The organism is Streptococcus castoreus DSM 17536, assembly GCF_000425025.1.
GTDB classification, from domain to species: domain Bacteria; phylum Bacillota; class Bacilli; order Lactobacillales; family Streptococcaceae; genus Streptococcus; species Streptococcus castoreus.
This window is the reverse complement of sequence record NZ_AUKZ01000014.1, coordinates 1-47709: the sequence shown is the minus strand read 5'-3', so window position 1 is coordinate 47709 and position 47709 is coordinate 1. Positions and strand designations below refer to the sequence as shown.

General features: G+C 38.9%; 44 protein-coding genes, 1 other RNA gene and 3 pseudogenes. 45 read left to right on the top strand and 3 right to left on the bottom strand.

What is annotated here, in order from left to right; genetic code table 11:
• From H346_RS09785 to H346_RS0105515, 29 genes and pseudogenes are all read left to right on the top strand, one after another.
• On the top strand, positions 1-1187 hold a 1187-nt coding region (locus tag H346_RS09785; protein ID WP_156888857.1), incomplete at its 5' end, for an SspB-related isopeptide-forming adhesin.
• A gap of 235 nt (positions 1188-1422) precedes the next feature.
• Positions 1423-1908, top strand: a complete 486-nt coding sequence (locus H346_RS0105655; protein WP_027970233.1) for a hypothetical protein — start codon at positions 1423-1425, stop codon at positions 1906-1908.
• A gap of 88 nt (positions 1909-1996) precedes the next feature.
• Entirely contained in the window at positions 1997-2221 is a 225-nt protein-coding gene (locus H346_RS0105650) for a hypothetical protein (protein WP_001195396.1), read from the top strand.
• 18 nt (positions 2222-2239) lie between these two features.
• Positions 2240-2989, top strand: a complete 750-nt coding sequence (locus tag H346_RS0105645) for a hypothetical protein (RefSeq protein WP_027970232.1) — start codon at positions 2240-2242, stop codon at positions 2987-2989.
• 11 nt (positions 2990-3000) lie between these two features.
• A pseudogene (locus H346_RS09780) lies at positions 3001-3567 on the top strand (hypothetical protein).
• Between the two features lie 33 nt (positions 3568-3600).
• Positions 3601-3819, top strand: a complete 219-nt coding sequence (locus tag H346_RS0105635; RefSeq protein WP_027970231.1) for a hypothetical protein — start codon at positions 3601-3603, stop codon at positions 3817-3819.
• Between the two features lie 759 nt (positions 3820-4578).
• Positions 4579-4926 (top strand): PrgI family protein, encoded by a 348-nt coding sequence (locus H346_RS0105625; RefSeq protein WP_008089400.1) that lies wholly within the window; start codon positions 4579-4581, stop codon positions 4924-4926.
• A complete protein-coding gene (locus H346_RS0105620; protein WP_027970229.1) occupies positions 4886-7240 on the top strand; it encodes a VirB4-like conjugal transfer ATPase, CD1110 family in 2355 nt (784 codons plus the stop codon). Before H346_RS0105625 ends, H346_RS0105620 begins: the two co-directional genes overlap by 41 nt.
• A 19-nt stretch (positions 7241-7259) precedes the next feature.
• Positions 7260-9893 (top strand): phage tail tip lysozyme, encoded by a 2634-nt coding sequence (locus H346_RS0105615; protein WP_027970228.1) that lies wholly within the window; start codon positions 7260-7262, stop codon positions 9891-9893.
• Positions 9894-9914: 21 nt separating this feature from the next.
• Positions 9915-10556 carry a hypothetical protein gene (locus H346_RS0105610; protein ID WP_037562703.1) on the top strand — a complete coding sequence of 214 codons (642 nt, stop codon included), beginning with the start codon at positions 9915-9917 and terminating at the stop codon, positions 10554-10556.
• Positions 10553-10825 carry a hypothetical protein gene (locus tag H346_RS0105605; protein WP_027970226.1) on the top strand — a complete coding sequence of 91 codons (273 nt, stop codon included), beginning with the start codon at positions 10553-10555 and terminating at the stop codon, positions 10823-10825. Before H346_RS0105610 ends, H346_RS0105605 begins: the two co-directional genes overlap by 4 nt.
• Positions 10779-11621 carry a hypothetical protein gene (locus H346_RS0105600; protein ID WP_027970225.1) on the top strand — a complete coding sequence of 281 codons (843 nt, stop codon included), beginning with the start codon at positions 10779-10781 and terminating at the stop codon, positions 11619-11621. Before H346_RS0105605 ends, H346_RS0105600 begins: the two co-directional genes overlap by 47 nt.
• Before the next feature lie 12 nt (positions 11622-11633).
• Positions 11634-12152 carry a hypothetical protein gene (locus tag H346_RS0105595; RefSeq protein ID WP_027970224.1) on the top strand — a complete coding sequence of 173 codons (519 nt, stop codon included), beginning with the start codon at positions 11634-11636 and terminating at the stop codon, positions 12150-12152.
• On the top strand, positions 12149-13948 hold the full coding sequence (locus H346_RS0105590; RefSeq protein WP_027970223.1) for a VirD4-like conjugal transfer protein, CD1115 family: 1800 nt from the start codon (positions 12149-12151) through the stop codon (positions 13946-13948). The genes H346_RS0105595 and H346_RS0105590 overlap by 4 nt, the downstream gene beginning before the upstream one ends.
• 18 nt (positions 13949-13966) lie before the next feature.
• Positions 13967-14224, top strand: a complete 258-nt coding sequence (locus H346_RS0105585; RefSeq protein ID WP_208595722.1) for a hypothetical protein — start codon at positions 13967-13969, stop codon at positions 14222-14224.
• A complete protein-coding gene (locus tag H346_RS0105580; protein ID WP_027970221.1) occupies positions 14225-17356 on the top strand; it encodes a PBECR4 domain-containing protein in 3132 nt (1043 codons plus the stop codon).
• 70 nt (positions 17357-17426) lie between these two features.
• A complete protein-coding gene (locus tag H346_RS0105575) occupies positions 17427-17864 on the top strand; it encodes a hypothetical protein (RefSeq protein WP_027970220.1) in 438 nt (145 codons plus the stop codon).
• Positions 17865-18088: 224 nt separating this feature from the next.
• On the top strand, positions 18089-18484 hold the full coding sequence (locus tag H346_RS0105570; RefSeq protein WP_027970219.1) for a plasmid mobilization protein: 396 nt from the start codon (positions 18089-18091) through the stop codon (positions 18482-18484).
• Complete coding sequence (locus H346_RS0105565) at positions 18478-20112, top strand: relaxase/mobilization nuclease domain-containing protein (RefSeq protein ID WP_027970218.1); 1635 nt, start codon at positions 18478-18480, stop codon at positions 20110-20112. The genes H346_RS0105570 and H346_RS0105565 overlap by 7 nt, the downstream gene beginning before the upstream one ends.
• Positions 20113-20126: 14 nt before the next feature.
• Positions 20127-20738 (top strand): hypothetical protein, encoded by a 612-nt coding sequence (locus H346_RS0105560; protein WP_027970217.1) that lies wholly within the window; start codon positions 20127-20129, stop codon positions 20736-20738.
• Positions 20735-20932 carry a hypothetical protein gene (locus tag H346_RS0105555; protein WP_027970216.1) on the top strand — a complete coding sequence of 66 codons (198 nt, stop codon included), beginning with the start codon at positions 20735-20737 and terminating at the stop codon, positions 20930-20932. The genes H346_RS0105560 and H346_RS0105555 overlap by 4 nt, the downstream gene beginning before the upstream one ends.
• A 119-nt stretch (positions 20933-21051) precedes the next feature.
• Positions 21052-22335, top strand: coding sequence for an ISLre2 family transposase (locus tag H346_RS0105550; RefSeq protein ID WP_027970215.1), 1284 nt, complete (start codon positions 21052-21054; stop codon positions 22333-22335).
• Between the two features lie 434 nt (positions 22336-22769).
• A complete protein-coding gene (gene hpf, locus H346_RS0105545; protein ID WP_027970214.1) occupies positions 22770-23318 on the top strand; it encodes a ribosome hibernation-promoting factor, HPF/YfiA family in 549 nt (182 codons plus the stop codon).
• 158 nt (positions 23319-23476) lie between these two features.
• An RNA gene (ffs, locus tag H346_RS10255) (signal recognition particle sRNA small type) lies at positions 23477-23574 on the top strand.
• A gap of 180 nt (positions 23575-23754) precedes the next feature.
• Positions 23755-24375: a hypothetical protein gene (locus H346_RS0105540; RefSeq protein WP_027970213.1), complete on the top strand. Its 621-nt coding sequence runs from the start codon at positions 23755-23757 to the stop codon at positions 24373-24375.
• Positions 24376-24819: 444 nt separating this feature from the next.
• Positions 24820-26169 carry a glucose-6-phosphate isomerase gene (locus H346_RS0105535; RefSeq protein WP_027970212.1) on the top strand — a complete coding sequence of 450 codons (1350 nt, stop codon included), beginning with the start codon at positions 24820-24822 and terminating at the stop codon, positions 26167-26169.
• A 316-nt stretch (positions 26170-26485) separates the two neighbouring features.
• Entirely contained in the window at positions 26486-26908 is a 423-nt protein-coding gene (locus H346_RS0105525; protein WP_083940740.1) for a TQXA domain-containing protein, read from the top strand.
• A gap of 620 nt (positions 26909-27528) precedes the next feature.
• Complete coding sequence (locus H346_RS0105520; RefSeq protein WP_027970209.1) at positions 27529-28056, top strand: 5-formyltetrahydrofolate cyclo-ligase; 528 nt, start codon at positions 27529-27531, stop codon at positions 28054-28056.
• Positions 28053-28724, top strand: coding sequence for a rhomboid family intramembrane serine protease (locus tag H346_RS0105515; RefSeq protein ID WP_027970208.1), 672 nt, complete (start codon positions 28053-28055; stop codon positions 28722-28724). Before H346_RS0105520 ends, H346_RS0105515 begins: the two co-directional genes overlap by 4 nt.
• Before the next feature lie 486 nt (positions 28725-29210).
• Here the strand turns inward: H346_RS0105515 and galU are convergent, their stop codons facing one another.
• Both galU and H346_RS0105505 read right to left on the bottom strand, forming a co-directional pair.
• On the bottom strand, positions 29211-30113 hold the full coding sequence (galU, locus tag H346_RS0105510; RefSeq protein WP_027970207.1) for a UTP--glucose-1-phosphate uridylyltransferase GalU: 903 nt from the start codon (positions 30111-30113) through the stop codon (positions 29211-29213).
• A gap of 33 nt (positions 30114-30146) precedes the next feature.
• Positions 30147-31163, bottom strand: coding sequence for an NAD(P)H-dependent glycerol-3-phosphate dehydrogenase (locus tag H346_RS0105505; protein WP_027970206.1), 1017 nt, complete (start codon positions 31161-31163; stop codon positions 30147-30149).
• A gap of 671 nt (positions 31164-31834) precedes the next feature.
• Here H346_RS0105505 and H346_RS0105500 point away from each other — a divergent pair.
• The 16 genes and pseudogenes from H346_RS0105500 to H346_RS0105420 all read left to right on the top strand — a co-directional run bounded on the left by H346_RS0105500 (position 31835) and on the right by H346_RS0105420 (position 47318).
• Entirely contained in the window at positions 31835-32284 is a 450-nt protein-coding gene (locus H346_RS0105500; protein WP_027970205.1) for a MarR family winged helix-turn-helix transcriptional regulator, read from the top strand.
• Entirely contained in the window at positions 32277-33986 is a 1710-nt protein-coding gene (locus tag H346_RS0105495) for an ABC transporter ATP-binding protein (protein WP_027970204.1), read from the top strand. Before H346_RS0105500 ends, H346_RS0105495 begins: the two co-directional genes overlap by 8 nt.
• Positions 33986-35770: an ABC transporter ATP-binding protein gene (locus H346_RS0105490; protein WP_027970203.1), complete on the top strand. Its 1785-nt coding sequence runs from the start codon at positions 33986-33988 to the stop codon at positions 35768-35770. Before H346_RS0105495 ends, H346_RS0105490 begins: the two co-directional genes overlap by 1 nt.
• Positions 35771-35885: 115 nt before the next feature.
• Positions 35886-36653: an epoxyqueuosine reductase QueH gene (locus tag H346_RS0105485; RefSeq protein ID WP_027970202.1), complete on the top strand. Its 768-nt coding sequence runs from the start codon at positions 35886-35888 to the stop codon at positions 36651-36653.
• Between the two features lie 127 nt (positions 36654-36780).
• Complete coding sequence (locus H346_RS0105480) at positions 36781-37227, top strand: dUTP diphosphatase (protein ID WP_027970201.1); 447 nt, start codon at positions 36781-36783, stop codon at positions 37225-37227.
• Positions 37228-37339: 112 nt separating this feature from the next.
• A complete protein-coding gene (gene radA / locus H346_RS0105475; RefSeq protein WP_027970200.1) occupies positions 37340-38701 on the top strand; it encodes a DNA repair protein RadA in 1362 nt (453 codons plus the stop codon).
• A 199-nt stretch (positions 38702-38900) separates the two neighbouring features.
• Positions 38901-39412, top strand: a pseudogene (locus tag H346_RS09775) (beta-class carbonic anhydrase).
• Positions 39413-39635: 223 nt separating this feature from the next.
• Entirely contained in the window at positions 39636-40082 is a 447-nt protein-coding gene (locus tag H346_RS0105460; protein ID WP_027970198.1) for a LytTR family DNA-binding domain-containing protein, read from the top strand.
• 3 nt (positions 40083-40085) lie between these two features.
• Positions 40086-40763 carry a hypothetical protein gene (locus tag H346_RS0105455; protein WP_027970197.1) on the top strand — a complete coding sequence of 226 codons (678 nt, stop codon included), beginning with the start codon at positions 40086-40088 and terminating at the stop codon, positions 40761-40763.
• 519 nt (positions 40764-41282) lie between these two features.
• Entirely contained in the window at positions 41283-41426 is a 144-nt protein-coding gene (locus tag H346_RS10740) for a hypothetical protein (RefSeq protein WP_208595721.1), read from the top strand.
• A 54-nt stretch (positions 41427-41480) separates the two neighbouring features.
• A complete protein-coding gene (locus H346_RS10735) occupies positions 41481-41720 on the top strand; it encodes a hypothetical protein (RefSeq protein ID WP_027970196.1) in 240 nt (79 codons plus the stop codon).
• A 265-nt stretch (positions 41721-41985) separates the two neighbouring features.
• Positions 41986-43434 (top strand): glutamate--tRNA ligase, encoded by a 1449-nt coding sequence (gltX, locus tag H346_RS0105440; protein ID WP_027970195.1) that lies wholly within the window; start codon positions 41986-41988, stop codon positions 43432-43434.
• A 150-nt stretch (positions 43435-43584) separates the two neighbouring features.
• Positions 43585-43707, top strand: a complete 123-nt coding sequence (locus H346_RS10940; RefSeq protein WP_279614479.1) for a hypothetical protein — start codon at positions 43585-43587, stop codon at positions 43705-43707.
• Positions 43708-43946: 239 nt separating this feature from the next.
• A complete protein-coding gene (locus H346_RS0105430; RefSeq protein WP_027970194.1) occupies positions 43947-45290 on the top strand; it encodes a GHKL domain-containing protein in 1344 nt (447 codons plus the stop codon).
• 18 nt (positions 45291-45308) lie between these two features.
• On the top strand, positions 45309-46574 hold the full coding sequence (locus H346_RS0105425) for an ATP-binding protein (protein WP_037562701.1): 1266 nt from the start codon (positions 45309-45311) through the stop codon (positions 46572-46574).
• Between the two features lie 3 nt (positions 46575-46577).
• Positions 46578-47318: a response regulator transcription factor gene (locus H346_RS0105420; RefSeq protein WP_027970192.1), complete on the top strand. Its 741-nt coding sequence runs from the start codon at positions 46578-46580 to the stop codon at positions 47316-47318.
• 114 nt (positions 47319-47432) lie between these two features.
• Here the strand turns inward: H346_RS0105420 and H346_RS10730 are convergent.
• Positions 47433-47709 (bottom strand): annotated as a pseudogene (locus H346_RS10730) (hypothetical protein); the annotation flags it as partial.

The window sequence follows — 47709 nt, the reverse complement described above, 5'->3', positions numbered from 1 at the left end:
AAACACCTCGTAATCCAGGAGGAGATAATCCAACACCGCATGATAATCTGATTCAGCCAACTAAAACCATTGTGGATGACAAGGGTCAGTCCATTGATGGGAAGTCTGTCTTGCCAAACAGCACGCTGACTTACGTGGCTAAGCAAGATTTTGATCAGTATAAAGGGATGACAGCTGCCAAAGAAAGTGTCATGAAAGGCTTTATCTATGTCGATGATTACAAGGATGAAGCTATCGATGGTCATTCACTGGTTGTGAATTCCATTAAGGCCGCTAACGGAGATGATGTGACCAATCTCTTAGAGATGCGCCATGTGTTATCTCAAGATACCCTTGACGATAAGCTAAAAGCACTGATCAAGGCATCAGGCATTTCTCCAGTGGGAGAGTTTTACATGTGGGTAGCTAAAGACCCAGCAGCCTTTTACAAAGCTTATGTTCAAAAAGGGTTAGATATTACCTACAACTTGTCGTTTAAACTTAAACAAGAGTTCAAGAAAGGTGACATTACTAATCAAACCTATCAATTAGATATGGGGAATGGTTATTACGGCAATATCGTGGTTAACCACCTGCCTGAACTAGCTGTTCATAAAGAAGTGCTTGACCAAGATGGTAAGTCTATCCAAAATGGCACAGTGAAAATCGGTGATGAAGTAACTTATAAATTGGAAGGATGGGTAGTGCCAAGTAACCGTGGCTATGACCTAACAGAATATAAATTTGTGGATCAACTCCAGAATACGCATGACCTCTACCAGAAAGACAAGGTCTTTGCGACAGTTGATCTCACTTTATCAGATGGCACTATTATCCCTAAAGGTACTGACTTAGTTCAGTACACTGAGACAACCTACAATAAGGAAACAGGTCGTTATGAGTTGGCCTTTAAGGCAGACTTCCTCGCACAAATCCCACGTACTAGCGAATTTGGAGCAGATGCTTTTGTGGTTGTTAAGCGTATTAAAGCAGGTGATGTGACAAATGAGTATACCTTGTATGTCAACGGTAATCCTGTGAAATCTAATAAAGTTACCACTCATACGCCAGAACCACCTCAACCTGTAACTCCTAAAGCACCAGCTTTACCATCTACAGGTGAGCAAGGGGTATCTGTCCTAACAGTGCTTGGGGCAGCCTTACTCTCACTCTTAGGGGTTGTAGGGCTTAAAAAGCGTCAACAGTAAGTTATTAATGGATAAGCCATCAAAGTAGATTACTTTGGGTCTGTCCATTCTCTCTAGCAAGTCACTTCTCATTCAATTTTCCATGATTCCTCTAAAAATTGGGTTGCTTGTTAGGGTGAGTGGATAGATCTTGGCTTAGTCTAATTTAAGAACAGATAAAAGGCTGCGGTGAGCCTCTAGAAGCTCTGATCATTTTATGCTATAATGAAAGAAAAATCAGAGGGGATAATCAGTTATGGAAAAGGATAAAAAGATGGATATGCATGTAACAAAAAGTGGTTATACCTATTACACGCCACGTCAAATAGCTCCACAGGCTCCACAAGCCCCTAAAGAGGACAAATGGAAGAAAGGATTGAAGTGGCTTGGACAAGCTCTTCTAGCTAGTTTAAAGAACCTACCGAGTTTGTTAGTTAAAGTAGCGATAACACCAGTCTTCCTGTTGCTCTTTATTTATAATCTTTTGAAGAGTTTACTGGTGACAGCTATTGGTTGGTTTGTGTTTAAAGTTTTATCATACTTTATTCTAGGTTTTGGAATAGCAGGGTATGCTTTTCTAATTCAAAAAGATATTCCAGCACCTGATTGGTTTAATAACTTAATGACTGGCTTTGTCTTTCCTCATGGTGTTCCCATCTATTACTGGTGGGAAACCACTATTATCGTTGTCCTAGCTATCATCACCGCCCTCTCTCTAACCTTTTATTCAGATGAGGTCTAATCCTCATAAAATCTACCATACACATAGACACTAAGTCATTCTTAGTGTCTTTTATTTTTTAGAAAAACAGAAAGTGAGAAACATCTATATGCAAACAGTTGTTAATTTTGTGAATCAAATCGGAACAATCGGAGGTTTGGTCGGTCTTGGTTGGGCGGCCTGGGGTGCTTGGGACTTGGCTATCGGGATTCGTCGGGAATTGGACGATAAGAAGGACAAAGGGATCCAAAGTGTTATCCTAGGTGCTCTTCTTGGAGGCGTTCTGAAGACCCTCTTTTCAGCCCTTGCCGCAGGACTGTCCTCTATTGGGTAAGACAAGGAGGTGGTGGTCATGAACCAATCCACACTAGACCAACTAACAATGAGCCTTAAAGACTATAACCCAACGGCTTATAACCTGATGGAGACAGTCTCAGGCTCTATGGAAAAAGTCGCTATCTTGCTTCTCTTACTCTTCATGGGGATCAACCTGCTTAACTGGAACCAGCAACTCAAAAGCAATGGTGGCGAGTTGACCTTACAGTTATGGATAGAGGAAATCCTCAAATATGCGATAGCCCTCTTTCTCATTCTCTATGTGGATGAGATTTTTGATAGCCTGTCCTGGCTCTTTAATGTCATTATCAAGATGGTGGCGAAATTAGGAGTCAAAGAGGTAAAAACTAATGTAGAATTTAGCGTAAAAAATCTAAATTGGGCTGCAAAAGGCATCCTCCAGGTAACTTACTGGGTTGTTGACTTTATCGGTCAAATATCGACTAAACTATTGATTTTGTTGCGTTCCTTTACCCTCTATACCTACAAAGGAATTGGAAAAATTGTCGTGGCGTGTTACATGATGGAAAGCCTTCGACCCATTTGCTTTGGCTTTTTCAAGCTCTATATCGCAGCTGTCCTTCAGGGATTGATTTTAGTCATTGTCATTATGCTTTACCCAGCTATAGTGACAGATGACCTCTTAACGGTCGCTACCAAAGGTGCTTGGATCAGTGCTTTAATGGCTATTGGAAAAGGGATCATCTATATCATTGTATTGTTTGGTAGCCAACGTATGGCCAAGAACATTATGCAAGTCAACTAAAGGAGAAAAACATGACCAATTTGAAACTATTGATAGAACAAGAATTTACCAAGGTTAAAAAAGAAGGAGCTTCAACTTGTCTTACCTCTAATAAGTTCATGGAACAAGAAGATGTTTCAGACCTGAAAAGAGAAATTGAAGTTCTAGAAGAAATGGTTTCCTATCTGGCTCCCTACGAGAGGATGTTTCAATCCCTAGCAGAACCCTTATATAGCTGGTTGCTTTATGGGTGAGTCAAAATTGAAGAGATTCCCATAGATAGTCGAATGTTTTCCCATGCGTATACCTACGCTTGGCGATATGCGGAGGCTAAACATGATGAAACCTATGGGATGGCTATTATTGATTTACTTCAATCAGACATGACCGAACTGGTCCAGTTAGGAAAGCTAGATCAAGAGGCCTATGGTGACTATCTCAAGCAATGGATGGACTACCTTGCTCGTGGTCTATCTGCCTTTAAAGACAGTAAAGACTATGATAACTATTTCCTGAAGTTCCAAGAAGTCCACAAAGCGTTATTTGATGAGTATATTGGAGATATGGAAGATAATCGGGATTGGGTGTCATTATTGTGATAAGATTGTGTCGTTGAATGATGAGGAGGAACGATGACAAAAAAATACCTACCAAATCGATGGCAAGTATTGATAAGACTTGGAAAAGGTGGCGTAAAAATAACGCTTTGGGGCCTATTTTTCTTGCTACGAACTATCATATTTTATTACCTATGTTGTTGGGCATTTCATCCACACTGGCTGGCAGTGCTAAGTGGTTTTGTTTTAGCTTGTGGAAGCGACGCAAGACTATTCAGAAAAAATACTGGATAAAACTCCAGATATAATTCCATAGAAAGGCTTCTTTAGTAAGTTCTTTAAAAATTTTCCATTTTGAACAATCTGAGAGATAGTAGGATGATTCGTAATTACAATTTTTAAGAACTTTTAAAACAAGTCTTTTGTGAAAAGAGAAAAGTTGAACAATAAAGTAGTGTGCTAAAACTATCCCTATAATTACAATAACAACTAACACGAAAAAGAGGGTGAGTTTGTAAGGATCCAATGACAGTGCTGCAAGTTCTTTAGTAAGTGCACTATTCGAGATAGTGCGATCAAGTATTTTCAAACCAGCATTGAAAAACATAGTTAGTACAAGTGTTAAAATAGTCGATAAAATACCACAACTCCATTTTGTGAATTCGAGAGATTTTTGAAGTGATTCCTCGATTTCATTTATAAGTAATTCTCGATCTTCTTTGAGGAAGGCATTTTTTATAGTTGGGGTAAGCAAATAAATACGATGTTTTATGAAGACTGTAAAATATCGTGCAATCAGAAATATTAGCAATTGAAACGTTAAGAAACGAATAGTCGCTGAAGGGTAATTTATATAAATTCTTTGGAACTGAAATAGTAGTTGGATTGTCCAGGAATAAAAAAGAATTTGTAGCACATGAAGATAAAGCAATTGAAACAAAGACAGTTGGGATTGAATTTTTTCAAATACCCGATAGTAAAAGTAACTCACCTAATTTACCTCTATTCTTTAAAAATTATTTATATATTATACCATACAAAGAAAGGAGCCCTATGACACGCTTAGGCAGTGAATTTTTAAAAGCCCTGGATAGCTATGAACGGCCATTCCTAGGCTATATGACCTTAAGGCAGTGGATACTGCTCTTTGGGATAGGACTGACGGTACTTGTAACCTCAGTTCTTTTTTGGTTTAAAACACCCAATATTATCCTCTATGGCGTTAGTCTTTTAGTACTAGCGCCTTTTGTTATTTTTGGGTGTCATATTGATGAAAAAATTAAAGATGAACTTCGCTTTTTCTTAACCAAGCAAGAACGAACTTATCAAACCAACTATGACAGAAAGGAAACGACGAAAAATGACTTTATTCGGCCGAAAGAAAACCCCGAAACGCACTAAAGCTGAGAAAGAGCGGGCAAAACGTCTGAGACGAACCATGGTTGCATCTACACAAAACAGCTTAAACTACCAAAGCCTAACACCTGATGGTCTGATGACCATCACAAACGATACTTACTCTAAAACCTATCGTCTAGGAGATACCAGCTATATTACCGCCACAGATGATGAACGGATTGATGTCATCGAAACCAATGCCGATATTTTCAATTCTTTAGACATTGATAATGATTTGCAGCTGCTTATCATTAACCGTAGAGTGGAAAAAGCTAGCCTAACTGCTATTCGTTATGACCTTGCAGAAGATGGCTATGATGACTACCGTAGTGAGTATAATGCCATGATTAAGGAGCGTTTCTCCCATGACCAAAATACCTTTAAAGTGGAGAAGTATTTAACGATTACGGCGCAATCAGACCAAGCCCCACAAGCCAGTCGTATCTTAGATGATACGGCCAACATTATTGAAAGTCAGTATAGCGGCTTGGGAATCTCATTTAGAGAGATGGACGGTTTAGAACGCTTGCTTGTTTTTAGAAAGCTTCTACGAAAAGAAGCCTTTTTAGATTTCAACTATGAAGATATTGCTTTGTCAGGCCTTTCTACTAGGGACTTTATTGCCCCTAACTATTTGAAATTTGAAAAAGATTATATGCAAATTGATGATTCTTTTGCGAGGGTTCTCTATGTTAGACAGTACCCGACTTTTTTGAATGACAAGCTGATTAAGAATATTCTGGATACGGGGATTGAGCTGGCTATTAGCCTACATGCTAAACCTTATGATACAGGCGCAGCCATTAAGAAAATCAAAACCGTTCAATCTAGTGTCCGTAGAGAAATGATTAAAAGCCAAAAAGCTGCCGCAAAAGCCATGATTTCTAGTGACTTAGTGGTCGGAGGTAAAGCAGTGGAAACCTCAAGAGAGACTGAAAAGTGGACGGAAGAGCTTCAGGATAATGATCAGAAGATGTTTTCAGGAGTCATGGCCATCTACCTACTGGCAGATAGCCTTGAAGAGCTCAATAATCATACCGAACAAGTCCAACGATCTGTCCGTAAGAATACCGTTGAGCTAGACAAATGTTACCTTTATCAGGAAGAAGCCCTCAACACCATTTTGCCAATTGGTATTCCCTTTATCAATGTGAAACGTCGTTTTATGAGGGATATGACGACCAGCAATCTAGCCACACAAGTCCCCTTTACCAACGTGGATTTACGCTCCTCTAGCCCACGTGCTGTTTATTATGGTCAAAATCAACTTTCCAAAAATGCAATAACGGTTGACCGTAAACGGGACTTAAATACAGGATCAGGGGTTATCTTTGGAATCCCAGGTTCTGGAAAGTCGGTATTGGCTAAAGCAGGAGAAATTATTCCGACTCTTTTACGCTATCCAGAAGACCAAATCATTATCATTGATGCCGAAGACGAATATACAGGAATTGGCCGTGCCTTTGGGGCAGAAATCATTACCATTGCCCCAGGATCTTCCCATCATTTTAATTTACTTGATTTACCTGATAAGGATAAACTCCAGGCGGAAGATAACGACCCTATTGGCCAAAAGTCCAACCTTCTCTCAACTCTTTTTGAAAATATTTTCTCTGAAGTGTCGGACGATGAGTTCGCCATGATTGACCGAGTGACCAGAAAGACCTATGAAGCCTATCTTCATCCTACCTTTAAGGATTGGCAAACCGTTCTCGAACAACAGCCAGAAGACGTCGCACAACTGCTGGCTTTAAAAGCAGAACCCTACACGAGAGGATCCAATGACATCTTTGCACATCCGACCAATGTCAATATGGAGAATCGCTTCATTATCTTTAACCTTAAGCAATTAAGTGGGAAACTCAAACCCTTTGCCCTTCTTGTTATTCAAGACTACATCTGGAATCAGGTGGTCAACCACCAAGGGAAAAAAACCACTTGGCTTTACTTTGATGAGTTACAACTTTACTTTAAAAATAAACTCCAGGCTACCTTCTTCACCGAGTTATATTCTCGTATTCGTAAGTACGGAGCTATCTCTACAGGGATTACACAAAATCCTGAAACAGTCCTCTCAACAGAAGAAGGGCGAAAACTTGTCGCCAACTGTGAATTTATGGTGCTTTTAAAACTCAAACGTACCGATTTAGAAGCACTGTCGCAAGTAACCCCACTCACACCTTCTCTAGAGCGCTTTGTCCTAAGACCTAAGGCGAAAGGCACAGGCTTAATTGTAGCAGGAACAACCATTGTGCCCTTTGAAAATCCAATCGCTAAAGAAACTAAACTTTACCAATTGGTCGCAACAGATGGTTAAGAAAGTGAGGTGATGGTCTATGTATGAGACAGATCCCAAACAAGCCAGACAAGAACGAAAACAACGAATCAAGGAAGGCATCACTTCCAATAAAGCGAAAGTCCCTAAAGAAGCTCGCTTAGAGTCTAAAATGGCATACAAAAGAGCTAAAAAGGATTATAAACTGGCCAAAAAAGACTATATCTTACATCAAGGCCCCAAACCAACGGCTAGAGCCCTTTTCTTTAAGCAAGAAGCCGCTAAGGCAAAGCTCAATAAACAAGTCGCAAAGACCATCTATAAACGAGCCAAAAAAGCGGATGATAGCTACATTCCCAATCGTCTGAAAACACGAGCAAAAAATGGTACTAAAATGAAGGTAAGGCATGATGTCGAGCGAAGCATGCGGAATAACGATATTCTAGGAGATTGGGTCAAAGCTAGACAAGACATCCGTCAGTTTCAGTACCAAAAGAATGCGTCAAAGCGTGCCGCAAGAGCTGGGGGAAAGTTGGCTAAATACTCCATTAAACACAGCTATGGACAGGTCAACCGAGCTTATAACTTCACCCGTGGACGTGGCTTCACCAGAACCCCAAAAGAATTCTCTTGGGAGGGAAAGCTCACTAAAAAGATACGACAGGTGAGGCAACGAGCAGCACTGACAAAGGCAGGAAGAGTAGCTAAAGGAACAAGTAAGGCAGTTAAAATCGTCTCAAAACCTCTTCGCTCTATCTTAGCTAATCCTCTCGCTATTAAGTCCTATTTCCTAATGTTTCTAATCTTTGCGGTTCTAGCTCTTTTTATGGGAATCTTAGGAGGGAGTGGTCCTGTCCAACAAAATGAATTTGACCTCAATCACTCTTGGCTTCAAGTGAGTAAGCGAGATCGAGAAAAATCAAACGACAAGGTGGATTACTGGACCAACATTGATGATATCCTCTTTTTCATGAATTACCGTTATGGTAGTGAGTGGAATCCAGACAGTAATTGGAAAGAAGGGACAGGAGGAGAATTAGCAGGGAATCTTGGCTTTAACCACTATTCGGATGCCCTTAATGATCTCTGGAATCACTTAAATGATGACCCAAACAATCTTAAAACAATGGCAGACCTTTATGGCTCTTCTTCACCTCTCAAATGGGCTAAGCTTACGAAAGACGAGTTAGAAGAATACAAGGAACTGATAGAACTGACAAAAGAGGTGGGACGTTATCCCTCTTACCAGGAATTAGATAGTCCTTTTTACAGTGAAGAAGATTCCTCTTACGCCAATCCCTTGACAATCCTGAAGCGTTTCGGTTACACATCACCCACAGAAATCTACGAGAAGACGCAGCTCAAAGCAACAACGGGCCAAGCTCTACGAGCTCCCCTGTCAGGAAAAGTCTCAATAAAAGACGATAGGCTATCCATTCAGACGGATGAAGCAATCTTTACTTTTTATAAAGTTGGGAGCCTTCGTGTCACAGATGGCGTAGAAGTCACGTCTGGCGATGAAATTGGTAAGGTGACAACCAATGGTTACCAAACCATTCAATATCAGAAGTTAGAAGAGAAAGCAACTAAAGATCAAAAGGCCAAGTGGACTTCTGTTAATCCAGGCTTCTATTTCCAGTCTGTCATTTACAACCAGACAACATCTGTCCTGACAACACTTGACGGTGACTTGGGACAAAAGGCAAGAAGTATCAAAGATTATCTGAAGAAAAAGGTGCCGAATCTAACAGATAATGGCTTAGCTGCCATGTTAGGAAACTTTGCGACAGAAAGCAACATCAATCCGAAACGAGCTGAAGGTGACTACCTCAGTCCACCAGTTGGGGCTTCAGCTTTTTCCTGGGATGATGAGGCTTGGCTAGCACTTGGTGGTCCCGCTATTTATAATAGAGGCTATGCCAATATTCTCCGTCGAGGTCTTGGTCTAGGGCAATGGACCGATACGACGGATGGCTCAACCAGACATACCTTGTTGCTAAATTATGCGAAAGGAAAGAATAAAAAGTGGTATGACTTAGAACTGCAACTAGACTTTATGTTAGAAGGAGATAATCCCTATTATAGGACGATTGTGACTGGTATTTTAACTAGCCATGATGACGTTGCTCTACTGACGAAACGTTTTCTCAATAATTGGGAAGGAAATGCAGGCGATAAGCTCCTAGAGCGCCAAAACAATGCTAAACAGATTTATGCTTTTCTAACACAGAGGCTAATAGGGGGCGGTACGCTTGCGTCTTCTTATCACTTTCCAGAAGAATATCGAAACAAGCTCTCTCATCCACCAACACAAGCGGCAATGACCACCCAACAAGGTAGTGGTTATCCTGTGGGTCAATGTACTTGGTATGCCTACAATCGTTCCGTAGAGCTAGGAAATATCAAAGATTTATCAGGAGCTTATGGCTATCTCGGTAATGGCCAAGATTGGGTCCGAAATCTAGTTGCTAAAGGGTGGCGATACAGCCCAACGCCTATCAAGGGAGCTGTCGTTTCAACGGCGGGCGGCTTTGATGGAACGTATCCACAATGGGGACATGTTGGCATCGTAGAAGTCGTTAATCCAGATGGTAGTTTTTTGGTATCTGAACTAAATTATGCAGGCATTCAAGATAGCATTCATTACCGAGTCTGTCAGTTAGCTCCATTTTATAGCTTTGCCACACCAAAATAATATAGAAAGAAGGAACAATACATGAAAATGCTTGATACTGAAAAACTCAAATTTTTAAAGTTAATGGGACTTGGTTTTGCGGTTATTCTTGTTTTAGGTATGGTCCTTTGGTTGGGTCTAGCAACGACAAACAACCATCAGACAAATAAAAAGGAACAACCGACGACTAAACAAGTCAAGAAGGTGGAAGGGACGGAAATAACAACGGCTTATGTTAAAGACTTTCTAGTTGCTTACTTTACCAAGAAAGACCTAGGAGAAAATCGCAATCGTTATCTCCCCTTTATGACAGAAGCCGCTTACCAACAAGAAGTGGCTAGTGAAAAAGAGCCTGCTGCACAGGCCTATAAGGGCTATGTCGTTGATACAAAGCTCAAATCAGCGACTATTTACATTGACGAAGAAAACCATGTGGCATTAGCTAAAGTCAGCTATATCCAAACCCAACTTCAAAAAAAGAAGGACTACACGAATGCTCAAAAAGATGTGCTGTCCAACAGTACCCTTAGGATTAGCTATATCAAACAAGACAAGAAATACTTGATCAGCCATATTGAGCCAATTTTGATTGTCGACACCCTGAATGCTAGTCAAGAAGCATCACTTCCAACCCTCAACCAACCTAATACAAACCAATCAACAGAAAGGAAAGAGACACCATGACCAAATCAGAAACATTACAAACACAACGCACAAAAGTTCAAGCCCGTTATGAGGACTATCTGGTCAAAGCTAAAAAGGAGGAAGCAAAACTAAAAGAATTGGATACCCAAATCATTCTGGCCAAACATGAAGAGCGTTCAGACTATTTAGCTAAGCACCAGTTGACCTGGGCGGATATTGAAAAACAAATTGCTGCAGGAAAATTGAAAGGAGGACAAAACCATGTACCGTCTAACCAATCTGACACTGGACACGGCAACGACTTATAAGAACAAGGACTTGGTTTACCAAGCCTTAGAGCGAGAAAACGCCAAAGTGAAACACCAGGAGGCAGAAGGGCTGCTTTTGGTGGAAGAGTTGGATAAGAAGGGAGTCGTGATTTACCAAGAGGATATCTATCTTCCCTTTGAAGGGATCGCAGATAGTCTTTTTCTAAAAAGTGGAACAACTACTCATCAAAAGGAATCTCAGTCCAACCAGAAGTGGTTTTGGACACGTTCCAGAGACAAGAGCAGCCAGAAATCCAGTCCAAAAGAGAAACAAGAGCTTAGAAAGGCCGTCTCAGATATTGAAACACAGTCTATTAAGGGAAAAAGCATCTCTTCCTTTTTGAAAGTCTTATGGCAGGGCCTCCTTTTGGTTGGAATGGGAGTCAGCCTTACGATAGCCGGCTTTACGACAAGCTTATCTCTTAAACAGGAAAAAGAACTTTCTTATCTGAACCAACAAGTGAAGCAATTAGAAACGCTTCAGTCACAGACAGGACGGTTGGATGCATTTGCCCGCTATTTCTTGCCGCATTACTATTCAGAACAAGGGAAGTTAGGTGATTTTATGTCTCCAAAACTGGAATTCAAACACCCATCTGGCCAATTACAATCGGTCATTTTGGAATCAGTGAACCAAGCAGATGATCAAATTTATCAACTAACCTATGTCCTAGCAATCAAAGATGGGGAGACTAGAACTCAGACACGACTAACACTAACCGTTAAAGCAGTTTCTATGACTCCTTATGGTTACCGAATCATTAAAATCCCTAAACAAACCAATTATCCAAAATAGAAAGGTAAAGATATGGATCAAGCAAGAACCAGTCATTCCCTAGCCTTAAAGGGTAAAGTGACTTTAGAATTAACCATTCAAGCCCTTTACATCCTTTCCAAGGCTTATCATGACCACAAACAATACAAGCTAGACCATCAAACATTTGAAGGCGAAACCCGTTTCAATGACTTTATGGCAACCAAATCACAAAAAGATGTGGAACAGCTTTTAAGTAGTGAAGTCCATCTTGAAAAACTTAAATGTTACTTAGAGAAAGTTAAGGTGGGGTTTACCTACTACCAAAAAGGGGAGATGACCTATCTCATTTTTGAAAGTAAAAACCGTCTTTTGGCGGAAAAAGCCATTAAAGACATGTTGGCTGATATCACAAAGACTCCTGAGGAACTAGAGAAGTTTTCTAAAAAGGTCTTGAGAAAACCCCATGAAATGCCCCCAGAAGACAAACTCGCCTATTACAAAACCAATGTTGTCTATAAAGGAATGAGTCCAGTCGTCACAAAAGAAATCGTAAAGGAGAAAGCACGATGACCAGAAAGCCAATTTGGCCCTACCTAGTGGTGGGGCTTTTGTCATTTATCTTATGCCAATCTTTCTACGCTTACTATCAACTAGCGACACAAGCGGTGCCTTTTATGGGGATACTTCGGGTGAATTGGTTACTAGAGAATTGGTCCTTAGTTTCCTTGAGACTCTCCTTTGAACCTGACGCTTTGATGGCTGGCTTTATTGCTTTTGGTCTACCCCTATTGGTTTATGTATCTAGAGACAAAAGTGCTTATCGTCACGGTGAGGAACAAGGGAGTGCTCGATTCGCGACATTAAGAGAGATGAAACGCTTTGAGGATAAGGATAGTGATAAGAACATGCTCTTTACTAAGCAGGTGAAAATGGGCCTTTTTAACTTCAGACTAGCTTATAACGTTCAACTCAATAAGAATGTCATCGTCATTGGTCTTCCAGGGGATGGGAAAACCTTTACCTTTGTGCTCCCTAATCTGATGCAGCTGAATTCTAATTTTGTCGTGACAGACCCTAAAGGAAACCTGGTACATGAGACTGGAAAGATGCTCGAGAAACATGGCTATGCCGTAAAAATCTTTGATCTCATTCGTCTAAAGAATTCTGATCGCTTTAATCCCTTTCACTACATGACCTCAGAATTAGACATTGACCGCATCTCTGAAGCTATTACAGAAGGCACTAAGAAGAGTGAGCACATGGGAGAAGATTTCTGGGTGCAGGCAGAATTAATGTTGCAGCGGGCTTTAATTGGTTGGCTCTATTTTGACTCTAGAGATCCTGAAACAGGCGCACAGCTTTATATGCCAAATCTTGGTCACGTGGCTGATCTCTTACGTGGTATCTATCGTGAAGACCCAGAGGTTCCTAGTTCTGTCGAACAGATGTTTGAAGAGCTAGAAGAATTACAACCTGGTAATTATGCTTACAAACAGTGGAAACTTTTCCAGAACTTTAAGGGGGAAACAAGAAATAGTGTTGTGGCTATTCTTTCTTCTAGGTATTCCATCTTTGATCATGACGACGTGAGAAAGCTCATCAGTGAGGACACCATGGAGATGGATAGCTGGAATATAAAGAAAATGGCTGTTTTTATTGCCATCCCAGAAACCAACAATGCCTTTAACTTTTTATCCTCTATCCTTTTTGCGGTTGGTTTTGAGGTCTTAACCCACAAGGCAGATACTATTCTCCAGGGAAAAGTCCCTGGATACAGCAGACAAAATCTCAGACATATCCAATTTATTTTAGATGAGTTTGCGCAGATTGGCCGTATTCCAAACTTTACCCAGGTCTTATCCTCTATTCGTAGCCGTGAGATGTCCATTAAAATCATTATTCAAGCCGTTAACCAATTGGAATCTCTCTATAAGAGTGATTGGAAAACCATCTTTAATAACTGCGCTACCCATCTTTTTTTGGGAACCAATGATAAAGATACCATGGAATACTACTCAACCCGTTCAGGAAAACAAACGATTAGAACAAGGTCAACCTCAAAAACGCATAGCTATCGTAACGGTTCTTCTGGTGAAAACAAACAAATCCAAGGCCGTCCTCTCCTAACTCCTGATGAAGTGGCTAGAATTGGTGTAGATGAGGGATTGGTATTTATTTCAAAACAAAATGTTTTTAAAGACAAGAAGGCTAGTGTTTATGATCATCCAAGACAACATGACATTGCCCACTCCCCTGAAGATAAAGAAAAATGGTATGACTATAAGCGTCTAGGAACAGATATTGATGGTCTGTTGCTTCATGCGACAGATTTAACCCCAGAGTTTGAAGAACTCTTTGCAGCTTAAGCTAGTAGAAAGGATGATATGATGACTGATACAAAAAGACGACTCGGCTATTTAGAAACCATTAGCCAACCACTTGCCTTGAAAGCAGAAAACCTAATGTTAGAATACCAGGCTATTTGGCAGGTTTTGGAACAAGCAGATGAAGCAACGTTTTATCAACTTGCCCCTCATCTCTTTGTGACAATAGAGCAAAAAGAGCCATTGCTTGCAGAATCCCTTGAAAGTACTCCTGAGGGCTATGAACTCTTTAAAACATTACTGAAGGAGGAAAAATAGATGGCATTAACCAAAGCACAAGCCAAATCCCTTTCCATCTTAGAGGTCGCTAGAAGCCTAGGGATGGAGATGAAACGAAACTCTCATAAAGAATATTATTGGAAAGAACATGACTCTTTCAAGATCGATACCCATAAAAATACTTGGCACTGGTATTCTAGAGGGACTTATGGCGATACGATTAACCTAGTACAAGAAATCAGACAGGTTAGCTATGCGGATGCCATGAAGTTCCTAGAGACAGGTCAGTTCCCTGAAGCAAAGCTGATGGAGGAAACAAGGCAGCCTTTCCGCTACCGTCTAAGCCCCTATGAACAGCCTTTTAGAGAAGCGAGAAACTACTTAAAAGAAGTCAGAGGCTTATCGGATGAGACCATCAATTTCTTCCTCGAAAAAGGGGTGCTCGCACAAGCGAGACGACGAGATCGTGACGGCTTTACAGAAGATGTCCTGGTCTTTAAATACCTGGATAAAAGTCAGACTATTGTTGGGGCTAGCCTTCAGGGCTTATCTCCTTATCCAGAACGCTATGAAGGTAAGGGCTACCTCAAACAAATCATGTACCAGTCAGAGGGTATTGCTGGTTTAAATGTATCTATCGGCTCTCCTAAACGGTTGATTGTAGCAGAGGCTCCCATTGACCTGATGAGCTACTACGAGCTTCATAAGGACCAATTAGAGGATGTCAGGCTAGTTGCCATGGAAGGGCTGAAAGAAGGTATCGTTTCTCGCTATGCCATGGAAGCTCTTCAGGAACAGGGAGTATTAGTAGAAGATGGTAGAGATTACACCAAAGCTAGGGACTTGACTAAAACGTCTCAATTTTTGGCTAAGGCGGCCCAAACATCCACCCTCTTTCATGACCATAAGCAGGATAATCTGATTACCCTTGCGGTGGATAACGATAAGGCAGGCACAGATTTTCTAGAAATCTTACGAGAAAAAAAGATTCCAATCATCGATGCCAGACCTCCTAAAGAAGAAGGTCAAGAAAAGATGGATTGGAATCAGTATCTCCAGGAAAGCAAAGCAGAAAGGAAAGCAATGATTGAGGACACAAAAAAAGCTCCAGAATCTATTCTGGAGCAAGAAAAAAAGGAGGGGACCAATGTTAGTTGGGGGTCTTTACAGCCCAAAGCTGAAGGCAGTCCCGCACCCGTAGCTGAAAACTCAGCTACCTTTGAGCAAGCTGTTACCAGTCACCCGACAATATCCCCTCGTTTTTTACATTTTACCACGGATAATGCTTATGTGTCAACTATTCGTGAGGGCTATCATATTGCGACAGAAGAAGATTTAAGAAGCCTAAATGCCTATGCCCCCATTCTCCAACAAACAGCTCAATGGTACTTGACTACTCTGGCAGGCTCTTCGGTAACCTATGTTTATCAGGAAGGTGGGAAAGTTGATGCCATAAAAATCAATTATGACAAAGATAAGTTTATGCACTTAACTGGTATCCGTCCAATTGGAAAAAATTTAACAGCGGAACGTTTGGTTGAGCGATTGGCTACAGGAGATGGACACTTTGCAAATATTCTCGTAAATCGAGGATTTATTAGTAAAGCTCAAGTTCTCCCGTTATTCGAGGAAATTATCCAAGCTAAGTCTTTTATGTTTACAAATATTGCGGATATTAAAAAAATGAAAGCAATTCATGCTAGTTCTGCTATACGAACAGAGAATGAACAATTATTGTTAGCTTTCAAAACACTTGGAGATGTTTCATTTCCAGTATCAACTCTAAATCTGACTGAACCAATCAATTTACAGCTCGTTACGAAGGGGACAAAGAATACAATTCTAGGAATTTATCGTGAACGTAATGGTGTGATTGAGCAATTGTCAATCAATGATGACTACATTCAGGATGGAGGAAAAGAATTGCTTGCAATTCTAAAAGACGGCAATCTAGGAGCTATGAAAACAGAAATTTTCAAAGAGGAAACAGCTCCAATTCATCCTAAAATTGACTCAGACGGTGATGGTATTTCAGATGAAGAAGAGCTTAAACAAGGAACGAACCCTCACGATTTTAGATCAACACCAAGTTCTAAAGCAAGAGAAGAACTGACCAATCTTCCTGAAGAAACAGCTCTTGCAAGTGGTAGTGTAGACGTCGCAGACTTTATCAAAAATAAAGATGTCGCAGGCCTCAATCGCCATCTAAAAGCTGGGATTAAAGAGTATCTGAATTCAGATAAATACAAAGACTACTTAACCAAAATGAGTCAACTCAATAACTACTCTAGTCGCAATTTACGATTGATCTTAGCTCAAAATCCAGAAGCCACTCAGGTTGCTTCTTTTAAGCAATGGAAGGAAACATTTGAGCGCCATGTTAAAAAAGGAGAGAAGTCTATTCGTATTTTTGCTCCAATGACTAAACTCAAAAAGGACGAGAACAATCAGCCCATCTTGGATAAAAATGGTAAACCAGAGACCGTCACATTCTTTGGATTGGTCCCCGTTTTTGATGTGAGTCAGACAGATGGGGAGGAGATGCCTAAAGCCATTTCAGAAGTCAAGGAACAGGTATCTGATTTAGACTATGCCAATCTCTACCGTGCCATGATGAGCATTGCTAAAGCTAATAATGTCTCTGTCCGCTTTGAAGAAATGCAAGGTGAAGCCAAAGGCTATTACAATCCCACAGAGCATCAAATTGTCTTACGCAGTAATGACATGAACAAGTCTCAACTGATCAAAACCTTCCTACATGAAACAGCTCACTCGGAGTTACATCATGCCAATAATCCTCAAAAAGAACAACTGACAAGAAGTACAGCAGAACTCCAAGCAGAGAGCGTGGCCTATGTGGTATCAGCTTATTATGGTCTGGATACCTCAGGCTATTCCTTTGGTTATTTAGCGAGTTGGTCTGACGATAAAGAAACTCTTGCTGATTTAGAAGCACAGCTTGATATTGTCCAACAAGAAGCCAAAAGTCTACTGGTTCGGATGGATCAACAGTTGGAACAATTGCGCCTTGCTCAAGAGAAACAAACCAAGTATCAGTTTGAACAAAAGCTTCAAAAGTTCAAAGACCAAAGCAAGCAAGCTGTGGAGGAACACAAGCAAGAATTGAAACAGGAGGCTCAGTCAAAAAAAGAAAAGGGGCTCTCGAAATGACCGAACGAGATACCCAAAAATCCCCTAAGGTCAAACTCAAAACAATACCACCACAAGGAGGACAACACACATGAATGACTATCAAGAAAACCAATTACTGACCATCCTATCTGACTTTATCCCTCTCATGGATGGTGATATCATCCAAGGCATTTCTCCTTCGGCTGGTGATCTAACTCGTCAGAAAGTTTTGGAACAGTTAAGAGCAGATAAGGAATTGCTTGATAAAGAAGACACTTCTCTAGTGAGCTGGCAAGAAGAAAATATTCAGCTCTTGGAGATGATTAGTGATGACGATTTTCAAGTCGTGGTCAATGAAAAAATAATGATGACAGAGATACAAATTGGTCAATCTCTCTTCCAACCACTCAACGAGAATCAGTTAGAACTTCTAGCAGCACAACTCAATTCCCAACAGGAAACAGCTTCAGAAAAAGCGTCACAGGTTGAGGAAAAACCAAAACAAAAATCTTCACTTTTTGAAAAAATGTTGAAGCAATTTCGCTAATAATTTTAACAAAACAAAAAAGAACGTCTCTTCAAAAAGGGAGGCACTAGGGGCTTGGGGATTTCCCCAAAACTGAAAAAGGTACGAAGGAAAATCGTAAGATTGACCTTCTTTGACCTTTTTTAAATTCGCATTCGGGGCCCCAAATGCTAAGCTTGCCGGAAGGAGAGGTAGGGTTTCCCCACCTCGAAATTCCGAGAACATTTACGAAAGGATTTTATAAAATGGCAATACTAAAAGAAAAACGAAGAAGAAATATAGAGATGAAAGTTCGATTCAAGCCAGAGGAATACAGCCAAGTAAGAAAAGCTATGGAACAGATGGGAACCAAAAATTTTCAATACTATGCCAAGAATCAACTCGTCCAGGGAAAGCTAGTCCAAATTGATTTTTCAGAATTGAAAAATTTACGAGTTGCCGTTAATCGGATTGGTGGGAATATCAACCAGATTGCAAAACACGCTAATGAAAATCAAGCTATCACTCCTGAAGAACTATCACACGTTTTAGAACTTCTTTCTGACTTGAAAGAGATGGTAGCGGAGAAACTAACTAGTGAGGAAAAACGCAGTTTACTTGAAAGAAAACGAACAGTAAGGACGGATATTGACGAATGGTAGCCATTAAACCACCGAAACAAATCAAAACAACAGGCAATCTCAAACGAGCAGTAAACTATATTCTAAACGAAGCTAAAACTATAGTTACTGATTCTGGAAATAAGGAGTTAGAATTTCCTTTGGTTTATCACAATGGCGAGATGCAAGTTAAATTGGTATCTGGTCACGGGATTGAAGATGTTAACGTGGCTGATGAAGAAATGGTTATGACAAAGTTAGCCGCAGCGTTTAAAAAAGGAGATGATGACCTCAAAGAATTAAATTCAGGAAAACAGGTCTTAGCACACCACATTATCCAATCCTTTTCGCCAGAAGATAACCTAACCCCAGAACAAGTTCATGAGATTGGCAGACAGACCATGATGGAATTTACTGGAGGGGATTATGAATTTGTGATCGCAACTCATACCGATAAAAAACATCTCCATAATCACATCATCTTATCAACGACAAATAATTCAACACTGAAAAAGATGCGTTGGCAGAAGAATACACTAAAAAATTTACGAGCCATTTCAGATAAGTATGCGGCCAAATATGGAGCAAAAATTATTGAGCCAACCATGAAAAATTCTTATACCAAATATTCAGCTTGGCGCAGACAAAATAATTATCGCTTCGAGATTAAGCAACGCTTAGATTTTTTGCTTAAGCAGTCAACTTCACTAGAAGATTTTAAGGAAAAAGCAAAGGCTCTTGATCTTCAGATTGATTTTTCTGGAAAATTTGTCAAGTATCAATTAACAGATCAACCTCAAAAAAGACGAGTCAGAGATGATACCTTGTCAAAGAAAGGTCGCTACTCACTAGAACAAATTAAAGAACGAGTCAATAAAAATCAGTTGGTTTACAATGTCTCTGAAATTAAGGAACGCTATCAAGAAGGAAGAGCTCAAGCAGATAGTGACTTTGAATTAAAAATCGCCGTAGCTGCTTGGCAAGTAGAACAAGAAAGTAAGCAAGGTATTTATACCCAAATGGATTATGGCGCTCTGAATAGTGGCACTATTTTAGTACCTGCTCACAAAGTAGATAAAACGGAAGATGGCAACTACACGATTTATATCAAGGAAAAAGATTACTTTTATTTTCTCAATCCAGAACAGTCTCAAAAGAACCGCTACATGATGGGACTAACTGTAGCTAGACAATTAGCCAAACAAAATGGAGAAATGCTTATCACAAAAAATCCTCACATCTCATCTATGCGAGAACTTATTAAGGAGTATAATTTCTTGGTTGAACACGGGGTAACTGATGGTATCCAATTTCAACATTTGGAGGAACAATTCAATGACAAAATCGAGTCAACACATCAAGAATTACAACGTTTAGATGAACGACTAGCCTACTACCATAAAATTGAAGGAGCTTTGCTTGCCATTGAACAAACACCCGAAAATAGTTTATCTGCCATTCAGTTATTAGATGAACTAGGACTCCCAAAAGATATCGCCATTTCAGATATTCGTCAAACCATTCAACAGTTTGAAATAGAGAAGGAAGCCTTGCAAGAATTTTTTGAGGATACGCTGAAGACCTACACAACCTACCAAGAAATGAAAGACCATATTCATTCTCGTGAGATAAGTGCTTGCAAATATGAGTCAGAAGAAAAGTCACTTTAAGAAAGGAATAGTACATGTCACATTATAAAATTTCACTAGAAGAAACCGAAAAGGTAATAACGATTGAATATTATGGGAAACAATTTCCTGTCCATCCAGAAGAATGGGAACAGTATCATAGCTTTTGGCAAGAGGACTATGCCCGATTCCTTCTACAAAAAGATATTGGTTTGTTAACGATTTATTACGCTAAAGAAGATTTGTCTTGTTTGTGGGAAGGACGCTTTAAATCCATGCATGATGTTCATCAGAAATTCAATGCATCACACACACCATATTATGACTTGATTACAATAAATGGGGTTGTTTCCCTTTTTGAATACGATTATGCGAAAACGAAACAAGATCTTGTGAACTCTTGCTTCCTAAAACATACAGAATCAGAATTAGATGTTAGGGAACAAGAGGAACTAGAAACTGTTATGAAATGGTTTAACCCAGATGTCGGTTTAGCATTTGCGGAGACCCATCCTGAAACGGCTCCTATTCTTCGTCGTTGTCCTAACTTGGATATCAGAGAATACTTTGGTCTAACTGTCAATCCGGTTTGGTATCGTATTCGTGATACTTTCAATGAAGCCTACACAAATTTGTTTTCAGAAGAAGAAAAAAGGACAAACCTATGACAGATAAAAAGAAGCAAGATAGAGAAGATGGGCTTGCCTCATCTTGTCTGTATATTGATGCCAGCTTACAAGATCCCAAACAGGTTTTATTAGCTGCCTTAACAAATGACAATATGACTAAAGAACAGGTTAAGCAACGTGAGAAAGAGGTGGAGGACTTTCTAAAAACAAGAGAAGCCTATCTAAACTTGTGAGAAGCCTGTTGACATTTTTTTCAAAAAAAGGAAAATCCGTAACATTGTATCTTCAACTTGTTCTAAAGCGTTCTTTCTGAAAAGTTTCTCTTTATTTCCAGTATAATAAATTTATGAAAATGACTGGATTTGATGAGAAAACATTTGTAGCAGAAATGGCTAGACGGCGTGAGAAGGAGTTTTTGAAACAGCTAAGGGACTATGACGAACAAATAGCTCCTACCATGCGCCAACATGGCTACAAACGAGTGGATAGCAGTGAGCGAACCGTTCTCTTTACCTTTGGAGAAATCACCTTTTCAAGAAATCGCTGGCGAAGAGGAAGAGAAACTCGCTACCCAGTGGACGAGTGGCTAGGGCTAAAACCCTATATGCGCTATTCTCCTGAATTGATGTTTCATATGGCGGAACATGCTTCTAAGTTATCTTATCGGGAGGTCTGTCGAACGATTCAAACCGCTTATGGTTTGGCGGTGACAAAGGATGCGGTTTTAAAAGCTGTTAAACTAGCAGAACGACTATTTTCAGAGAAGGAACAGTATCGCTTCTTACTGGAAGCAGAACAACCAAAAAAACTCCAAGTAGAGAAGCTCTACCTGGAGGGAGACGGTGTGATGGTTAAAACGACTTCAGGAGGAGATGAGCGTCACAATACAGATTTAGCTCATTTCCTCGTTCATACGGGAGCCAAGAAAGTTGGCAAAGAACGCTATATTCTCCAAAATAAGCACGAGATTATTCATACCAATTATGACAAGGCACGAGAAGAATTGCTGGATTACCTCTATAACCACTTTGGGATAACCGATAAGACTATCCTTATTACCAATTCAGATAATGGCAAGGGCTATACGAAACGTGTCTTTCAAGAGATAAAAAAAGCCCTCGGTATCAAACACCATGAACACTTCTGGGATGCCTATCACTTAAACGAACAAGTCAAAGCCTTCCTGAAGCCCTATCCAGTCATACTAAAGGATTTAGCCTTTAAAGCTATCAAGGCTCATCAGAAATCCTTACTTGAAACAGTCTTTGATACGGTGGAGACATTGATTGAAACAGAAGACGAGTATGATAAATATACCGCTTTTAAACAAAAGCTTTTTAGAAATTTCAGGGACACCAGACCCTCTAAATTACGAGGGCTAACCTCAGGGGGAATCGGTGTTATGGAAAGCCAACATCGCAAAGTGACATACCGCATGAAGCACCGTGGTATGTATTGGTCCATCAAAGGAGCTTGTGCTATGGCTAAAATTATCTTATTGGAACGGATAAATAAACTAGGTGAGCTCTTCTTTGGCGATTGGCGAAAGCAGTACCAGAAGTATCGAGGCAGGGGCTTAGGTGCTGGCCATTTGGTTAACCATTATCCTCATGATGCAGTGGTAATCAGGCGATGACTACAAAAAATCTATCCTATAGCAACCGCTAAAACATTAAATTTTAGAGGCTTTTTTGGTGTGTTTATGCCCCGAAACCCTTGCATTACTGGGTTGTCTGTGGTACAATAATAGTAAGATAAAACGAAAAAAGGTGCAGAAGCGCAACCTTCTACACCACCGATTAAGACAAAAAGGACCTTTGCTTAATCAGTCAAACAGTATTGTATCATGTCGTAAACAATATCGTCAAGACTGAAGCAGAGAAAACCTTTGTTTCAGTCTTTTTTGGAATAAAAGAACCTAGAGTTTTCTTAGGTTATAAGGGTTAGTTGGACTTTCCCAGAAATTTAGACACATACCAATTGCACGGTAAAACTTGCAAATTTTCATGAAAGCGGTATAATGATATTAAAGATAAAGAAAGCGCTTAAAGCGTAAGAAAGAGGTGTCCTATGATTAAATTCAGTATTCGTGGAGAAAATATCGAAGTGACTGAAGCGATTCGTGACTATGTAAAATCAAAGCTTACTAAGATTGAAAAATATTTTGTTAAAGAACAAGAAATAGATGCACGTGTTAATTTGAAAATTTATCGTGAAAAATCGTCTAAAGTTGAAGTGACTATCCCACTAGGCTCAGTGACTCTTCGTGCAGAAGATGTTTCACAAGATATGTATGGTTCAATTGATTTAGTAGTCGATAAGATTGAACGTCAAATTAGAAAAAATAAGACTAAAATTGCTAAAAAACATCGTGAAAAAGTTTCAACGAGTCAAGTTTTTACAACTGAATTTGAAGTTGAGCAAGTGGACGAGATGCCAGAGGTAAAAGTTGTTCGTACTAAAAACGTTACTTTAAAGCCAATGGATGTTGAAGAAGCACGTTTGCAAATGGAGTTGCTAGGACATGACTTCTTTATCTATACGGATGCTGAAGATGGGGAAACAAATATTCTTTATCGTCGTGAAGATGGTGATTTAGGACTTATTGAAGCTAAGTAGTTATCTTAGGATAACGAAAAGAGTAGACTGTTCTCTAGATGATTTGTCATTCAAGTTTTTTGTTAATTAATCTTATTCTAAATATCTAGAAAAATATTTCATGCTTACGGCATGTATACCGAACAAATCTAATTTACAAAACGATAGCGATATGCTATAATAGTAGTTGGAGCAACACTTGTGCGTGAAGTGGGTCAGGGGAGGAATCCAGCAGCCCTAAGCGATGTCAGGTGTGTGCTCTTTTTTTGTTGTTAAAAAAACAATTATGTCAACCTTTCGCAGGTACATTCTCTTGTAATTTTTTGTGGTAGGGACAGTAAAAGAACACACCGACCAAGGTTTATTCAAGGAAACAGTTTTTTAGAGAGGTGTTTTTCAAGTGTTCAAATCGTGATCATTTTTATATAATGGAAATAAGAAAAATTAAGGAGTTAGGATGAGAAAGTATTTCCAAGTTAGACTGTATGAGTTATCGTATTATATTGAGATTTTGATTTCCGTCATATTGTTAATTTCTTTATTGATTTTGACGGGTCATTTAGCGTTAATGTTGACAGGGATTTTTTCCATTAAGACTGGACTAGATACTTACTTGCAGAATTTCCTCAATCAGGCGATGAGCATTGCCATTGGGGTTGAGTTGATTAAAATGTTGAGTAAGCATACCTCAGGTACAATTATTGAAGTGCTCTTGTTTGCCATTGCACGTCAAATTGTTGTATCACACGGTTCATCAATTGATTCTTTATTGAGTGTCCTTGCCTTGACGATTTTATTTGCAACACGAAAATACCTTTTTACCAGTTTTGACGATACTTCTAGTGTTATTGTTCGAGGTAGTCAAAAAGTTAAAGTGGCAAATGTTTTAGCACGTGTTGATTTGCCAGCAGCAAGTAAAGATGAACTCATGCGTGACTTGATGCTTCGCCACTTAGAATTGGAAGAAAAAATGGCAACGATTGGTGCTTCAATCGCTTTTGCAGATGTTGCCTTGCGCATTGACCATATGCATGAGGGCATGATTACCCGTATTGAAATCATCAAATCTTTAAAATAAGAGGGATGGTCAAAGGTCGGTTTAGGCTGAAGAAAAGATTCGTTTTAAATAGTTGTCTTCAGTCTTTTTTAACGTTGAAAAAATGGAAGCTGAAATGCCAACACTAAATGTGATAACGAGATGAATGCTTTGCTAAGGACTTCACTAGAATGGTCAAATGACCTGATCGGGTTGATCAGTTATCGGTTATTCAGTGTCTGTTTCTATGGGGAATGGGAGCATGTTTTCTGAAAAATATCAAAAGAGATGAAAAGTATTATCAACAAGTGTCCGAATAATACCCATTGAGGTGCTATAAAGCTTGTTCTTATCATGTTAAATAGTGTGAAACCCCTTTCATAGCGCAACCCAATCAAGATGCCGAAATACGGCAAAAATCATTGAAATATTGCTTAGAAAAGGTTATCATACTAGTGGAACCTAAAATTTAAGGGAGTGAAACTAATGTCACATATTACATTTGATTATTCAAAAGTCCTCGACTCATTTGTAGGACAACACGAAATTGATTTTTTACAAGGTCAAGTAACAGAAGCTGATAAATTATTACGTGAAGGAACTGGACCAGGTTCAGATTTCTTGGGTTGGCTTGACCTTCCAGAAAACTATGATAAAGAAGAATTTGCTCGTATTCTTAAAGCGGCTGAAAAAATTAAAGGTGAAAGTGATGTTCTTGTTGTTATCGGTATCGGTGGTTCCTATCTTGGTGCTAAAGCAGCCATTGATTTCTTGAACAACCATTTTGCTAACTTGCAAACCGTACAAGAACGCAAAGCGCCACAAATTCTTTATGCGGGTAATTCTATTTCGTCAACTTACCTAGCTGATCTTGTGGAATACGTTCAAGATAAAGACTTTTCAGTTAATGTTATTTCTAAATCGGGTACCACCACTGAACCAGCGATTGCCTTTCGTGTTTTCAAAGAACTTTTGGTGAAAAAATACGGTCATGAAGAGGCCAACAAACGCATTTATGCAACAACTGATAAGGCAAAGGGTGCAGTTAAGGTAGAAGCTGACGCTAACAACTGGGAAACATTTGTTGTTCCAGATAATGTCGGTGGTCGTTTCTCGGTTTTAACAGCTGTTGGCTTACTTCCGATTGCAGCATCCGGTGCAGATATTACAGCCCTTATGGAAGGGGCAAATGCTGCCCGTAAAGAATTATCTTCCGATAAAATCGCTGACAACATTGCTTACCAATATGCAGCTGTTCGTAATGTGCTTTACCGTAAAGGCTATATTACTGAAATTTTGGCGAACTATGAGCCATCTCTTCAGTACTTTGGCGAATGGTGGAAGCAATTAGCCGGTGAATCTGAAGGAAAAGACCAAAAAGGGATTTACCCAACATCAGCCAACTTTTCAACAGACCTTCATTCACTCGGTCAATTCATCCAAGAAGGTTACCGTAACCTCTTTGAAACCGTTGTGCGTGTTGATAACCCTCGTAAAAATGTGATGATTCCTGATATGGCTGAAGACCTAGATGGACTTGGTTACCTTCAAGGGAAAGATGTTGACTTTGTTAACAAAAAAGCAACTGATGGTGTGCTTCTTGCTCACACAGATGGTGGTGTGCCAAATATGTTTGTCACACTTCCAGCTCAAGACGAGTTCACACTGGGTTACACCATTTACTTCTTTGAATTAGCAATTGCTATTTCAGGCTATATGAATGGGGTTAACCCATTTGACCAACCAGGTGTTGAAGCTTATAAGCGCAACATGTTTGCACTTCTTGGCAAACCAGGATTTGAAGCGCTGTCAGCAGAGCTTAATGCCCGACTTTAATACAGAAATTCAAAAGACTTCTCGCTAGGGAGGTCTTTTTTGGCGGTTATAAATCTCCTTAAAAATCGATTTCCAAATACTGAGATGCTGACTTTGTCAATAAGAGCATTGTATCCTAATAAAATAAGAATTATCAAAGTTTTTAATGTATTTCTAAAAAGAATATTGACAAAAATTCATGAGATAGCATATAACAAGATTCTATATCCAGAAAAACCGAATTAATTGAATTTTTAATAATAAGATAAAATTAAAGAAAAGATTAAAAAATGCTTGTATTGTTATGTCCGGAAATTTTGGAACAGATGCTTAGGGTATGGGCAGAGCAGTACTACGGGTGAGAAGATGGGACACAAGAAGGTGGAAATTATCCAGCTTTTTATATGTGACACCTCAAGATAAGCCAGAAAGAAAAACCGATAAAGAGCATATAGTATATTGCTTTAATAAGGAAAATATTTATCCAGTTTCATGGGAAAAACAGTATCATCAATCACCGCAAGGTCTACCAGTTTATGACAAGACCGGAGGTGATGATAATACTTTTAAATTACATTCAAAAAGTCAAAAAAGTGGCTTAGCAGCTGCTTTAGTAGCGATTTTACAGAATGGATACCCGAATAAAAGATTGGGAAGTTTAGATGAAAATAAAAGTAGAAGGCTTACTCAATTAGCAATATGGTGTTTTGCTGATAATTATTCTAAACATCATTTTAAAATGGGATATAGTCTAACTTAAAGAAAAAGATAAGACAGAGGTTTCTAAATCTGGTGAACCTAAAGTAAAGATGATGTTGCCAGCATCAGGTGAGTCTCGACACACTATGTTAACCTTTATTGAAATGGTGTTTATTATTCTGCTATCTCTTTTATCTCTATTTAGGTGGCGATCTAAAAAAGTGTCCTAGTAAACTAAGCGTATTCTCACTAGCATAAAATGCTATTGCCAAAAAGTTAGGATTTTTCTCCTAGCTTTTTTGTTTTTAGATAAGTAAATTGCTTAGTCGCTGTAACGCTCACAATATTGTACGCTTAATGGATGTTATCTAAAGGGAATCACTAAAAAACGATCAGTTTAACAACCAACTGATCGCTTTTACACAAGAAAGGGCACCTAAGAGGATAGGCGCCCAGGAGATTTATGAAAAGGGAAAACAAGGGAAAAACTCATTCTCCCAACGGTTTGGGTAAACCGCTTTTTAGGATGGTTTTATTTTACGATAGAAAACTTAAATTTTTCTTAACGCATTTTTTAAACTGTTTTTGTCAGAGGTAAAGATTTTGGGTTTATTTGAGGTCTTTTCTGACATTGGAGAAATCATCTTGAATCTTTTTCCTTGTTTGTGTTATGATAGGGGCATGATAAAAACAAACTTTCGGCAAGAGGTTCTCAAAGCCTTGAAAGCTATGGAATCAGATTCCAAGTTGCAAAAGGATAGGGTCTTGTTGGCTGATGTGGTCAACAGCTTTGCTTATCAAAAGGCTAAGACGATTGGAACTTACCTTTCTTTACCAACGGAGTATCAGACAGATTTAATGATTAAGCAAGCTCTGGCTGACGGCAAAAGGGTCGTGATTCCAAAGACGTTCCCTAAGGGGCGCATGATTTTTGTGCCTTATGATCCAAATGATTTGGTCATATCTTCTTTTGGTATTTTAGAGCCAAGAAGTCAGCAAGAAGTTCCAAAATCGGCTATTGATTTGCTCCATGTACCCGGTGTGGTTTTTAATAATGAGGGTTTTCGGATTGGTTATGGCGGTGGCTACTATGACCGCTACCTAGAAAATTATGAGGGAGTTAGTTTTAGCACGATTTATAATTGCCAGCTGAAAGAGTTTGTTCCAGAAGCACATGATATTGCCGTTCAGGAGGTTTATCTCAAATGACACATGTCGTCAAAAAATATCCCATAACCGTCTTTTTCTTGAGTCTAACGAGTCTGGTCTTTTTAGCCATGCAGTTGATTTATGGTCAGGCGGCAACTCGGTCTCAAGTGATTTATCAATTTGGCGGGATGTTTGGTCTTGCGGTAAAATTGATGCCAAATCAGATGTGGCGGTTAATAACGCCAATTTTTATTCATATTGGGTGGGGGCATTTTTTCGTCAATGCCTTGACGCTTTATTTTGTTGGACAGTTGGCTGAAAGTATTTGGGGTTCTCGCCGTTTTTTGTTGCTCTATATACTATCGGGGATTATGGGAAATGCTTTCACACTATGGTTGACACCAGAAACAGTAGCTGCTGGGGCATCAACCTCTCTTTTTGGGCTATTTGCAGCCATCATGGTTTTAGGGACTTTTGGTAGCAATAATGCTTTGAAAGAATTGGGAAAATCCTACCAAACCTTAATTATAGTAAATTTATTATTGAATTTATTTATGCCCAATGTAAGCATGGCAGGTCATGTCGGTGGCATTGTCGGGGGAGTGCTACTTGGCTTAGGGTTCTCGAATCAGTTGCAGGAATTGCCACGATTCAAATACCAAAAAGTGATGGCTTTGTTGGTCTATGCTTTAGTTCTGATGGGGATTGTAATACTTAGCCTCCTTTAAGGGAATTAGTTTATTCGTTGCCTAGTTATACCAGTCGTTAACCTTTTATGTCAGCAGACGAAAAAGAGTTGAAATAGTTCAACTCTTTTTGTTTGGTACGACTTATCCCGTGAGGTCTCATGAGCGTCTAAGACGTAGTAACAACGAATCATGAGAAGTCAGCCGAAGCCATAGTAGTGATGAAGCTTCTGTAATGGAAGTGGAGCGAAGGGCTGAACAATTAAATGACTATCGCTCAAAATAGAGTTGTCTATTCTAATTCTTGGTCTGAAAAGACGGTAGGCAGAAAACGTAAATGATGGCTACTGTTCACAAATATAGGACAGTACAAATAGAACGACTGTATAGAATGAGAGATGAGGGAGTCTATGTACTCTCGTTAAAAGTTAGTTGAACCGCCGTGTGCCGAACGGCACGCACGGTGGTGTGAGAGGGACTAGAAATTAGTCCCTACTCGATTCTTCATCTAAGATCTTATAGGTTTCTTTACTTTTTAGGAGTTTTTTCCAGTTCTTTACCAAGTTTAATGATGTAATCTTTTAAGTCGTCTTTAATCTGATGGTGTTTTAGAGCATAATCGATAGACGTTTTCATAAAGCCGAATTTATCTCCAACATCGTAGCGATTTCCTTTGAATTCACGGGCAAAGACACGCTGTGTTTTATTGAGGGTGTCGATGGCATCTGTTAATTGGACTTCGTTGCCGGCACCAGGTTTTTGTTTTTCTAAAATGTCGAAAATTTCAGGCGTGAGCAAGTAGCGACCAATAATAGCCAGGTCACTTGGTGCTTCTTCAGGTTGTGGTTTTTCAACAAAAGTGTCTACGCTATAGAGTCCGTTGACAGCCTTTCCTTGTGGAGCGATAACACCGTAGTTAGAGACCTCTTCGTGAGGGACTTTCATAACAGCAATAGTTGATGCGTGAGTTGCATCATAATCGTTTATCAGTTGTTCTGTTAGTGGCATCGCATTTGGATCAGTAATATCCATAAGATCATCCCCAAGCATAACCACAAACGGTTCATTACCAACAAAGGCTTTGGCTTGTAAAACAGCATCTCCAAGACCTCTTGGGTGACTTTGCCGAATAAAGTGCAGATTGATGGCAGTGGTTTCGTCCACTAATTGTAAAAGTTCAATCTTTCCTTTAGCTTGTAAATTGTATTCTAATTCAAAGTTGGAATCGAAATGGTCCTCAATGGAACGTTTGGCTTTACCGGTTACCACAAGAATTTCTTCAATGCCCGCTTTTAGAGCTTCTTCAACAATAAACTGAATGGTTGGTTTATCAACGATAGGCAGCATTTCTTTGGCAAGTGCTTTTGTTGCTGGTAAAAAACGTGTTCCTAAGCCTGCTGCGGGAATAATCGCTTTTCTGACTTTGGTCATAGTAATCCTCACTTTATTATAGTTATATATGACTTAATGCCATTCGTTTTCAGAACGGAATTCATTGGACATCATACCCAGAATGCTTTCTTTAATATCGGCACCTTCGTAAATGGATTTATAAATCGCTGTTGTAATTGGCATGTAAACATCAAGTTCTTTGGCGATTTCATAAGCAACCTTGGTGGTTGAGATACCTTCGATGACCATGCCCATGTGACGCTCAATCTCTTCGAGTTTTTCGCCACGACCGAGGGCATCCCCTGCGCGCCAATTACGAGAATGGATAGAGGTTCCTGTTACAATCAAATCGCCCACACCAGATAACCCGCTATAAGTCAGCGGATCAGCACCTAGTTTAACCCCTAGACGCGTGATTTCTGCAAGACCGCGTGTGATAACAGCGGCTTTGGCATTATCTCCGTAGCCCAGCCCATGAAGTGCCCCAGCCCCAACAGCGATAATATTTTTGAGGGCTCCGGCGGTCTCTACGCCAATAACATCTGTATTGGTGTAAAGGCGGAAATAATGGTTGCTAAAGAGGGATTGCACATATTTGGCGGCATTATTATCTTTAGAAGCAGCTGTGATTAGGGTAATGTCACGAACGATGGTTTCTTCAGCATGACTTGGTCCTGAAACAACTACAATCTCAGAACGCAAGTTGGCAGGGATTTCTTCTTCTAAAATAGTTGATAAACGTTTATGAGTTATAGGCTCTAACCCTTTAGACGCATGCATGACAACGACTTTATGATCGAGTACCTCAGCCACTTGCTTAGCAACCAAGCGTGTGACTTTGGTTGGGACAACAAAAAGCACCGCATCAACCTCAGCCAGAGTTTCTTTTAAATCAAGGGTTGCCGTGATTTTTTCATTTAAAACAATATCTTTGAAATAATGATTATTGGTGTGTTTTGTATTAATTTCATCAATTTGAGCAGGAATATTTCCCCACAGACGAACGTCATGTCCATTATCATTAAGCACTTGGGACAAGGCAGTTCCCCATGAACCAGGTCCTAAAACCGCTACTTTTTGTGTTATCATTTTTAAATTCTCCTTTAAGAGCTAATCATCCTATTATAACATAAGAAGAAAGGTAACTCTACTTAGAAAAGATAGCCATTACGACAGATGCAGCAAACCGTTATTTTTGAATTGTCGTATCAATGAAAATAGATTTTTTCGCTGTAGTCAAACATCTAAAAAAATCATCCATTTTGAAATATCTGAATGTTGGCGTGCCAAAACCGTTATTTTCTTATTGAAATTCTTTCATGTGTTGGATGTGTATTCTGCCTTAGCGGCGCTAGTTCTTTGCTTGGAGTTATTTCCCTGTGCCGTTTCTAAGCGTTTCAGCCTGTGCTACCTTTCTTATTTTCTACCATTTGATTGTAAATTCTCTTTTTCGGACGATAGACATTTTTCAAAAAAAGGACGACTTCCAACCTTTCAACAAGGACATGTTGCTTTAAATAGTTTAGAAAACAATCGTTTCGCCAGGGACTTAATTAAATTATTCCCAATTAGCTTTTTTAAAACTGTTAGATTTTTAGTTCTAATAGTGGGGAGGACCGTTTTTGTTTGCGGATCCGTTTTTTAATTTTAGAAGATCATGTTATAGAGAATAGAAATTCTAAAAAAGTTAGACTTTTTAATTGACATTGATTATCAAGAGAACTAAAATACTTATCATAGAAACTATTAAGGGGGGAATGATGTCACGAATAATAGCTGATTTGCGTGAATTGACGCATCAAGTTGAACAAATCAGTGAGGAAATTGCTAAGAAATATAACATTGAACACTTAGCAGGTCCTCAAGGTCATGTGTTGGCTTTTCTATCTAGATCCCAAGGTCGAGAAATTTTTGTGAAGGACATTGAAAAAGAACTTCAGATTTCAAAATCGGTAACTAGTCATTTAGTTAAGCGCATGGAAAAAAATGGCTTTATCAAGGTTATTCCGTCGCATGCCGATAAACGGTACAAACAGGTGGTTTTAGCACAGGCAGGTCGAGATAAATTGCCCCTGTTACAAGAATGCCGTAAGGATGTCGAACAATATTTTTTTAAGGAAATCACACAAGAGGAGCTACTGACAGTCAAAAAAGTGATTCAGCAGCTCAAAGAAAATATGTTAAGTTACAAAGGAGATAATAATGCTTAAAGATGCAATCATGCGTTACAAATGGTACGCTTTAGGCTCCCTAACCATGACTATAGGGGTCGTCACAAGTAGTCTTTTACAACCTCATTATTTAAAAGATGTTTTAAGTGCTGTCATTCAAAATCATCAAGACAAGATTTATGATGTTGGGGTTCTATTACTAGCCATTGCTGTTGTCGGCTTGGTTTCTGGGACGCTGAATACCATTTTAGCAGCTAAAATTGCCCAAGGGGTATCTGCTGATATTCGTGAAAAAACGTTTCGAAAAATTCAGAGTTTTTCTTATGCTAATGTTGAGGAATTTAATGCCGGAAACCTTGTGGTGCGAATGACCAATGATGTCAATCAAGTTCAAAATTTGGTGATGATGATGTTTCAGGTTCTATTTCGCTTACCAATCCTCTTTATTGGTGCCTTTATCATGGCGGTACAGACATTGCCTAAATTATGGTGGGTAATTGTCTTGATGGTCATTTTTATCGGCATGATTATGGTCTTAGTGATGCGTCAAATGGGACCACGATTTGGAAAATTTCAAAAATTAATGGACAAGATTAACCGTATTGCTAAGGAAAATCTTCGTGGTGTACGTGTTGTGAAATCCTTTGTGCAAGAACGCGAACAGTATGTCAAATTTAAAGCCGTTTCAAACGAACTGTTAGATTTAAACCTCTTTATTGGTTACGGGTTTTCACTGATGCAGCCAGCCCTGATGTTGGTATCCTATCTTGCGGTTTATATTTCTATCTATTTGGTTTCTGGAATGGTTAAAACCGATCCAACGGTGATTGGGAATATTGCTTCTTTTATGACTTACATGATGCAAATTATGTTTGCTATTATTATGGTTGGTTTTATGGGAATGCAAGCTAGCCGTGCCTTTATTTCTATAGGTCGTCTAAAAGAAGTGTTAGAAACCGAACCTGCCATGACTTTTGAGAATGATAAAGATGAAGAGATTTCGGGAACGATCGTTTTTGAGGATGTTAGTTTTACCTACCCACATGATACTGAGCCGATTTTGAAACACCTTTCTTTTGGTATTGAAGCTGGTCAGATGGTTGGGGTTGTTGGTGCTACTGGTGCTGGGAAATCAACTCTTGCGCAGCTTATTCCTCGTTTATTTGATCCACAGGAAGGACGTATTTTATTGGGAGGCAAACCGATTAAATCGCTCAGCCAATCCACGCTTCGTCAAACTGTCTCGATTGTTTTACAAAAGGCTATTTTGTTTTCGGGAACCATTGCCGATAATTTACGTCAAGGGTCATCAAGTGCTGATTTGCTGGCTATGGAGAGAGCGGCAAGCATTGCACAAGCCAAGGAGTTTATCGATCGTATGGACATTCGCTATGAGAGTGAGGTGGAAGAGCGAGGAAATAACTTCTCTGGCGGTCAAAAACAAAGGATGTCAATTGCTCGCGGTGTGATTAATAATCCCAAAATTCTTGTTTTGGATGATTCAACTTCAGCCCTAGATGCCAAATCTGAAAAATTAGTTCAAGAAGCTCTTGGCAAAGAGTTGAAAGGTACGACAACAATTATTATTGCACAAAAGATTTCATCGGTTGTTAAAGCAGATAAAATCCTGGTTTTGGATAATGGCGAGTTGATTGGGGAAGGTACCCATGCCGAATTAGTCGCTCATAACGTTGTTTATCGTGAAATCTATGAAACACAAAGAGGAAAGGAGGCAGAATAATGACAACAGCCCGTTTTTTCTGGTTTTATTTTAAACGTTACCGCTTATCAATGCTTGTAATTGGTTTTGCAATTATTCTGGCAACTTATTTGCAGGTTAAAACCCCTGTTTTGTTGGGAGAATCACTGACAGAATTAGGAAAGATTGGTCAAGCTTATTATGGGGCAAAGGTAGCTGGTCAAGCTGACTTTCAACCTGATTTATCAGCTTTTAATGCGATTATGTTTAAGCTGCTCATGGCTTATATCTTTACAGTCCTTGCTAATTTAATTTACAGTCTTTTGTTTACACGTATTGTCGCTCATTCGACTAACCGTATGCGTAAGGGATTGTTTGGTAAATTAGAACGATTAACAGTAGCTTTTTTTGACCGTCACAAGGATGGGGACATTTTATCTCGTTTCACCAGTGATTTGGATAACATCCAAAATTCGCTCAATCAATCCTTAGTGCAAGTCGTCACTAATGTTGCTCTTTACGTTGGGCTTGTCTGGATGATGTTTCGGCAAGATGTTCGTTTGGCATTGCTAACCATGGCATCAACACCAGTAGCCTTGATTTTCCTAACCGTTATCATTCGTCTGGCGAGAAAATACACGACGATTCAACAAAAAGAGGTGAGCGATCTCAATGCCTATATGGACGAAAAAATTTCTGGGCAAAAAGCTATTATTGTGCAGGGTGTTCAAGAAGAAACCATTGCTGGCTTTATAGAACATAATGAGAAAGTCCGTCAAGCTACTTTTAAAGGTCGTCTTTTCTCGGGGCTCTTATTCCCAGTGATGAACGGCATGAGCTTATTGAATACGGCTATTGTGATTTTTGTGGGATCAACGATTGTTTTAAATGACAAATCAATGCAAGCGGCGGCAGCGCTTGGCTTGGTGGTAACCTTCGTGCAGTACTCGCAACAATATTATCAACCCATTATGCAAATTGCCTCTAGCTGGGGGGAATTGCAGCTAGCCTTTACAGGTGCCAACCGTATCCAAGAAATGTTTGATGAGAAAGAAGAAGTGCGTCCTCAAAATGCACCAAAATTCATCAGTCTAAAAGAAACAGTTGCTATTAATCATGTTGATTTTGGTTACTTACCTGGTCAAAAAGTTCTATCCGATGTTTCCATTTCAGCTCCTAAAGGGAAAATGATTGCTGTTGTTGGTCCAACAGGATCAGGAAAAACGACCATTATGAATTTGATTAATCGTTTTTATGATGTGGATGCGGGGTCCATCACCTTTGACGGTCGTGATATTCGAGAATATGACTTGGATAGCTTGCGTCAGCGAGTTGGGATTGTCTTACAAGAATCTGTCCTCTTTTCAGGAACTATTGCCGATAATATTCGCTTTGGAGACAACCTTATTAGCCAAGAAATGGTAGAAACAGCTGCGCGTGCCACACATATTCATGATTTTATCATGTCCTTGCCTGATGGCTATAATACACAAGTATCAGATGATGACAATGTCTTTTCAACAGGTCAAAAGCAACTTATTTCCATTGCCAGAACCTTGTTAACAGATCCCGAAGTGTTGATTTTAGATGAAGCTACCTCAAACGTTGATACGGTTACTGAAAGTAAAATTCAACGGGCGATGGAAGCCATTGTAGCAGGGCGAACAAGCTTTGTTATTGCCCATCGTTTAAAAACCATACTAAATGCAGATAAAATTATTGTTTTAAAAGATGGTCAAGTGATTGAGCAAGGCAATCATCATGAATTGTTGCAACAAAAAGGTTTTTATGCAGAACTCTATCACAATCAATTTGTCTTTGGATAGGTAAACTAGACTTCGCCAATAGGTGAGGTTTTTCTTTTTTTAATGGCAAAGCTTTGAAAGCAATATGTTATAATAAAATCAACTAACGATGAATGATAACGAGAAAGTAGAGAACATGATTGATTTACAAGAGATTCTAGCCAAAATGAATCCTAATCAAAAGATAAATTATGACCGTGTCATGCAACAAATGACAAAAGTTTGGGCAAAAGAAGCGGTACGTCCACGTATTTTAATGCATGTGTGTTGTGCACCTTGCTCTACTTATACCTTAGAATACTTAACTCAGTTTGCAGATATTACGGTCTACTTTGCGAATTCAAATATTCACCCCAAAGACGAATACCATCGCAGAGCTTATGTGACGCAAAAATTTATATCCGAGTTTAATCAAAAAACGGGAAACACGGTGCAATTTCTTGAAGCAGATTATGTCCCTAATGAATATATTCGTCAGGTGCGAGGGTTAGAAGATGAGCCAGAAGGTGGGGAACGTTGCCGTGTTTGTTTCGATTATCGCCTAGATAAAACTGCCCAAAAAGCTGTTGAGCTTGGTTTTGATTATTTTGCCAGTGCCCTGACCATTAGTCCTCATAAAAACTCACAAACCATTAATGATGTAGGTATTGATGTGCAAAAGGTTTACACCACCAAATACTTACCAAGTGATTTTAAGAAAAATAATGGCTATCGCAGATCGGTTGAAATGTGTGACGAATATGATATTTATCGCCAATGCTACTGTGGCTGTGTTTATGCAGCAAAGCTTCAAGGAATTGATTTGGTTCAAGTCAAAAAAGATGCCAAAGCTTTTATAGCAGATAAAGATCTAGAAAAAGATTTCCCACAGATCCGCTTTAGCTATCATGGAGAATCGATTTAAGGTGCCTTTACAAAAATAAAAAAAGTGATTGTTTCTGATGATTTTAGAAATAGCCACTTTTTTGCTATTCTTTTACGAATATTCTATAATAAGATATGATTTATTCTGAAAGGATACAAAAAAGAAGATGCCTAAAATTCGTGGGTTTGAGCTTGTTTCAGGCTTTACCAATAGTGATTTATTACCTAAACGTGAGACGGCTCATGCAGCTGGTTACGATTTATCTGTTGCTAAAGAGATGACGATAGCAGCTGGAGAAATAGCACTGGTACCGACTGGTGTTAAGGCTTACATGCAAGCTGGTGAAGTGCTTTACCTCTATGACCGTTCCTCCAATCCTCGAAAAAAGGGATTGATCTTAATTAATTCAGTGGGTGTTATTGATGGTGATTACTACGGTAATGAAATTAATGAGGGACATATTTTTGCCCAGATGAAGAATATGACAGACCAAACCGTTACTTTAACAGTTGGTGAGCGAATTGTTCAAGGGGTATTTATGCCATTTTTGATGGCTGATGGTGACCAAGCCAGCGGTAAGCGTACAGGTGGGTTTGGCTCAACAGGAAGATAAAAGCAGTTGAAGATGAAATAAAATGGGTTTTAACACTGTCTCCTAACTAGAGGTTAATGATTTGATTTATTAGCAGAGCAGTTGTTGGTTTATCCAAGAAAGGAGATTTGCTATAGCAAAGAAAAAAGCGACTTTTAGTTGTCAGGAATGCGGTTATCAGTCACCCAAATATTTAGGGCGTTGTCCTAACTGCTCCGCCTGGTCTTCTTTTGTTGAGGAGATTGAGGTTAAGGAGATTAAAAATGCTCGTGTCAGCTTGACAGGAGAAAAAACCAAACCCGTTAAACTGAAAGATGTCGATAATATTAGTTATCATCGTACACAAACAGATATGTCAGAATTTAACCGTGTTCTTGGAGGTGGCGTTGTTCCTGGAAGCTTAGTTTTAATTGGTGGTGATCCGGGAATCGGGAAGTCTACCTTGCTGTTGCAGGTTTCTACCCAATTAGCCAACAAAGGTACCGTTCTTTATGTGTCAGGGGAAGAATCGGCAGAGCAGATAAAATTGCGTAGCGAACGCCTTGGGAATATTGATAATGAATTTTATCTCTATGCTGAAACGAATATGCAGGCTATTCGTGCAGAGATTGAAAACCTCAAACCAGATTTTTTAATTATTGATTCTATTCAGACCATTATGAGCCCTGATATTACAGGAGTTCAAGGGTCTGTTAGTCAAGTTAGAGAAGTTACTGCTGAACTAATGCAGCTAGCAAAAACCAATAACCTTGCGACTTTTATTGTGGGACATGTGACTAAAGAGGGAACTCTAGCAGGTCCTCGTATGCTAGAGCACATGGTGGATACGGTACTTTATTTTGAAGGGGAAAGACACCATACGTTTCGTATTTTACGGGCTGTGAAAAATCGTTTTGGGTCTACTAATGAGATTGGCATTTTTGAAATGCAATCAATGGGCTTAGTCGAGGTTTTAAACCCCAGTCAGGTTTTTCTTGAAGAACGTTTAGCCGATGCGACAGGATCAGCGATTGTGGTAACCATGGAAGGAAGTCGTCCGATTTTGGCAGAAGTTCAATCTTTGGTGACCCCAACCGTTTTTGGGAATGCCAGACGAACTACAACAGGGCTTGATTTTAATCGTGTTAGTCTTATCATGGCAGTTTTAGAGAAACGTTGTGGGCTACTTTTGCAAAATCAAGATGCCTACCTCAAGTCAGCTGGTGGTGTCAAGCTAGACGAGCCTGCTATTGATTTGGCAGTAGCAGTGGCTATTGCTTCTAGCTATAAGGAAAAACCAACCAGCCCCCAAGAAGCCTTTTTAGGTGAGATTGGGTTGACTGGTGACATCCGTCGAGTTACTCGTATCGAGCAACGTATAAACGAGGCCGCTAAGCTTGGTTTTACCAAGATCTATGCCCCTAAGAATAGTTTGCAAGGTATTGTGGTTCCGGATGGTATTAAGGTTGTTGGTGTTACGACTGTTGGTCAGGTCTTGAAAGCCGTTTTTGGCTAGCTAGTCGTACTATTTGCGAAACTAGAGCGGTAAAAGTGAGACAAAAAAAGCGGCTATAAAGCGTTAATCTTGTCTCGCTTTTTTTGAACAGTTTTCATCTCCGGTTTTTCTGGTCAGGTCTTTTCGTTAAAAGATGTTAAGATAGGACAAGATTAGGTGCTTAATCAAGGTTAAGCTGCTTTGAGAGAGGAGTTTTACGATCTCTTACTTTGAACGCTTTATGTCCGTTAACAAAGCATATGTGGCTTTACATGGCACAGCCCGCTTCAAAACGCAAGTGGCGATTGTCACCTGTATGGATTCACAGTTGCATGTGGCTCAAGCCTTAGGCTAGCCCTGGGAGATGCACATATTTTGTGAAATGCCGGTGGGTGTATTACGGAGGACATGATCCGTTCGTTGGTTATTTCGCAACAGCAAATGGGAACCCGCTAAATTGTTGTCTTACATCACACCGATTGTGGTACGCAGACTTTTACCAATGACGGTTTTGTCAGACAGCTCCGAGATAACTTGGGTATAGATGTTGAAGATAGGGATTTTCTCCCCTTTACAGATGTGGAAGAAAGTGTTCGAGATGATATGGCTATTTTGCGCCAGTCTCTTCTGATTCCTGATGATGTTGTCATTAATGGTGTCGTTTATAACGTTGACACTGGGCACATAATTCAAGTTTTTCTGACTAACATGAAAATGTCTAACTTAATTTGACAATTTGGGGGTTTTAAAATGAAGGAGAAATCAAAAACACATCTGTGAAATGCTTCCTAGTGGTTTTTTCAAACCACTTACATTAAAAATCTAACCACTTGCTGTAAACTTCTTGTTTTCAGTTAAAAGCTTGCTATAATAGAGGTACAAAGTAATTAGAAAAATAACGAGATAATCGTTGCTAGTTATTTGCGTTAGATGATGTTTAGAGGGGAGGTGCCCAGTGAAGATTGTGATTGATTTAGATGCATCGTGTGATGGGATTGAAGTGGCTATTAAAACGGCGCAGCTCACTGAACAAGTTGTTCAACTTCAGCAGCTTCTTCGTCAGATGGATAGAAAACCCTTGATTTTTTATAAGGGGAGTAGTGAGTATTTTTTAGACCTTTCTGATATTCTCTTTTTTGAAACGGATGGCAATAAAATTTTTGGACACTCTAAAGATAATGCCTATGAGGTTAAATTGAAATTATACGAATTGGAAACCTATCTTCCACCATCCTTTTGTCGTGTGGCTAAGGCGACTATTGTCAATACCAGTTGTATTTATTCGCTCGAAAAATCTTTTTCAGGAACCAGTCGTATTTGCCTCTACAACACTAACAAACAAGTTCATGTATCACGACACTATTACCAATTATTGAAAGAAAAGCTTAGAGAAATGAGGTAAGGAATGAAACGTACATTTTTAGGAATAGGATTGATTTTATTGGCTGCTTTCTTGGTCTTTAAAGAACAATTAGGACTTTATCAGTTACCACTTTGGACCATTTTATGGATTGCCTTTTTGAGTTTTGGCGCAATCAGTCAATTAAGCAAGAGACATTTTATCTTAGGAGCTGTCTTAGCCATTTGGAGTTTTGCTCAAATGAATGACATTTTCCGGTGGGTCAATATATCCAGTGGTTTATTGATGGTGGTGACAGTGTTAGTGGCCTTGGGTTTGACATTAATTTTTAAAGGGTCTAGTATTTCTGGATACTGTGGGTCGATATTCTCTCGCCAGTCTAATCAACAAGAAGGGGTCAGTCAAAGGAGCAGTAAGGTATTTGGGAGTTTTAATCAGTACATCAATGATAACCATTTTTCAGAAGATTCAATAGACGTCGTATTTGGCAGTTCTACAGTCTATTTCAATGAGGCTGAAATAGAGGGAGAAAGAGCACATTATCATGTTGATGCTATCTTCTCATCAGTTACAGTCTACGTTCCTCGTCATTGGCGTGTAGATGTAAAAGGGGATCATGTTTTTAGTTCAGTCAACCAAACTCCCAGTTTTCTAGAAGCCGAAAAGATTCTGGTATTGGATGCTGATATGATCTTCTCAAGTATTGATATTAACTACCTCTAGGTCAGTCATAGAGCAGAAATAGATCATTTTGTTTCTGCTCTTTTATGTACGACTTATCCCGTGAGGTCTTGTCGAGGTAATAACCTAGTAATAACGAACGACAAGAAGTCAGCTGAAGCCATAGTAGTGATGAAGTTTCTGTAATAGAAACGGAGCGAAGGGCTGAACAATTAAATGACTATCGCTCAAAATAGAGTTGTCTATTCTAATTCTTGGTCTGAAAAGACGGTAGGCAGAAAACGTAAATGATGACTACTGTTCACAAATATAGGACAGTACAAATAGAACGACTGTATAGAATGAGAGATGAGGGAGTCTATGTACTCTCGTTAAAATTTAGTTGAACCGCCGTGTGCTGTGCCGAACGGCACGCACGGTGGTGTGAGAGGGACTAGAGATTAGTCCCTACTCGATTAAAAAGATAACATCTGAATATTCTGAAAAATATGGTCTAACAAAGGAGCAAGCATGGAAAAACGACTGATCTAATAAATTATTTATGACAGTCTTGCCAGTGATATGCTATCAAATTTCGGAGATGTGACGTATTATCTGGCACTAATGGCTGATGTATTGCAATTACCTGATGCCAAGTTAGGGATTTCTGTTATCGGAATCTCAGAAACCTTACCTTGTTTGACAGGCTTTATCATGGGTTATTGAACTGATAAAACGACACAAAAGGTAAAAACAATTATTCAAACCTTGCTGTTTCGGATGGAGCTAGACATTCTTGCTGGAATTGTGATTGGTTTTAAGCCTAGTTTGTGGATTGTTATCGTGGCTGCTCTGATTAATATCCTCTCGGATATAGCTGGGCAATATGAAAATGGTCTTTACACACCACTGAGCTTACGTATCGTATCGAATGAGGAACGTTCTGACAGTTATGTCGTTCGGCAAACGCATGAAGAAAAAATTATCATGATTTTTCTAAAAAGGAGAATTATGTTCTGAAATGCAGAAAAACCCTTTGATTTTTACAGAAAGCATCGTTTTCTAGTTAACATTTTAGGAAGAAAACTATTTTGGCAATTTTATATATTCATAATTAAATGACAATTTAAACTTGTAATAGCTTTTTTGCTGTTTTCGTTGTTTTTCAATAAAAGATTTTCTTCATGTGTACGTCGTGGTTGAAAAAGAGAACTCTCTTCCCTTTTTTGGTTAATTAGTGTTATAATAGTAGCGATTGAATTTTGAAATGTTACAGGAGACTCACATGTCAACAAACCCAATTCGTGTACGTTATGCACCAAGTCCAACTGGCTTATTACACATCGGAAATGCGCGTACAGCGCTCTTTAACTACCTCTATGCTCGTCGTTACGGTGGTACTTTTATCATTCGTATTGAAGATACTGATCGCAAACGTCACGTGGAAGATGGAGAACGTTCCCAATTAGAAAACTTGAAATGGCTTGGGATAGACTGGGATGAAAGTCCAGAAACTCATGAGCAATATCGCCAATCAGAGCGTTTAGAACTTTACCAAAAATACATTGATCAATTATTGGCAGAAGGCAAGGCTTACAAGTCTTACGTGACAGAAGAAGAATTGGCAGCAGAACGTGAACGCCAAGAAGCAGCAGGAGAAACACCTCGCTATATTAATGAATTCTTAGGGATGTCTGAAGATGCCAAAGCAGCTTATATTGCAGAACGTGAAGCAGCAGGTATTATTCCAACAGTTCGTTTAGCCGTTAATGAAGCTGGTATTTACAAATGGACTGACATGGTTAAAGGCGATATTACATTTGAAGGTGGCAATATTGGTGGCGACTGGGTTATTCAGAAAAAAGATGGTTACCCAACTTACAATTTTGCTGTTGTTGTGGATGACCATGATATGCAAATTTCCCATGTTATCCGTGGGGATGACCATATTGCCAACACACCAAAACAGCTTATGGTTTACGAAGCTCTTGGTTGGGAAGCACCAGCATTTGGACACATGACCTTGATTATCAATTCTGAAACAGGGAAAAAATTATCCAAACGCGATACCAATACTCTCCAATTTATCGAAGATTATCGCAAAAAAGGCTACATGTCTGAGGCTGTCTTTAACTTTATTGCCCTTTTGGGGTGGAATCCTGGCGGAGAAGAGGAAATCTTCTCTCGTGAGCAGTTGATTGACCTTTTTGATGAAAATCGTCTTAGCAAGTCGCCAGCTGCCTTTGATCAGAAGAAGATGGATTGGATGAGCAACGAGTACTTGAAAAATGCGGATTTTGAAACAGTTTTCAACCTCTGTAAGCCTTTCCTTGAAGAAGCAGGCCGTTTAACCGCAAAAGCTGAGAAGCTAGTAGAATTATACAAACCACAGTTAAAATCTGCAGATGAGATTGTTCCATTGACCGACCTTTTCTTCTCAGACTTTCCAGAATTAACAGAGGCCGAAAAAGAAGTGATGGCTGGTGAAACCGTTCCGACAGTTTTGAAAGCTTTCAAGGAAAAATTAGAAGCCATGTCAGACGAAGATTTCAATCCAGAAAACATTTTCCCACAAATCAAGGCTGTTCAAAAGGAAACAGGTATCAAAGGGAAAAATCTCTTTATGCCAATCCGTATTGCCGTTTCAGGTGAAATGCATGGTCCAGAATTGCCAAATACCATTTACTTGCTTGGCCGTGAGAAATCAATTGCGCATATTAACAAGATGCTTTGATTTTCTTACGTTCTAATTTTGGTAAGATTGAATGAAAGCATCAAAAAGGATAATTAAAGACTGGGTCTAAAGTGCTCAGTTTTTAATTGTTTTTAGGATTGAGATGGGAGTTAACGTAACCTTTTTTTCAAAGAGGAATGAAGGAGCGGAATGGCACACATTCTAAGAGGTTTTTTACGACACCTCTTTTTCTTTTTATCTGGTCTTTTCAAGATGACTCCTGCCATTAGTGTCAATAACAATTTAACAACTTTCTTTTATTTTGGATCGTAGAGATGGTTTTATCGGAGTAATTATTGTATAATATTTCTTTAATGTTATGTGTCGTTACTTTTCTTGATCAATAATTTAGTCACTTATTTTTGCCGTTTAATGGTATTGTTAGGAGTTGTTGAGACTCTCATTTAATGAGAATATCATATTTTTATATTGAACAAATGATTGATAATCAAGCGACAAGGCAGCTATTAGCAGAAAATATGCTAAACGATTAGAATTGGAAAGGAAGAATGATGGTAAATAGTGATAGCATCTTTTTATTTTTATCAATTATTGTCTACTATGTGACAGAAATTAGCATTTTCTCTTTTCTATCAGATGTTAAACTACCTGTTTTGAAACAGGTATTCTTGTTGGTGTTAGCCTTGTTTTTCAATCAAATCCCTTATCTATCACCACTTTTAATTGATCCATTTCTCTTCCTTTTTATTTTAAAACAAGAAAGTTATCCGATTTTATCGTTAAAGTCACTGTTTTTAGCTTTTGCCCCAAGTGTTTTTATTGATCTGTTGTCACGCTTTATTGTGCTGATTATCATTCCCTATATGTTTTTATCTAATGGGCTTTATGTTAATCATGTTATTGTAGATTTGACAGTTTATCTTATGATTCTGCCTAGTTTTGCCATTATTAATTATTTGGTAGGCAAAGATTACAAGAGCATTTTTAGAGCGGATCATTCAGTAAGATCGCAAAATTTTTATAAAATTCTACTTATTTTCATTGTAGCCTACGATATTGATGTTGTTCTGATTTTGGGATTTACAGATTCTTTTCGCCATTTTAAGCATTCCATGCTGGTTCCCGCATCTTATAAATTGCTGTTTCTGTTTTTGATGCTCCTCTTGATTTATCTTTTGTCCTATTTTAATCGTTGGTCAAAGGAACATCTCAAGAATGAGTTAAAAAGGGAACAACAGGCTTATATTGCCAATCTTGAAACCTATGGGAAACATCTTGAAAAACTATATAAGGATATTAGGGGATTTCAAATCGACTACCTCAGTCGTTTAGAGCATTTAGGTCAGGTGATAAGGGAAGGATCTGTCAGTCAGATTCAAGCTATCTATGCCCAAACCGTACATGAAGCCAATGATTATTGGGACGACAAGCATTATAATATTTCAAAGTTAGGGAACATTACGATGTCGTCCATTAAAAGTCTCCTTTCGGCAAAGATTATCAGCGCCGAGAAGTCCGGTATTACGGTAAATTTAGAAATTCCTGATCTTATTGCTGAAACCCCTATTCCAGAATTGGATTTGCTCTTGTTGATTTCTATTTTCTGTGATAATGCTATTGAAGCGGCTTTGGAAGCCAGTTTTCCGTGCGTGTCCATAGCCTATTTTTTACTTGATGACCAACAAGTGTTTGTGGTAACTAATACGACAAAAGAAAAGGTTGCCATTAATAAGGTTTTTGAAGAAGGTTACTCTTCAAAGGGAGCCGGACGTGGTATTGGTTTGGCAAACGCTCAAAGGATTCTTCAAAAATACCCCCAAATGTCCTTACGAACAAAAAGCTCTTGCAGTCAGTTTAGTCAAATCTTGACAATTCCAAGGATAGAGAGGAGCTAGGTTATTTTGATAGATGAGATGTTTTGTTTCTATGCTACAATTTTTATTGACAGTTGGGTAATTTTTTCAAAATCATCTGGTATTAAGCTTAATTGGAAGCAGTTAGGTTTAGTTGGACTCCTTTTTATCATTGCTAATCTAATAGTTGACAATGTTATCTTGATTGACCAACTGTTTTTTATTTTAGTGAGTTTAGTTTTTGCACCTCAAAGGAAATTATTTGAACACATTTTTAATGGTTTTTTTGCCATCATGATTGTGGAATTACTGTTTCGAGTCATTGGTTCTTTCTTTTTGCCAGCGGTTATGGGGGTTAGTATTAGCCAGATTAACAATAATATTAGGCTTTTAGAATTGTGTTATCTTTTTGTTCTACCGGCTTTTTACCTATTTAGTCATATTTTTAGTATTGACCTTACTCTCCTTAAATTTATCGGTGAGGATAAGATGAAAAATTGGATTTTCTGGATGAATACAGCCATGTTTTCTTATTATTTCTTTGTGCATTTTTTGGTGACGGTGCAGAGCAATTTTTTGATCCTCTATTTTCGATATCGCTCTATTTTGATTATTATCTATCTAGCAATTTTGATAGGGATTATTGTTAAATTGGATCGCTTTGCCAAAGATCAATTATCACAAAGATTGGCGCAGGCACAGAACGAACGGATTGCTTATCTTGAAAATTACAACAGTTCTATTGAACAACTCTACAGGGAAATTCAAACCGTCAAACATGATTCTGAAAATATTCTAATTAGCTTAAAAGATAGCATTGATAGCGGGGATTTGCTTCTAATTACCAAAGTCTATCAGACGGTAATTCAACAATCTGCCAATGCGATGATACATGCGAATGGGGAAATGACTTCTTTGGATAATATCAAAGAGACGGTTGTTCGCAGTGTGCTGACATCAAAATTGTTGGAAGCTCAGAGCCATGGCATTGATCTTTACATAGAAATTCCAGATGTTATTGACGATTTGCCGATTAAGTTACTAGATGTCATTGTGCTGTTTACGGGATTGATGGATCATGCTATTGAGACAGCAAAAGGGAGTCGTAGGCCTTTTTTATCCATAGCCTACTTTAAACAGGATGGCAACCAAATTTTTATTATTGAAAATAGCACGAAAACGAATCGTATTGATATGACAAGGTTATTTGATACTCAACAAAGGAGTCTGTCTCGCTTTTTTACGGTATTAAATAATTATCCCCAAATAACAATTTCGACAAAGAGCGATCATTATCGGTTGAGACAACTGTTAGAAATGAGATAAGGCATGATAAATATTTTTATTCTTGAAGATGATTTTATGCAGCAAACGCGAATTGAATCTGTGGTCATTCGCATTTTGAAAGACAGCAAAATTCCTTGTAACCAACTAGATGTGTTTTCAAATCCTCAAAAATTAGTTGAGAACATTCATGAAAGAGGGGATCATCAGCTTTATTTTTTGGATATTGAGATTGGCGATAAAGCTCGTGGTGGATTAGAAGTAGCAGCAAATATTCGTCAGAAAGATCCTAATGCTGTCATTGTTTTTGTAACTACCCATTCTGAATTTGCCCCGATTTCATTTAAGTATAAAGTGTCTGCTTTGGATTTTATTGATAAGGCGGTGGATCAATGTCAGTTCAAGGAACAAATTGAAGAATGCATTCGCTACACTTATGCAATGATGTCTAGTCGAGAGTCAGAAGACATGTTTTTGTTTGAAACCCCTCAGACAAGACTCAAACTGCCCTATAAAGACATTCTTTATTTTGCGACCGCAACCACTCCTCATAAGGTTTGTTTATGGACTCGGACGGAAAGATTAGAATTTTACGGCAAGTTATCTGAAATACAAGCAGAGGCACCCAGACTCTTTTTATGTCACAGGTCTTATTTGGTCAATTTGGAGAAGGTGGTTCGTATTGATAAGACAAAGAAGCTACTTTATTTTGACAATGGTGATTCTTGTATGGTGTCACGCTTAAAAATAAAAGGTCTTTTTGAAAAATGGGAGTCCATTCGTTAAACGGAATAAAAAGCGATAACATTTTAGGATGAAAAATTGACATTCTAGGAAATAACGAACATATTTGGCAGCTTTTCGTTATAATAACGGTATAAATGAAGAGCTATGAAATCATCAGTTTATCAAGTGGTCAATCCCCAATTTCATCAAACTATTATTTTCTCTCTCCATAAACAAGTAATAGTTTTGATGTGATGACTTGGTACACGAGGTGATTATTCTAGTTATCTTTGTTTGGATATCAGATTGACTGATTGTAAGATCAGTCTCAAAACCCGGCTTGCCGGGTTTTCTTTTTATGGCTTCGAGCCAGTTTTTCTCGAAGAGGAAAACAAGAAAACCACCAGCTAAGCTGGTGGCTAACAAGGCTTGTAGCTTCCATTTACTACAA

Bases quoted from the DNA above. Each gene is read 5' to 3' on its own strand.
- H346_RS0105430 (WP_027970194.1), top strand. From the start codon at position 43,947: ATGGTAAATAGTGATAGCATCTTTTTATTTTTATCAATTATTGTCTAC.
- H346_RS0105490 (WP_027970203.1), top strand. From the start codon at position 33,986: ATGACAACAGCCCGTTTTTTCTGGTTTTATTTTAAACGTTACCGCTTA.
- H346_RS0105615 (WP_027970228.1), top strand. From the start codon at position 7,260: ATGTATGAGACAGATCCCAAACAAGCCAGACAAGAACGAAAACAACGA.
- H346_RS0105520 (WP_027970209.1), top strand. From the start codon at position 27,529: ATGATAAAAACAAACTTTCGGCAAGAGGTTCTCAAAGCCTTGAAAGCT.
- H346_RS0105645 (WP_027970232.1), top strand. From the start codon at position 2,240: ATGAACCAATCCACACTAGACCAACTAACAATGAGCCTTAAAGACTAT.
- H346_RS0105495 (WP_027970204.1), top strand. From the start codon at position 32,277: ATGCTTAAAGATGCAATCATGCGTTACAAATGGTACGCTTTAGGCTCC.
- H346_RS0105600 (WP_027970225.1), top strand. From the start codon at position 10,779: ATGTACCGTCTAACCAATCTGACACTGGACACGGCAACGACTTATAAG.
- H346_RS0105605 (WP_027970226.1), top strand. From the start codon at position 10,553: ATGACCAAATCAGAAACATTACAAACACAACGCACAAAAGTTCAAGCC.
- H346_RS10735 (WP_027970196.1), top strand. From the start codon at position 41,481: ATGGAGCTAGACATTCTTGCTGGAATTGTGATTGGTTTTAAGCCTAGT.
- H346_RS0105625 (WP_008089400.1), top strand. From the start codon at position 4,579: ATGACACGCTTAGGCAGTGAATTTTTAAAAGCCCTGGATAGCTATGAA.
- H346_RS0105540 (WP_027970213.1), top strand. From the start codon at position 23,755: ATGAGAAAGTATTTCCAAGTTAGACTGTATGAGTTATCGTATTATATT.
- H346_RS0105570 (WP_027970219.1), top strand. From the start codon at position 18,089: ATGGCAATACTAAAAGAAAAACGAAGAAGAAATATAGAGATGAAAGTT.
- H346_RS0105500 (WP_027970205.1), top strand. From the start codon at position 31,835: ATGTCACGAATAATAGCTGATTTGCGTGAATTGACGCATCAAGTTGAA.
- H346_RS0105635 (WP_027970231.1), top strand. From the start codon at position 3,601: ATGACAAAAAAATACCTACCAAATCGATGGCAAGTATTGATAAGACTT.
- galU (WP_027970207.1), bottom strand. From the start codon at position 30,113: ATGACCAAAGTCAGAAAAGCGATTATTCCCGCAGCAGGCTTAGGAACA.
- H346_RS0105590 (WP_027970223.1), top strand. From the start codon at position 12,149: ATGACCAGAAAGCCAATTTGGCCCTACCTAGTGGTGGGGCTTTTGTCA.
- H346_RS0105565 (WP_027970218.1), top strand. From the start codon at position 18,478: ATGGTAGCCATTAAACCACCGAAACAAATCAAAACAACAGGCAATCTC.
- H346_RS0105480 (WP_027970201.1), top strand. From the start codon at position 36,781: ATGCCTAAAATTCGTGGGTTTGAGCTTGTTTCAGGCTTTACCAATAGT.
- H346_RS0105455 (WP_027970197.1), top strand. From the start codon at position 40,086: ATGAAACGTACATTTTTAGGAATAGGATTGATTTTATTGGCTGCTTTC.
- H346_RS0105515 (WP_027970208.1), top strand. From the start codon at position 28,053: ATGACACATGTCGTCAAAAAATATCCCATAACCGTCTTTTTCTTGAGT.
- H346_RS0105485 (WP_027970202.1), top strand. From the start codon at position 35,886: ATGATTGATTTACAAGAGATTCTAGCCAAAATGAATCCTAATCAAAAG.
- H346_RS10940 (WP_279614479.1), top strand. From the start codon at position 43,585: ATGGCACACATTCTAAGAGGTTTTTTACGACACCTCTTTTTCTTTTTA.
- H346_RS0105525 (WP_083940740.1), top strand. From the start codon at position 26,486: ATGGGCAGAGCAGTACTACGGGTGAGAAGATGGGACACAAGAAGGTGG.
- H346_RS0105610 (WP_037562703.1), top strand. From the start codon at position 9,915: ATGAAAATGCTTGATACTGAAAAACTCAAATTTTTAAAGTTAATGGGA.
- H346_RS0105560 (WP_027970217.1), top strand. From the start codon at position 20,127: ATGTCACATTATAAAATTTCACTAGAAGAAACCGAAAAGGTAATAACG.
- H346_RS10740 (WP_208595721.1), top strand. From the start codon at position 41,283: ATGCTATCAAATTTCGGAGATGTGACGTATTATCTGGCACTAATGGCT.
- H346_RS0105425 (WP_037562701.1), top strand. From the start codon at position 45,309: ATGTTTTGTTTCTATGCTACAATTTTTATTGACAGTTGGGTAATTTTT.
- H346_RS0105535 (WP_027970212.1), top strand. From the start codon at position 24,820: ATGTCACATATTACATTTGATTATTCAAAAGTCCTCGACTCATTTGTA.
- H346_RS0105420 (WP_027970192.1), top strand. From the start codon at position 46,578: ATGATAAATATTTTTATTCTTGAAGATGATTTTATGCAGCAAACGCGA.
- H346_RS0105595 (WP_027970224.1), top strand. From the start codon at position 11,634: ATGGATCAAGCAAGAACCAGTCATTCCCTAGCCTTAAAGGGTAAAGTG.
- H346_RS0105620 (WP_027970229.1), top strand. From the start codon at position 4,886: ATGACTTTATTCGGCCGAAAGAAAACCCCGAAACGCACTAAAGCTGAG.
- H346_RS0105575 (WP_027970220.1), top strand. From the start codon at position 17,427: ATGAATGACTATCAAGAAAACCAATTACTGACCATCCTATCTGACTTT.
- H346_RS0105585 (WP_208595722.1), top strand. From the start codon at position 13,967: ATGATGACTGATACAAAAAGACGACTCGGCTATTTAGAAACCATTAGC.
- H346_RS0105650 (WP_001195396.1), top strand. From the start codon at position 1,997: ATGCAAACAGTTGTTAATTTTGTGAATCAAATCGGAACAATCGGAGGT.
- H346_RS0105550 (WP_027970215.1), top strand. From the start codon at position 21,052: ATGACTGGATTTGATGAGAAAACATTTGTAGCAGAAATGGCTAGACGG.
- H346_RS0105655 (WP_027970233.1), top strand. From the start codon at position 1,423: ATGGAAAAGGATAAAAAGATGGATATGCATGTAACAAAAAGTGGTTAT.
- gltX (WP_027970195.1), top strand. From the start codon at position 41,986: ATGTCAACAAACCCAATTCGTGTACGTTATGCACCAAGTCCAACTGGC.
- hpf (WP_027970214.1), top strand. From the start codon at position 22,770: ATGATTAAATTCAGTATTCGTGGAGAAAATATCGAAGTGACTGAAGCG.
- H346_RS0105505 (WP_027970206.1), bottom strand. From the start codon at position 31,163: ATGATAACACAAAAAGTAGCGGTTTTAGGACCTGGTTCATGGGGAACT.
- H346_RS0105580 (WP_027970221.1), top strand. From the start codon at position 14,225: ATGGCATTAACCAAAGCACAAGCCAAATCCCTTTCCATCTTAGAGGTC.
- H346_RS0105555 (WP_027970216.1), top strand. From the start codon at position 20,735: ATGACAGATAAAAAGAAGCAAGATAGAGAAGATGGGCTTGCCTCATCT.